This is a genomic window from Stenotrophomonas sp. K-6 (assembly GCF_056861555.1).
In genome coordinates this window covers 114,700-172,370 of sequence record NZ_JBSPUC010000006.1, presented here as the reverse complement: position 1 = coordinate 172,370, position 57,671 = coordinate 114,700, and the positions used below count along the sequence as shown (strand labels likewise).

44 protein-coding genes and 1 pseudogene (2 of these 45 only partly in view) are annotated in these 57,671 nt (G+C 65.1%); 20 read left to right on the top strand and 25 right to left on the bottom strand.

Annotated elements, in window-relative coordinates; all coding sequences use genetic code 11:
• A protein-coding gene (locus AC13F7_RS17685) for an ABC transporter ATP-binding protein (protein WP_483002498.1) crosses the window boundary here: on the top strand, positions 1-560 show its 3' end. 1,195 nt of this gene lie to the left of the window's left edge; only the last 560 of its 1,755 coding nucleotides appear in the window; the start codon falls outside the window, past its left edge; its stop codon occupies positions 558-560.
• Positions 561-1,177: 617 nt separating this feature from the next.
• Here the strand turns inward: AC13F7_RS17685 and AC13F7_RS17680 are convergent.
• On the bottom strand, positions 1,178-1,531 hold the full coding sequence (locus tag AC13F7_RS17680; RefSeq protein WP_483002497.1) for a DUF3693 domain-containing protein: 354 nt from the start codon (positions 1,529-1,531) through the stop codon (positions 1,178-1,180).
• A 143-nt stretch (positions 1,532-1,674) separates the two neighbouring features.
• Between AC13F7_RS17680 and AC13F7_RS17675 the strand changes: the two genes are divergently transcribed.
• The 7 genes from AC13F7_RS17675 to AC13F7_RS17645 all read left to right on the top strand — a co-directional run bounded on the left by AC13F7_RS17675 (position 1,675) and on the right by AC13F7_RS17645 (position 6,297).
• Positions 1,675-1,908 carry a hypothetical protein gene (locus AC13F7_RS17675; protein ID WP_483002496.1) on the top strand — a complete coding sequence of 78 codons (234 nt, stop codon included), beginning with the start codon at positions 1,675-1,677 and terminating at the stop codon, positions 1,906-1,908.
• Between the two features lie 261 nt (positions 1,909-2,169).
• Complete coding sequence (locus AC13F7_RS17670) at positions 2,170-3,045, top strand: rolling circle replication-associated protein (RefSeq protein ID WP_483002543.1); 876 nt, start codon at positions 2,170-2,172, stop codon at positions 3,043-3,045.
• A complete protein-coding gene (locus AC13F7_RS17665; protein ID WP_483002495.1) occupies positions 3,042-3,353 on the top strand; it encodes a single-stranded DNA-binding protein in 312 nt (103 codons plus the stop codon). Before AC13F7_RS17670 ends, AC13F7_RS17665 begins: the two co-directional genes overlap by 4 nt.
• A gap of 215 nt (positions 3,354-3,568) precedes the next feature.
• The gene (locus AC13F7_RS17660; RefSeq protein WP_483002494.1) at positions 3,569-3,706 is read left to right on the top strand and encodes a major capsid protein; all 138 of its coding nucleotides are present in this window, start codon (positions 3,569-3,571) and stop codon (positions 3,704-3,706) included.
• 136 nt (positions 3,707-3,842) lie between these two features.
• The gene (locus tag AC13F7_RS17655; RefSeq protein ID WP_483002493.1) at positions 3,843-4,793 is read left to right on the top strand and encodes a virulence factor TspB C-terminal domain-related protein; all 951 of its coding nucleotides are present in this window, start codon (positions 3,843-3,845) and stop codon (positions 4,791-4,793) included.
• Complete coding sequence (locus AC13F7_RS17650; protein WP_483002492.1) at positions 4,793-5,077, top strand: DUF2523 family protein; 285 nt, start codon at positions 4,793-4,795, stop codon at positions 5,075-5,077. Before AC13F7_RS17655 ends, AC13F7_RS17650 begins: the two co-directional genes overlap by 1 nt.
• Positions 5,074-6,297, top strand: coding sequence for a zonular occludens toxin domain-containing protein (locus AC13F7_RS17645; RefSeq protein ID WP_483002491.1), 1,224 nt, complete (start codon positions 5,074-5,076; stop codon positions 6,295-6,297). Before AC13F7_RS17650 ends, AC13F7_RS17645 begins: the two co-directional genes overlap by 4 nt.
• 386 nt (positions 6,298-6,683) lie before the next feature.
• On the opposite strand, the gene AC13F7_RS17640 is transcribed toward AC13F7_RS17645, so the two are convergent.
• Together AC13F7_RS17640 and AC13F7_RS17635 are read right to left on the bottom strand one after the other, a co-directional pair.
• Positions 6,684-6,947, bottom strand: a complete 264-nt coding sequence (locus AC13F7_RS17640) for a DUF3653 domain-containing protein (protein WP_282261731.1) — start codon at positions 6,945-6,947, stop codon at positions 6,684-6,686.
• A gap of 845 nt (positions 6,948-7,792) precedes the next feature.
• The gene (locus tag AC13F7_RS17635; protein WP_483002490.1) at positions 7,793-9,184 is read right to left on the bottom strand and encodes an NAD-dependent succinate-semialdehyde dehydrogenase; all 1,392 of its coding nucleotides are present in this window, start codon (positions 9,182-9,184) and stop codon (positions 7,793-7,795) included.
• Between the two features lie 152 nt (positions 9,185-9,336).
• Between AC13F7_RS17635 and AC13F7_RS17630 the strand changes: the two genes are divergently transcribed.
• The gene (locus AC13F7_RS17630) at positions 9,337-10,926 is read left to right on the top strand and encodes a PQQ-dependent sugar dehydrogenase (RefSeq protein WP_483002489.1); all 1,590 of its coding nucleotides are present in this window, start codon (positions 9,337-9,339) and stop codon (positions 10,924-10,926) included.
• Here the strand turns inward: AC13F7_RS17630 and AC13F7_RS17625 are convergent.
• From AC13F7_RS17625 to AC13F7_RS17600, 6 genes and pseudogenes are all read right to left on the bottom strand, one after another.
• Positions 10,923-11,777 (bottom strand): aldose epimerase family protein, encoded by an 855-nt coding sequence (locus AC13F7_RS17625; RefSeq protein ID WP_483002488.1) that lies wholly within the window; start codon positions 11,775-11,777, stop codon positions 10,923-10,925. The genes AC13F7_RS17630 and AC13F7_RS17625 overlap by 4 nt on opposite strands.
• Positions 11,767-12,732 carry a glycoside hydrolase family 43 protein gene (locus AC13F7_RS17620; RefSeq protein ID WP_483002542.1) on the bottom strand — a complete coding sequence of 322 codons (966 nt, stop codon included), beginning with the start codon at positions 12,730-12,732 and terminating at the stop codon, positions 11,767-11,769. Before AC13F7_RS17620 ends, AC13F7_RS17625 begins: the two co-directional genes overlap by 11 nt.
• 33 nt (positions 12,733-12,765) lie before the next feature.
• Positions 12,766-14,247 (bottom strand): annotated as a pseudogene (locus tag AC13F7_RS17615) (MFS transporter); the annotation flags it as partial.
• Positions 14,240-16,936, bottom strand: coding sequence for a glycoside hydrolase family 3 protein (locus AC13F7_RS17610; protein ID WP_483002487.1), 2,697 nt, complete (start codon positions 16,934-16,936; stop codon positions 14,240-14,242). The pseudogene AC13F7_RS17615 and the gene AC13F7_RS17610, both read right to left, overlap by 8 nt.
• Complete coding sequence (locus AC13F7_RS17605; RefSeq protein WP_483002486.1) at positions 16,936-18,684, bottom strand: glycoside hydrolase family 43 protein; 1,749 nt, start codon at positions 18,682-18,684, stop codon at positions 16,936-16,938. Before AC13F7_RS17605 ends, AC13F7_RS17610 begins: the two co-directional genes overlap by 1 nt.
• Positions 18,681-20,858, bottom strand: coding sequence for an alpha-glucuronidase family glycosyl hydrolase (locus tag AC13F7_RS17600; protein WP_483002541.1), 2,178 nt, complete (start codon positions 20,856-20,858; stop codon positions 18,681-18,683). Before AC13F7_RS17600 ends, AC13F7_RS17605 begins: the two co-directional genes overlap by 4 nt.
• Positions 20,859-20,906: 48 nt before the next feature.
• Here AC13F7_RS17600 and AC13F7_RS17595 point away from each other — a divergent pair, with 48 nt between their 5' ends.
• Complete coding sequence (locus AC13F7_RS17595; protein ID WP_481467392.1) at positions 20,907-21,962, top strand: LacI family DNA-binding transcriptional regulator; 1,056 nt, start codon at positions 20,907-20,909, stop codon at positions 21,960-21,962.
• 89 nt (positions 21,963-22,051) lie between these two features.
• Here the strand turns inward: AC13F7_RS17595 and xylA are convergent, their stop codons facing one another.
• The 6 genes from xylA to AC13F7_RS17565 form a co-directional block, all read right to left on the bottom strand.
• Positions 22,052-23,386 (bottom strand): xylose isomerase, encoded by a 1,335-nt coding sequence (gene xylA / locus AC13F7_RS17590; protein ID WP_483002485.1) that lies wholly within the window; start codon positions 23,384-23,386, stop codon positions 22,052-22,054.
• Between the two features lie 42 nt (positions 23,387-23,428).
• A complete protein-coding gene (gene xylB / locus AC13F7_RS17585) occupies positions 23,429-24,922 on the bottom strand; it encodes a xylulokinase (protein WP_483002484.1) in 1,494 nt (497 codons plus the stop codon).
• Positions 24,923-24,985: 63 nt separating this feature from the next.
• A complete protein-coding gene (locus tag AC13F7_RS17580) occupies positions 24,986-26,515 on the bottom strand; it encodes a tryptophan halogenase family protein (RefSeq protein ID WP_483002483.1) in 1,530 nt (509 codons plus the stop codon).
• A 13-nt stretch (positions 26,516-26,528) separates the two neighbouring features.
• Complete coding sequence (locus tag AC13F7_RS17575; protein WP_483002482.1) at positions 26,529-27,548, bottom strand: cupin-like domain-containing protein; 1,020 nt, start codon at positions 27,546-27,548, stop codon at positions 26,529-26,531.
• A 3-nt stretch (positions 27,549-27,551) separates the two neighbouring features.
• Positions 27,552-28,310: a SapC family protein gene (locus AC13F7_RS17570; protein ID WP_483002540.1), complete on the bottom strand. Its 759-nt coding sequence runs from the start codon at positions 28,308-28,310 to the stop codon at positions 27,552-27,554.
• A 65-nt stretch (positions 28,311-28,375) separates the two neighbouring features.
• A complete protein-coding gene (locus AC13F7_RS17565) occupies positions 28,376-31,501 on the bottom strand; it encodes a TonB-dependent receptor (protein ID WP_483002481.1) in 3,126 nt (1,041 codons plus the stop codon).
• Positions 31,502-31,826: 325 nt separating this feature from the next.
• On the opposite strand from AC13F7_RS17565, the gene AC13F7_RS17560 reads away from it, so the two are divergent.
• A complete protein-coding gene (locus AC13F7_RS17560; RefSeq protein ID WP_483002480.1) occupies positions 31,827-32,942 on the top strand; it encodes a LacI family DNA-binding transcriptional regulator in 1,116 nt (371 codons plus the stop codon).
• On the opposite strand, the gene AC13F7_RS17555 is transcribed toward AC13F7_RS17560, so the two are convergent.
• From AC13F7_RS17555 to AC13F7_RS17545, 3 genes are all read right to left on the bottom strand, one after another.
• On the bottom strand, positions 32,872-33,387 hold the full coding sequence (locus AC13F7_RS17555; RefSeq protein WP_483002479.1) for a DUF6622 family protein: 516 nt from the start codon (positions 33,385-33,387) through the stop codon (positions 32,872-32,874). The genes AC13F7_RS17560 and AC13F7_RS17555 overlap by 71 nt on opposite strands.
• 127 nt (positions 33,388-33,514) lie before the next feature.
• On the bottom strand, positions 33,515-34,897 hold the full coding sequence (locus AC13F7_RS17550; RefSeq protein ID WP_483002478.1) for an aldehyde dehydrogenase family protein: 1,383 nt from the start codon (positions 34,895-34,897) through the stop codon (positions 33,515-33,517).
• A 34-nt stretch (positions 34,898-34,931) separates the two neighbouring features.
• Positions 34,932-36,587, bottom strand: a complete 1,656-nt coding sequence (locus AC13F7_RS17545) for an acetolactate synthase large subunit (RefSeq protein WP_483002477.1) — start codon at positions 36,585-36,587, stop codon at positions 34,932-34,934.
• Positions 36,588-36,700: 113 nt separating this feature from the next.
• Here AC13F7_RS17545 and AC13F7_RS17540 point away from each other — a divergent pair, with 113 nt between their 5' ends.
• A complete protein-coding gene (locus tag AC13F7_RS17540) occupies positions 36,701-37,933 on the top strand; it encodes a hypothetical protein (protein ID WP_483002476.1) in 1,233 nt (410 codons plus the stop codon).
• Here the strand turns inward: AC13F7_RS17540 and AC13F7_RS17535 are convergent.
• Together AC13F7_RS17535 and AC13F7_RS17530 are read right to left on the bottom strand one after the other, a co-directional pair.
• The gene (locus AC13F7_RS17535) at positions 37,908-38,447 is read right to left on the bottom strand and encodes a demethoxyubiquinone hydroxylase family protein (protein ID WP_483002475.1); all 540 of its coding nucleotides are present in this window, start codon (positions 38,445-38,447) and stop codon (positions 37,908-37,910) included. The two genes, AC13F7_RS17540 and AC13F7_RS17535, sit on opposite strands and share 26 nt — an antisense overlap.
• Positions 38,448-38,541: 94 nt before the next feature.
• Entirely contained in the window at positions 38,542-39,438 is an 897-nt protein-coding gene (locus AC13F7_RS17530; protein ID WP_483002474.1) for a hypothetical protein, read from the bottom strand.
• 327 nt (positions 39,439-39,765) lie between these two features.
• On the opposite strand from AC13F7_RS17530, the gene AC13F7_RS17525 reads away from it, so the two are divergent.
• The 3 genes from AC13F7_RS17525 to AC13F7_RS17515 are packed head-to-tail and all read left to right on the top strand — an operon-like array spanning position 39,766 to position 43,165.
• On the top strand, positions 39,766-41,904 hold the full coding sequence (locus AC13F7_RS17525) for a TonB-dependent siderophore receptor (RefSeq protein WP_483002473.1): 2,139 nt from the start codon (positions 39,766-39,768) through the stop codon (positions 41,902-41,904).
• Positions 41,904-43,043 carry a PepSY-associated TM helix domain-containing protein gene (locus AC13F7_RS17520; RefSeq protein ID WP_483002472.1) on the top strand — a complete coding sequence of 380 codons (1,140 nt, stop codon included), beginning with the start codon at positions 41,904-41,906 and terminating at the stop codon, positions 43,041-43,043. The genes AC13F7_RS17525 and AC13F7_RS17520 overlap by 1 nt, the downstream gene beginning before the upstream one ends.
• Positions 43,040-43,165: a hypothetical protein gene (locus tag AC13F7_RS17515; protein WP_483002471.1), complete on the top strand. Its 126-nt coding sequence runs from the start codon at positions 43,040-43,042 to the stop codon at positions 43,163-43,165. The genes AC13F7_RS17520 and AC13F7_RS17515 overlap by 4 nt, the downstream gene beginning before the upstream one ends.
• 50 nt (positions 43,166-43,215) lie before the next feature.
• Here AC13F7_RS17515 and AC13F7_RS17510 read toward each other — a convergent pair whose 3' ends face one another.
• The 5 genes from AC13F7_RS17510 to AC13F7_RS17490 all read right to left on the bottom strand — a co-directional run bounded on the left by AC13F7_RS17510 (position 43,216) and on the right by AC13F7_RS17490 (position 50,990).
• Entirely contained in the window at positions 43,216-45,468 is a 2,253-nt protein-coding gene (locus tag AC13F7_RS17510) for a TonB-dependent receptor (RefSeq protein ID WP_483002470.1), read from the bottom strand.
• 228 nt (positions 45,469-45,696) lie between these two features.
• Positions 45,697-46,689, bottom strand: a complete 993-nt coding sequence (locus AC13F7_RS17505; protein WP_483002469.1) for a dipeptide epimerase — start codon at positions 46,687-46,689, stop codon at positions 45,697-45,699.
• Positions 46,690-46,826: 137 nt separating this feature from the next.
• Complete coding sequence (locus AC13F7_RS17500; RefSeq protein WP_483002468.1) at positions 46,827-48,314, bottom strand: serine hydrolase domain-containing protein; 1,488 nt, start codon at positions 48,312-48,314, stop codon at positions 46,827-46,829.
• A gap of 37 nt (positions 48,315-48,351) precedes the next feature.
• Positions 48,352-49,971, bottom strand: a complete 1,620-nt coding sequence (locus AC13F7_RS17495; protein ID WP_483002467.1) for an N-acyl-D-amino-acid deacylase family protein — start codon at positions 49,969-49,971, stop codon at positions 48,352-48,354.
• Positions 49,971-50,990 carry an alpha/beta fold hydrolase gene (locus AC13F7_RS17490; protein WP_483002466.1) on the bottom strand — a complete coding sequence of 340 codons (1,020 nt, stop codon included), beginning with the start codon at positions 50,988-50,990 and terminating at the stop codon, positions 49,971-49,973. Before AC13F7_RS17490 ends, AC13F7_RS17495 begins: the two co-directional genes overlap by 1 nt.
• A 215-nt stretch (positions 50,991-51,205) precedes the next feature.
• Here AC13F7_RS17490 and AC13F7_RS17485 point away from each other — a divergent pair, with 215 nt between their 5' ends.
• The 5 genes from AC13F7_RS17485 to AC13F7_RS17465 all read left to right on the top strand — a co-directional run.
• A complete protein-coding gene (locus AC13F7_RS17485; protein WP_483002465.1) occupies positions 51,206-51,772 on the top strand; it encodes a DUF2946 family protein in 567 nt (188 codons plus the stop codon).
• 131 nt (positions 51,773-51,903) lie between these two features.
• Entirely contained in the window at positions 51,904-53,943 is a 2,040-nt protein-coding gene (locus AC13F7_RS17480) for a TonB-dependent receptor (protein WP_483002464.1), read from the top strand.
• A gap of 1 nt (position 53,944) precedes the next feature.
• On the top strand, positions 53,945-55,354 hold the full coding sequence (locus AC13F7_RS17475) for a PepSY-associated TM helix domain-containing protein (RefSeq protein ID WP_483002463.1): 1,410 nt from the start codon (positions 53,945-53,947) through the stop codon (positions 55,352-55,354).
• A 48-nt stretch (positions 55,355-55,402) separates the two neighbouring features.
• Positions 55,403-56,824 (top strand): TolC family protein, encoded by a 1,422-nt coding sequence (locus AC13F7_RS17470; RefSeq protein WP_483002462.1) that lies wholly within the window; start codon positions 55,403-55,405, stop codon positions 56,822-56,824.
• A protein-coding gene (locus AC13F7_RS17465) for an HlyD family secretion protein (protein WP_483002461.1) crosses the window boundary here: on the top strand, positions 56,817-57,671 show its 5' portion. The gene runs 162 nt beyond the window's last position; only the first 855 of its 1,017 coding nucleotides appear in the window; its start codon is at positions 56,817-56,819; its stop codon lies off the right edge, out of view. The genes AC13F7_RS17470 and AC13F7_RS17465 overlap by 8 nt, the downstream gene beginning before the upstream one ends.

Below are 57,671 nucleotides of genomic sequence, written 5' to 3'. Positions count from 1 at the left end.
ATCCTCCTGCAGCAGGCCTGATTCACATAGGCACACACAAGCTTCAGGATGAGCCAACTTCAAGCACCCGTTCACTCGTTTCGGTTGTTCCGCAATTTCCTACTATTTTCAGGATGACTGCAGCCGAGAACATTGGCTATGGCAACCAAGCCGCTACGCGCACCGATATCATCCGCGCTGCGACACTAGCAGGCGCAGCTCCGTTCATTGACGCCTTGCCTGACGGTTATGACACCATTCTTGGCCCCTCCCGGCAGCCATTATCGGTTGGGCAGGCCCATCGCCTTGCTATAGCACGCGCTCTTGTCTCTGGAAAGCCGTTGCTTCTACTGGATGAACCTACCTCAGCACTCGATGCTCAATCCGAAATTTCAGTCGTATGCGCGCTTCGCAGCATCGCCGCTACCTGTACCGTAATCCTCGCGACCCACCGGTCTTCGGTAATGATGTTAGCTGACCATCTAGTTCTACTTGAGCATGGCCGTGTGGTTGCACAGGGAAATCACACGGCCTTGCTGGCCTTTTCGCAATACCAACAGATAGTAGACGACAATGCTTGAGTGGGCCGGAGCAGGGAGCCATCTTCAGCAGGACGTTGGATAAGGAAGATCTATTGGGTGGTAGGGCAGGGAGTGGCTGCATTGGACCCGGGGCGTTCAGTCAAGATCGTTTCGCAATCTGGCATTAGTTGCTTGTGAATGCCAAACGCGAGCGCAACGTGGCAGGGTATGGGGAAGACAACGTTGTGGTACAGGATATCCTTTTCCTTTCCTTTCCTTGCCGGGCCATGGGAACGCCAGTTGCATTCGGAGCGCCGCGTTCGAGGAGCAACTTGCGAGGCTCCAGAGTCCGCTCGCCGAATTCGAGGCAGCGCTTCGGCGAATTCGCGGCAGCGGCGATCACTGCGTACTGCCGGCCAGGGCACGCTCGACCTTTGCTTGGAACCACCGAGCGTGGCTCTTTGCCTTTACAGCGAAGTCCTCAGCACAGCCAAATTCGGAGGATCGGGCATCAGGCTTGTCCATGGAGAAGGCGCCTACGCGAACGCTCCTATGCGGCAATGCTGTTCCCCTAGGTGCTGTCATCCGAGCAAACAAAAACTCCCGGCAGGGTTAAGGGTAAAATCGACAGCAATTGGGAAAGCCGACACATAGGCCTGCGTAGTACCGAACGAAGTTTAACATAATATACAAACCGGGCCTTGCTCAAATCCGGAAGCCCTTGCGGCAGTAGGTGTGGCGCTCATTCCCACGCTTATGGCCACCAGCATTGCCGTTGCGGCCAGCTTGCGCCACACAGCCTTCTCTTCACGGCTGATTGCCCGCGCTTCGCCCACCACCCCCAGCACTTGGGCGAGTGGAATCCCTGTGATCCCGGCGATGGTCGCGCACGTCACAGTGTCGGGAAATTTCTTGCCTCCGCGCCAGTTGCTCACAGCCTGACGCGAGACGCCCAGCTTCCGCGAGAGGTCGCTATCTGAGGCTGCCCCGCTGGCCTCAATGGCTCTGGCGAGAATCTGATCGAAATTCATTTGTCCACCCTGTGTTGACACCCTGTCCACCCCCAGTGTACGTTGCGCCATGTCCACCGGCGGTGGACACCCGCCAGTCGGTCCCCCTAGGCCGCTGGCGGGAATCTAGGGGCTAGGGGGTGGGGTAGGGGATGCACGGATACATGTTCGCCGTAGCGGCCGTTGCAGTGCTCAGCGTTGTGATCGGAATTGCTCGTCTCGTTGCGTGGGGTATCGACCGCCGAGAAGAGCAGGGCACCAAGGCAATTCGTGACGCGGCATTCGAGGCCCAGGCACGCGCGGAATTCCTGCCGACACCGAGCCAGATTCGCCATGCGGATCTTGAGTTCTCGACTGCGCTCCTCGATCAGCAGGACATGGGTGAGGGCTGGTCATGATCTTCATCCTCGTCCTGTGCGTCCCGGCACTTATCTGGCTTTACAGGTACATCCGCAGCGGCCGGGGTCCGTTCGAATGATCATGACCCCCGCAGAGATGGTGCCGTTCTTCGTCGGCCTCGTAGCGATCTTCTTCGTCGGCTTCCTGCTGCAAAGGCGCAAGAAATGAGCGGCCATTGCAACTTCTGTGGTGAGCCGACCGTCTACTTTTTCGCGGGCGGTCTGTGTGCCGCCTGTACGGGCAAGAACGCCCGTATCCGCATCGACACCACCCCTGCTCAGCGCAGCCCCGAGGTCGTCGCCTTTGATGCCTCCATGGGCCTTGTGCACGCCTCTGCGCGTCGTACCGAAATGGCTACGACCAAGGTGCAGCAGCATGGATTTTCGGCGGCGGCCGGAGGCCGACGCCTTGGGCTTGTCCATTCTTCAACAAGTGACACGCACCGCGTGTCGATGACGCTTGATCCGAATCACATCAGGGCACTGCGTCTCAAGAAATCAATCATCACGGGTGCAAGGCTCCATGACCAAGAGGCGAAAGCAGGATCATTCCGTGGCGCGTGGTACATGCTCACCACGACTTACCGAAATGGAAGTGACGCTGGCCCTCGTGACATTAGCGAGGCACTTAAACGCGTCCGGGGCTTCTTCAATCGAGCTGTACGACTACGATTCCGGAGCTACCGTCCGCGTTTCCGTTACCTCTGGTGCGGCGAACTCACTCAGGCCGGTGTTCCCCATTACCACGTCCTGATCTGGATCCCTCGCGGCATCTTCATTCCGAAGCTGGATCGTCAGGGTTGGTGGCCGCACGGCCATACGCAAATCCAAAAAGCCCGCAACGCAGTGGGCTACCTCGCGAAGTACGCGAGCAAGTTTGTTCCCGATATGGCCGCAGCGTTTCCCAAGGGATTCCGCACGCACGCTATCGGCGGACTCAACGAAGAATCGAAGCGTGAGTTGCGGTGGTGGAAAGCCCCGAAAACCGCACGCGAAGTACTCGGCGCACTTGCCGATATCCGCAAAGCCCTGGGCGGCTATGTGGACAAGATCACCGGCGAATTCTGGCCCTCGCCGTGGAAGGTCATTACAGACAGGGGCCGGATCATCGTTTGGAAAATGGAGCTACCCGCATGAGCAAGATCATCATCCGCACCGCCGTGGCAATCCCGCGTTCGATCCGTGGCAAGAACAACGGCCCGAGCTTCAATTTCAATGAGCAGAACGCCGCGATCATGAAGGATGGCGAGGACTTCCCGCATCCGTTCCGCATCCGCTTGGATGACGGCCAGCCGCCGTATCCGGCTGGTGAGTACACCGTCGATGGTTCCAGCTTCGTAGTGGGGCAATACGGCGATTTGCAGATGGGTCGCCGCGTCGTGCTGGTTCCCCTTCCGTCCGCTCCGGCCGCCGCTTCGGCTGGTCGCAGCGCTTCGGCCGCCTGATATGGCGCGGTACGTCTACGAGTGCTTGCAGTTCGATCAGCAGACCGGCACCTGCACGCAAGCCGCATTCGTGCCGCGCACCGATTTTCCCGATCTGACACCTGCCCAGGTCGGGCAACTCTGGTCCGCTATCGCTGTGTGTTTCGCAGTGTCGTGGGGCTGGAAGCAACTAGGCAGGGCCATTCGTTCATGACCTCAAAAACTGGAGAAACACAATGGAATTCGATGTCGGCCCCGCCGTAACCGCCCTTGTTGGCATCACCGCTGGTATCAGTCTCATCGGTGCCGCAAAGCTCACGCCCGCAGCCGTCGCTGTGGGTTGGAAGTGGCTGAAGGCGACCATCTTCGGCTGATAAAGCAACACGGGGCCGGGCAATCCGGCCCCTTTCTTTAAGGGGAAATCGTGATGCTTGGCCTGTTCATTCTGGTGGTTGGCACGCTGGCTCTCTACATCCTGTTCGGGGACTGATGATGCAGCTAGTTCGCGTTATGACGCTGTTGCTTTCGCTAGCCTTTTCTGGTGCCGCAGCTGCTCAGTCCTGCAGTCCAAAGTATCCTCCTGATGTTGATTTCGGCTGCGCTGATGAGGGCGCTGCCTTCGCCGCTGCAGCAGCATCCGCCGCCGACCGCATCTCACAACGATCATCGACACAGCACTATGAGGCGTGCACTGACGGAACCGCCGTCTCGGGTGCTAACACAACTGTGCGCTTCATCATCGGGCTTAATACATGTCGCAGCGGCATCAACGTCACGCGAATCGGTCGCTCGTATCCGACCGTCATGAAGTGTTCTGCACGCCCGGAAGAAATGGGCTGGAAAGGGAGTGGCGATGCTGGTGTTGGCAGCGTCTGCCATAACGGCTGCGCCTATGACGGCTCGGTGTTTGCCGGGTCCCCAACAGGAAGGCTCTTTACGGCAAATGGCAGCACTTGCAAGAGCAGTGATCTTCCTGCTCCCACGACGCCTGAACCGGGCGACGGTGGTGGCGATGGTGGCGGCAGCGGCGAAATCCCCGGTGACGGCGACGGTGACGGTGATGGCGGGGGTGACGGATCGGGTCCAGGCGATGGCGGTGGGGATGGTGGTGGAGGGAATGGTGATGGCGATGGTGACGGTGACGGCGATGGTGATGGTGACGGCAACGGAGATCCCGGCGGCGAGCAGCCCAACGTGCCTTCTCCAGAGTACGAAGGCGACATCCCATTCCCGTGGCTGGATGGACAGATTCCGTCTAGCAGTGAAGGGCAGTGGAACAGCGGCCTCGGCAGTGGCTCTTGTCCTGCTCCAAAGTCGGTATCGGTTGGTATCGGCGGGTACTCCACGACGATTGAATTTTCGTTCAAGCCGCTGTGTGATTTCGCGATCCTAATCCGGGGTCTCGTTCTGGCTATCTCGGCCGTTGTAGCGGCCTACATCATCGCGGGAGTTCGTCGCTAATGCCTTGGCTTGCCTCCTTCCTAGTTTCCTTGCTGGGCAACTCTCTGGCACGCGTGTTGAGCGGTGCTGGCCTTGGTCTGCTCACGGGCGCGGCTTTGCTGCCTATCGTGAAGTCCGCTCTGCAACTGATCGTCTCAAAGTTCGGCGGCATCCCCGGCGACATGGCAAGCGTCATCCTCCTTTCTGGCTTCGGCGAGGGGCTGACCATGATCGGATCTGCAATCGTTACTAGGGTCGGCATCGATGCCGCCAAGGTGGCTGTAGCAAAAGGAGCCAAGAAATGATGTACCTGATTTCCGGTCAGCCCGGTAACGGGAAGACCTTGCGCGCACTGTCCTTCATGCGTGAGACCTATGAGGCCAACATGGTCCAGGTCAAGGAAGGAAAGGCCGAGCCGCGTCGCTTCTTCACCAACGTCGCGGGCGCTACCTGTGAAGAGAACCCGCAAGCGTTCCCGTGGGTGGAGAGGATTCCCGAACACAACGATTGGACCAAGCTCCCCGATGGATCGTTCGTGCTGTATGACGAGGCCCATTCGGACGGCAATACCACCGGCCTTGAACGCTACGGCAAGTTGTTCCCTTCGACCGGAAAGCCCGGTGAGTCGGACGACCCGCGAATCCGCTCGATGTCCACGCACCGGCACCGTGGCTTCGACCTCGTATTCGTTACGCAGTGGCCCAGCAAGATCCACCATCAGGTGCGCACGCTGGTCGGCTCTCACGTGCACATGAATCGCGCATTCGGCTTGCAGCGCGCTGGCGTCCTGACGTGGGGCAGGGTGCAGCCCGATCCCTATGACGAGCGCCAACGCGAAAAGGCGGAGGAGGAGATTTGGACCTATCCGAAGGACGTATACCCGCGTTACCGCAGCGCCACGGTGCACACGGCCAGCCACAAGTTCAAGGTCCCGGCCAAGGTCTGGCAGGCTCTCTCGATGGTGATCATGTTCGTGGCTGTTCTGTGGGCCGGGTGGTACTTCTTCGTCAAGCCGAGCGCTAAAACCGAACAGCCTAAGGAGAGTGCTGCTGAAAGCGCGCCGGCGGCGGCTCTTGCCCTGGCGCCCTTGGGCGCGGGCGAGCCGGCGGCGCAAACCACCTTGTCACCTGATGAGTACGCAAAGCGCCAACTTCCCCGAATCCCCGCACAACCATGGTCAGCGCCACTGTTCGATGACCGTTCGGTTGTCTCGTCGCCAGAGCTGTACTGCATGTCGTCAGGGGAGGGTGCTGATACCACCTGCACGTGCCTCACTGAGCAAGGCACTAAGGCTCCTGTCAAGCTCGACATGTGCAAGCACCTCGCGCGTCACGGCCCCTCGTACAACCCCTATCGTGCGCCTAGGGAGCCTTCCTCCAGCTCCACCGTGATGGCCTCAACCGAGCATGCAGGCGCTGGTGAGACGCGCGCACAGGGTGGGCCTGTCGGTGCCGTGATCGGGGTAGCCAATCGGGCTATGGGGACGTTCCCTGAGTCGGCACAGAATCGCTACAGCGGCAATTAGCGTGACCCATGAAGTGCTAGCAGGGTTCGTTGATTTGTTTCCAACCGTTCTCCACACGCTCAAACCTTCGCCCCTGCATGCACCTCTCATTCGGTCGTAATGGTGCTGGCCGGTGTTCCTGTTGAGCTGGCACCGGTCGATTCACCACACCCGGTAGCTTTTTCAGTTCGGCATCGAGTTGTCGTGATACCTGCTGCATCTGGTATCGCGTGTAAGCCGCTTCGATCAGGCTGTGGGCAGACAGGGCCAAGAACACCCCTAAGCCCACCTGCCACCAGATCGTGTGAATGGCGTCCGCTGTCCTGTGGTCAGTCAATTCCGTTCCCCTTTTCAATGGTCCGCGCATTCTAGCCGGGGTGTAGGGGCGTGCCCCTACGGTTACGCCTTCAACCTGCGGACCGCCCGAAGTGGCGATCACGGAACTCGCCCAGGTCAACAACGACGACCTTGACCATCTGGCGCTGACCGGCTTTTCGTTGACCAGCCTCGGCCTTGCGCCGGGAGGCGAACCCGGCCACCCTAAGTTCCATCTGATCACGCCATGCCAGCCCGGCAATCCGTTCGGGGGTCATGCGGTCGCCGTCAGGGCTGACTAGGTAGTTGCCTCTGACGCTCCAGCCCGCGAAGGGGCCGGTCAGGTACTGGCACATGCATCAATGCTCGCTTTGTCCTTGGAACCACGGAGAGGCAAGAGCGATGCCAGCAGCAGCTTCAGCAGGCTGCCGTAGTAGCCCACCAGCCTGGCCGCGTTCTTACATAATATACATTATGCGAAATGGTTGATGGGCCGTCTTTCGTGGGTCTGGCTCTGGATCAAGTCTTGCCTCCCTTCCCGGGAACCCAGCAAGGACGAGATTGCAGCATGTCCTCGTCGCCTTTCCGGGTGGCCATATGAATGGATTCCAGCGTCGTAGGCCTGCGCGAGTGCGTCAGAATTAGCCCAGACCGTCTACTGCTCCTGGCAACGCTGCCAGCCGCCTGCATGAGCATGGATTTGCTCCCATCCGTTCGGCAGCTTTCGGAACGCTTGACCGCCGATGCAAGCCATTCCAGAACGCTCAGAGGCGCCTGACCCCAAGGGAGGCAGCTTGATAACGTTGTCCGAAGAACCCGGGCGCCCAGCGCGTTGGGCCTCGGCTGACAGAGTGCGCGCCTCAACTCGTTCGCAATATGCCTTCATGCTCGGATGCGGGTGATTCGGCCATTCCAGTTCTTGGCAGTTGAAGGGCGTTGTGCTCTTTGACATCGAGTTGTAGGCAGCCTTGGGCGCCGTAGGTACAGGCTTGGGTCTGGGGCCGGTTGCAGAGTGCAATTGAGCCTGCGAAGACCAGACAACTGAAAAAAGCAGCAATCTTGCTGAAATCCTTTTGAGCATGAGCTTCCCCTTGTAGCTGGGGGAAGCTTACCGCCTCGAGCGTACCGCTGCTGAGCGCCCTGCTCCGCTTGGATATCAGGCGCACGCGGAGTGTCGGCTCGCGCGGCGCCTGTGCTGAAATCAAGCCGACGTTGCCGCCGCAATCTTGATCGACTTGACGTTCACAAACTCCTTCAGACCTTCCGGGCCGTGCTCACGCCCATAGCCGGATGCCTTCACCCCGCCGAACGGAAGCGATGGAGATGCCACGTCGAAGGTATTGATGAAGACCATGCCCGTATCGAAATACTTGCTCGCCAGCTCCCGCGCACGCTGCACGTCACGGCTGAAGATGCCGCCGCCCAGGCCATAGCGGCTGTCATTGGCGATGCGCAGCGCATCCTCATCGTCCTCGGCGCGGATGATGGCCGCTGCAGGACCAAACAGCTCATCCTCGTAGGCCACCTGCCCCGGCGCCACATCCGCCAGCACCGTAGCCGGGTAGAACCAGCCGGTGCGGTCCGGCACTTCACCGCCCACCAGCAGACGCGCCCCTTGCGAGACGCTCTTGGTCACCTGTTCGTGCAGCTTGTCGCGCTGCGCCTTGGAGACCATGGGGCCGAGCTGGGTGTCGTCGGCGTTCGGATCGCCCATCCGGATCGCTTCGAACGCCTTTGAATAGCCGCTGACGAAGGCGTCATAGTTCTTCTTTGTCACGATGAAGCGCTTCGCGTTGACGCAGGTCTGCCCGTTGTTGAACAGGCGGCCCTTGACGCAGGTCGCCACGGCGAGGTCCAGGTCGGCGTCGTCCAGCACCAGATAGGCGTCGTTGGAGCCCAGCTCAAGCACGGTTTTCTTGAGGGCTGCGCCTGCCTTGGCTGCCACCGTGCGGCCTGCTGCCTCGCTGCCGGTCAGTGTCACTGCGCGCACCAGATCGTTTTCCACGATGTCATTGGATTGGTCGTGGCTGATCAACAGCACCCCGAACAGCCCCTTGGGCAGCCCGGCACTTTCGTAGATATCACGCAGCAGCAGCCCGCTGCCGGTGCAGCTCTCGGCATGCTTGAGCAGTACACCATTGCCTGCCATCAGGCTGGCAATGGAATAGCGGATCGCCTGGTAAGCCGGGAAGTTCCACGGCTGAATGCCGTACACCACGCCGATCGGGGCATGGGTCACGATGCCGGTAGCACCGTCCACATCGCGCTCCTCGTCGGCCAGAGCAACCGGCCCCTGCTTGGCGGTGTAGTCACAGATAGCGGCACAGAGCTCGACTTCGGTGCGGCTGTCTTCAATGAGCTTGCCGACCTCGTCGGTCATCAGTTGTGCGAATTCTTCCTTGCGCTCGCGAAGCGCTTTAGCGATGTTCGCGATTACGTTTGCCCGTTCATCCAGACTGCGCAGACGCCATTGCGTAAACGCTTCATGGCTTGCCTTCACGACGGCGGCGGCTTCGGCGTCGGACATGTAGGAGTAGGTGGCAAGCACTTGTTCGGTCAGCGGATTGGTCGTGGTGAGCTGCTTGTTGGACATGGAGAGAGGCTCTTCACTTCAAAAGGAGGTGTATAGAGGGTCGCCGCCGTGCAGTTCCTCCGCCGTGAATTCTTCCGCGGAGGGCATCACTGGAGGTTCACCGCACCCCATTGCTACAGTGCGCCTTCGGCTTGCCCTGACGAACTTCCCACATGCGCTCCTGGTTGCGAACAGTCTCCATCACTCTGGCGGCAGCGCTGGCTACCGCCGTTGTTGCCAGCCTGCTGCAGACCCAGATCAATCTGCATGCGCTTACGCAGCTCGGCCTCGAGGTCAGCTGGCAGTCCCGGGCTGCCGTCACCGTGGAGGATCTGGCTCGGTTCGGGCCTGTGATGTTTGGCTTTTCGCTGGCAGGCGGCGTTATCGCGCTTGGTCTGCAAACGGGCCTGCGGCGCCTGGGGTTGAGCGCCCTGCCCTGCGCGCTGCTCGCCGGTGTGGCCGGGCTGGCCATCGTGCTGGCGCTGCTACGCAGTGTGATCCCGATGCCTGCGGTCGCTGCGATCCGGGAGATTCCTAGCCTCGCCCTGCTCAGCCTGTCTGGACTGGTGGGAGGGTATGTGAGCCACGTGCTGACAGGACGTGTCGTGCACGGAGCACGCCGACACGGCCGGGCGGCTTACCTGGTGCCTGCTTGCCTCGTGTTGCTGCCGCTTGCGTCGTTCCTGTTGATGCGCCCGATGCCGGACCGGTCACAGCCCCCTGCGGCGTCGGGATACCAAGCCACCATCGTCGCCGACGGCCTGCAGTGGCCGTGGTCGTTGGCGGAACTCCCGGACGGAAGACTGCTCGTCACCGAAATGGCTGGCCGCCTGAAGGTGATTGACCCCGACGGCGAACGTTTGGACGTCGACCTTTCCAAATTACCCGAGGGGTATCAGCGGGAGCGCGTGATCGGTCTGATGGGCATCGCTCTCTCCCCCGATTACCAGAACGACCACCGTATCTATCTGAGCCAGGGCTACCGCGATCCGCGCGGCGTGGGCGTCCGTTTGATGCGTGGTGCGCTCAACTTCGCCGGCGGTGAGTGGTCGATAGATCAGGTGGAGGTTCTATTTGAATCCACGCCAAAACCCAGCGATGGCAACAACGGAGGGCGCTTGGCGTTCCTCGATCCACACACCCTCCTGCTGACGGTAGGAGACGGCAGTGCACGCCGGGAGGAAGCCCAGAACCAAAGCAACTCGCTGGGCAAAGTGATGCGCATTTCGCTCGCCCCGGGTGCCAGCGGCGTTGCCGTGTACACCTCAGGGCACCGCAATCCGCAAGGCATCGTGCGTGACCCTGTCACCGGCGCCATTTACGTGAGCGAACACGGGCCGCGCGGCGGCGATGAGCTCAACCGGCTTCGACCGGGTGGCAATTACGGCTGGCCGCTGGTCAGTCACGGCATCGACTACCCGTTTGCACGGGTGAGTCCGTTTACGCGACACGAGGGGTTCGAGGACCCGGAGGTGATCTGGTCCCCGTCGATCGCGCCCTCTGGCCTGGCCGTCTATCAAGGCACCCTTTTCAAGGGATGGCAGGGAGATTTCCTGGTGCCTGCATTGCGTGAGCGGAGCGTCCGCCGCCTCGTGCGCGATGGTGATCGCGTGGTGCGCCAGGAGCTGTTGCTCGGTGAACGCGGTGAACGCATTCGTGACGTCAAGGTGGCTGGAGATGGCTCCATCTACGCGCTCACCGACGGCGCGGATGGGAAACTGCTGCGGCTGGTGCCGGAGATACCCGCGTCAGCACGGTTTTAACGTTGCGCGGCCCCATCCCCCTCCCACCTCATCGTGAACGTCAGCGCTACCCTCTGGCCAGGCGCCAGCCGCCTCGGCGCCAACGTAAAACCGTCCGGCGGACCCGTCTGCGGCTCCACACACGTCGCGTGCGCAGCACCGTCATACACCACCCAGTGATCCGTATCCGCCCGCAACTCCAGCCGCTGCGCCCCGGACACCAGCACCACCTCAGCCTGGTTGATGAAACAGTCATCCCAAGGCCCGTGCGCAGGCGCGATGCAGGGCAATGCAGCGATGCCCTCCCCGTCCCGTGGATACATCGCACTGGGTGAGAACAGCAACTGATCCGGCTTCCGAAACCACGGATGCCAACCTAGCACCGCCGGCATCGCCTTGTGGCCGGCTTGCACGGCGAGGCACAGTTCCAGGCGGTCGGGCAGCACATGGACCGTCTGCGTCGCACGGCCCCCGAACGGCCAATGGCCGTCCTCGGGAAGTTCCAGCGACAACACGGCGCTGCTCGCATCGAGACTGTCGACATGCCACGGCCGTGAAAACCCGAGGCCATGGATCGCGTGCGAGCCCAAGTTGGTCGGCAGCGCATATCGCGTGTCATCAAAGCTGAAGCACCCCTGCCGAATCCGCCCCGCCCACGGCACCATCGGATAGCAGCCCCATCCAATGGCGGCCGCCCCACCCTCGACCTCACCCACCAGCCAGTCCACCCCGTCGTACCGCATCTGGGCAATGCGTCCACCGGCTTCGGGCGCCAATGCGACCTCCAACGCACCGGCCCTCAACCAGTACAGACGCCCAGCAGGCAACGGCGCCTGCGCATCGTCTTTCGGTGATGCGGTTTCAAGCGCCATACGGATCGATCGTCCGGATGCTGCCGTCCGGCTCCATGTGCAGCGGTGTGCACTTGACCGAGCGCAGATGGGTCACGCCGCCGGATAGCAGGGCGTCGTGATAGAAGAGGTACCACTGCCCCCCGAACGCGCAGATGGAGTGATGCGTGGTCCAGCCCACCACGGGCTTCAGGATCACGCCGCCATAGGTGAACGGTCCGTACGGGCTGTCACCGATGGCGTAGCACAGCAGGTGCGTATCGCCGGTCGAGTACGAAAGGTAGTACCGCCCCTGGTACTTGTGCAGCCACGGGCCCTCGAAGAACCGGCGCGCATGGTCATCGGCCCGCAGCGGCTGTCCGTGCTCATCCAGGATGACAATCTCCCGCGCAGGCTCCGCCAGCCGTGTCATGCCCGCATCCAACCGGCCGACCCGCGGGCCGAGTGCCGACGCGTCGCCGGTGGGCTCCTCATATGCCGCATCAAAGCGGTTGTCCCGGTACTTCTGCAGCTGGCCGCCCCAGATGCCGCCGAAGTAGAGGTAATGCGTGCCGTCGTCGTCCTCGTACACGGCCGGATCGATCGAATACGTGCCCTCCATCGGCTCGGGCTCGGCGGTGAACGGTCCCTCGGGACGGTCCGCCACGGCAACGCCGATGCGGAACATGCCCTGCCCGTCCTTGGCCGGGAAATAGAGGTAGTAGCGTCCGTCGCGGTGGGCCGCATCCGGCGCCCACATCTGCTGGGCGGCCCAGGGCACGTCATTCACATGCAGCGCCACGCCGCAGTCGGTGGCCTCACCTTCGGGTGAGTCCATCCGCAGCACGTGGTAGTCCTCCATGCGGAAGTGCCCGCCCTCATCATCGAAGGATGCGCCGCCGTCGATATCGTGCGATGGATAGATGTACAGGCGCCCCTCGAATACATGGGCCGAGGGATCGGCCGTATAGAGGTGGGTCACCAAGGGCTGGGAGATGGCATGCGCCGCGAGCTGATCAAGGCTGTTTCCCTGCCGACGCAGATGCAGGTCCTGCTCGATGCGCGTCTCCATGCGCTTGTCGATCTTGTAGAAAAAGAGCAGCGCGACTGCGATCAGGAACGGCAGGGAGCAGTAGACGCTCACGGTCATGCGGATGCCGTCCACCACCGCTTGGGGCTGCTGTTCCGCGCCGGCCTGATAGCCGTGGTGCGCGAGAATCCCGGCGACCAGCGCACCGCCGATGCTGAGCCCGATCTTCAGGCCGCACAGCATCGCGGAGAAGATGATCGCGGTGGCGCGGCGATGGTTCTTCCATTCCGAGTAGTCGGCAACGTCTGCGATCATCGCCCACAGCAGCGGGATGGTGATGCCGTAGCAGAACCCGTGCAGCATGAAGGCACCAAAGGCCACCGAGACCGCCGTCGGCGGAAACAGGTAGAACACCAGCAGGAACACGGTAGAGACCAGCAGCGCACCACCAAACACATCACGCTTGCCGAAGCGGTCGGCCAGGCGCCGGGAGACCCCGATGCCCAGGATCATGCACAGGATGCCGCACGCGTTGAACAGGCTGAACGCCGAGGTCGCCGGATCCTCCGGCCAGGTGAAGCCGGACAGGCCCCATCCGTTGAGTGTGGCGTTCAATCCCCCGATGAAGCGGTTGAAGCCGGAGGTGTCGAGGAAGCCCGCAAGTGCGGCCTCGCTCATGTAGTACTGGAAGTAGTAAATGTAGGTGCCGCCTTTCAGGGCCAGGTTGATGAAGACCAGCACGGTCAGGGCCAGCATCACCTTCCACGGCCGGTTGTGCAGCAGGTCGGACAGGTCCTGCATCACCTCGCCGGTCTGTTCCTTGGCCGGCACGATGCGCTCGCGCGTGGTGGCGAAGGTGATCAGGAAGAACAGCGTGCCCACCACCGCGAACACGGTCATCACCCGCTCGAAGCCCTGCACCCGATCCCCGTCGCCCAGGATCAGCACCAGCGGCAACAGCAGGACCTGGATGATGAACTGCGCGATCATCACCGCCACGAAGCGGTAGGCCGAGAGGCTGTTGCGCTGGGCCATGCTGCCGGTGAGCACGCCGCTGAGCGCGGAGTACGGCAGGTTGTTGGCCGCGTACACGAACATCAGCAGGCCATAGGTCACCAGGGCATAGATAACCTTGCCCTGCGCGCCCAGGTCCGGCGTGCTGAAGGCGAGCAGCGACAGCACACCGAACGGGATCGCCGTCCACAGGATCCAGGGCCGGAACTTTCCCCAGCGGCTGACGGTGCGGTCGGCGGCAATGCCGATCAGCGGGGTGAACACGAAGGCACCCAGCAGGCCGATCACGAAGATGATCGTGGCCGCCGTGGCAGGCGGCAACCGGTATACGTCGGTATAGAAGAACGCCAGGTAGGTGATCAGCGTCTGGAAGATCAGGTTGGCCGCAAGGTCGCCCAGGCTGTAGCCAAGTTTCTCCCGGACCGACAGCGTGTGCTCGGCGGTATCCGTGCGACGGGCATCAGTCACGATTCGCCTCCACGGTGAAACGGCTCCGCACGCGGGCATCGGCGCTTGAGCCGCCTATCCGTACTTCGTATGCCCCGGGCCGCACGACATAGGCGCCCCGCGCGTCGTCGTACTCGCGCAGCGCCTGTTGCGCGTCCAGATCGAAGGTCACGGTGCGCCGCTCGCCAGGCGCCAGGTGAACACGTTGGAAGCCGCGCAGCGTCTGCTGTGCATCGCCTGCGCCAGCCGCCAGCCGCCGCACGTACAGCTGCACCACTTCATCGCCCGCGCGTTTGCCGGCGTTCGCCACCTCCACCTGCACCTTGAGCGTGCCGTGGTCGGCGATGCGCGGCACATCGAGCCTTGGCTTGCTGTAGCCGAACCGGGTATAGGAGAGCCCGTAACCGAAGGGATACAGCGGGGTGCCGCGGAAATAGCGGTAGGTGCGGCCTTCCATCGCGTAATCATCGAACGCGGGCATTGCCTGGTCTGCGCGGTAGAACGTTACCGGCAGCCGGCCGGCCGGATTGACGTCGCCAAACAGCGCCTCGCCCACGGCGGTGCCGCCGCGTTGCCCGGGATACCAGCTCATCAGGATCGCGGACAGATTCGCCTGGGCCCACTCCACCGCCAGCGCCGACCCTCCCGTCAGCACCATCACCACCGGCTTGCCCGTGGCGTGCAGCGCTTCCAGCAGGGCGCGCTGGGTAGCGGGCAGACGCAGGTCGGTGCGGTCGCCGCCGGCGAAGCCCGGATAGTTGACCGTCATCTCTTCGCCCTCGACATCGCCGGTCAGGCCGCCGACGAACACCACCACGTCCGCACTCCGGGCGGCATCGACGGCTTCTTCGAATGGCGGCTTCGCCCCGGGCATGCGCCAGCCCAGCCGCACGCCGGCGTCGCGCTCGGCATCGTAGTACTCCAGCGTCAGCTCATAGGCACGTCCCGCCTGCAGCTCCAGATCGACACCGTCGCTGCGCAGGCGATCACTGTTGGCCCAGTGGTCCAGCACCCGCTTGCCATCCACGTAGAGGCGGAAGCCGTCGTCGGCCGCCGCCTCGATCCGGTAGCGGCCCGATACCGGCGGCAGCAGCTGGCCACGCCAGCGGATGCTGAAGCCATCGTTGGGAATGCCCTGCCCCGGCGCCGCTTCGCCGCGGGCCAGCAGATTGTCGGTCGGCGAGCCGCGGTCCCAGCCGAAGCCGATCTGAGCATCGGTGCGGACCAGTGCTGGCGCGCCCGACAGATCCGGCGTACGGAAGTACTCACCGCGCAGGCCGCGTTCCGGCGAGTCGGCCGAGGGCCGCAGATATGCCGCCTCGATCAGCGGCGTCGCGCTCGGATCGTCGCGCCCTTCGACCAGGTCAACACCACGGGCATAGCGCACCTCGATACCCTTCGCCGCGTCGCGGATGCCCTGCAGGATCGTCACCGGTGCCGCCGGTGTGCCGAAGTAGTTGCCGAGCAGCGCCATGGTGTCATCGGCGGTGGGGCCGACCACCGCGATGCGCTTGAGGTTGCGTGACAGCGGCAGCACGCCATCGTTCTTCAGCAGCACCAGTGATGCCTGCGCGGCCTTCAGGGCCAGCGCATCGTGCGCCGGGGCCTGGTTCACCGAGGCCGGAATCTGCGCCCAGCGCACGCGCTCGGGCGGATCGAACATGCCCAGCCGCATCCGCGTGGTGAACAGCCGCGTCACCGCATCGTCGATTTCGGCTTCGCTGATCAGACCCTGGCGCACCGCAGCCGGGAGGGTGGCGTACTCCTGGCCGCACTCCAGCTCGGTGCCGTTCTTGACCGCCAGCGCCGCCGCGGCCTCGCGGGTCGGCACGATTTTGTGATGCTTCCAGATATCCACGATGGCCCAGCAGTCCGACACCACGTAGCCCTTGAACCCCCAGTCGCGGCGCAGCACGTCGCGCAGCAGGAAATGGCTGGCGCTGGCGGATTCGCCGTAGACACGGTTGTAGGCCCCCATCACCGCATCCACCTGGCCCTCCTTCACCAGCGCCTCGAACGCCGGCAGGTAGGTGTCGTACAGATCGCGCTTGCTGGGGCGGGCGTCGAAGTGGTGGCGGTCGGCCTCAGGGCCGCTGTGCACGGCCAGGTGCTTGGCCGTGGCGTCCAGCTTGCGGTACACAGGGTCATCGCCCTGCAGGCCCTGCACGAAGGCGACGCCCATCCGCGCGGTGAGGTACGGGTCCTCGCCGTAGGTCTCCTGGCCCCGCCCCCAGCGCGGGTCGCGGAAGATGTTGATGTTCGGCGACCAGTAGGTCAGCCCCTGATAGCGGCCATGCAATCCTTCACGGACGAACTGGTGATGCTTGGCCCGCGCCTCGTCGCTGATGGTGGTGGCCACCTGCCCCATCAATGGCACGTCGAACGTGGCGGCCAGCCCGATGGCCTGCGGGAACACTGTCGCCTGCCCTGCCCGTGCCACGCCATGCAGGCCTTCGTTCCACCAGTCGTAGGCCGGAACGCCCAGGCGCTTGATGGCGGGCGCGGCGTTCTGCATCTGGGCGGCCTTTTCCTCCAGGGTCATCTGCCCCACCAGCGCGGCGGCACGGGTTTCAAAGCTGGCCGATGTATCCAGCCACGGCTGGGCGTTGGCGGCGTGCCCGGTGCTTGCCACTGTCACGGCAGCGCACAGCGCCAGCGTGCGGAGAATGGGGCCACGGCGGCCGCTGTAGAGGGAAGACGTACGCGTCATCAGTTGCTCCTCAAAGCGCGCTCGTCGCGCGCGAATGGTCCCAGCAGGGCGCCGACAAAGCCGCCTGCGCGATCCGTACTCAGTACCGTTCCGTCCACGTCGCCCGCGAGGGTCTGCCAACCACGCCCGTCGTCCGTATCGAACGCGAAGGCATAGCGTCCCTCGTCACCGGCGATCTTCAAGCGCAGCGACGTGGATGCGGTTACCTCGCGCGTGGCCAACGTGCGGGTCACGCCGCTGCCGTCGCGCCCTTCAAGGAAGACCGCCACGCGATCCCCGCCGAGGCTGCGCGCGCCAAGGAAGTACCAGTACTCCTCGTTCTGGAACGCGGCAAGGCCGGCCGCCACACCCGCGGCCGGCCGCGTCATGTCAGTGCTGGCCTCGAAGCGCAGGTGCTGCTGGCGACGCGCGAGGAAGGCGGGATTGCGCAGCGTGTCCAGGTTCTCCGTCAGCGGATGCACGGCCAGGGCGCCCGGACGCAGGCTGAGGTCTGCCCACGCCTGTTTGGGGACACGCACCTGCACCCATCTGGTGCCAAGCGTCGGTGCATCGAAGCCGTCGCGATCGACGAAATTGCCGGTCGACGGTGCCTGCGAGGCATCGCCCTGCATCCATGACGGTGCCTTGGCCGCATACGGAATGGCCTGCTCTGGCGGCAGGATCACCGGCCAGCCGTCACGCCATTGCACGGGCAGCAGATACGTCTCCCGCCCCGTGTTGTAGTGCCGTATCTGGTAGTTGCGGCTGGCCAGGAACACGGCCCACCAGGTGCCGTCCGGACCTTCCACCATGTCGGCGTGCCCGGCATTGGTGATGGGCAGTGGCCGGTCCTCGGGCAGGTCGCGCTGGGTGAGAATCGGGTTGCCCGCATACGGGAGGTACGGCCCCCACACCTGGCGGCTGCGCAGAACCACCTGGGAGTGCTGCGGCCCGGTGCCACCCTCGGCATCGGAGAGGTAGTACCAGCCGTCGCGCTTGTAGAGGTGCGGTCCTTCGATCCAGATCGGGTTCTTCGCCGGCTCCACCCCACCGTCGATAAGTACCTTGCGCGGCCCGACCGGTCTGAACGCGGCCAGATCGATCTGCTGCATCCAGATCGCGCGGTGACCCTCGTAGCGTGGCGGACCGGGCGGAACATCATTGTTCACCAGGTAGACGGCACCGTCGTCGTCGAAGAACAGCGACGGGTCGATGCCATCGATGCTGGGCAGCCAGTGCGGGTCCGACCAGGGGCCGGCGGGATCGCGCGCGGTCGCGATGAAGTTGCCGCCGCTGTCGACCGCCGTGGTGACCACATAGAACACGCCGTCGTGGTACTCGATGGCCGGCGCGAAAATGCCACGGGAGACGTTCAGGCCATCGAAGTCCAGCTGCGTGGGGCGATCGATCACGTTGCCGATTTGCTTCCAGTGCACCAGATCGACGCTTTCGAACACCGGAATGCCCGGAAAGTAGGTGAAGCTGGAATTGACCAGATAGAACCGATCGTTGGCGCGGACGATGCTTGGATCCGCATGGAAGCCGGCCAGGATCGGGTTGCGGTAGTAACCGGCGGGCAGCGGCGTCTCAAAGGCCGCATCGTGACCGGCATACTCGAACCAATCGAAGTACACCGGCGGCGCGGGCGTGGCGGCCAGCGACGGTGCTGCGGACAGCAACACAAGTGCCGCAGTCAACAGCAGGCGCACCACGGGTGCTCGTCGGTGGCGACCGTGGGCAAGCCAGTCACTCCAGCGTGTTTGACTCATCGTCCATCTCCCGGTGCGGAAGGAAACTGCAGGGCCTCATACCAGGCCAGCGGGTGCGGCGGTGCGACTTCGCCGGCAGGCAACGGCCTGCCGCTCACCGACTGGAAGTACGCCACGCTGGCATCGCGCCACCACTGCGCTTCGCGGCGCTGGATGCTGAGAAAGGCGGCCACCTGCGCATGTCGTTGCGCATCCACCCTGCCCTGCAGGCCGGCCCAGGTCGCCTGCAGGCCCTGCACCTGGCGTACGCCCTGCGTATAGCGCCCGATCAGTTCGTCCCACAATGGCCGTCCCGACGCCATGCGGTGATCCCACGGCACATGGTGGAACCACAGCAGCAGGGGCTCCGGCACGCGCGCCAGATCCCCATACTCCGCGGCTATCTCCGGTGCGTACTGGCCCACCGCATTGCTGCCACCAGCGGTCCTATCGAAGCCGATGCCATCACGATCGGCGCGGTGGTAATAGACCGACGTCCAGTCCGCGCGGGGGCCGCCGTCCACCCAGGGGCCCGGCCCGTAGTGGTGCCCGCGCTCCATCAGGTGGTGCAGACCCAGTGGCGTCATGTAGTTCACCGCCGCCTCGCGCGAGCCCATCATCATCTCCACGATGGGCTGTACCACCGCGGGAGACGGGGTGAACGTCATCGCCGCCCAGTCAGCCGCGATGTCGCGGCTGGGCTGACGCGGATTCCAGGCGAGACGACCGAAGGCATACCAGTTGGCCTGATCGAAGTGCGAGCCACTCCAGCTGCGGTCATTGCCGATGTTGGCCACGCCGGCCATGCCGGTCAGGAACTGCGCCACGGTCGTCCCCTCACCGCGGGCGCGGGTGTCGGCTTGCAGCACCTCCTCGTACAAAGGCCCCAGATACACCAGGTGCGTGGCGAAGCCGAGATACTCCTTGGTGATCTGGACCTCCATCATCAGCGGCGTGCGTGGCATGGCGCCGAACAACGGATGGAACGGCTCCCGCGGCTGGAAATCGATGGGCCCGTTCTTCACCTGCACGATCACGTTCGGGAGGAAGGCACCGTCCAGGCCAACAAACTCGGTGTACGCCTGCGTGGCGCGGTCCGCCGGCACGTCGTGCGCGTAGACGAAGGCCCGCCACATCACGACGCCGCCGTGCGGTGCCAGCGCGGCGGCCAACAGGTTGGCACCGTCCGCATGCGAACGACCATAGTCCTGCGGGCCGGGTTGCCCTTCCGAGTTGGCCTTCACCAGAAAGCCGCCGAAATCCGGAATGCGCGTGTAGATGTCGTCGACCTTGTCGCGCCACCAACGCTGCACGGCGGGGTCGAGCGGATCGGCGGTGGTCAGCCCACCCAGCTCGATCGGTGCGCTGAAGCGCGCGCTCAGGTACACGCGGATGCCGTAGGGCCGGAAGATGTCGGCCAGCGCCGCTGCTTTGGCGAGATAGTCCGGCGCCAGGCTCTGCGCGCTGGCATTCACATTGTTCAGCACCGTGCCGTTGATGCCCAGCGAGGCGTTTGCGCGCGCGTAGTCCGTGTAGCGAGGGTCGCCCCATTCCGGCAGGGTCTGCCAGTCCCACAGCGAGCGACCCGCATAGCCGCGTTCGACATACCCATCCAGGTTGTCCCAGTGGTTGAGCAGGCGCAGCCGGATCCGTGGCGATTCGCGCACCTCAAGTACGTCCAGTGGGGCACCGGTCTGCAGCAGTCGCAGCAGGTGGAACACGCCGTACAGCACGCCGATATCGTGGGGTGCGGCCACCAGCAGCACATCGTGCCCGTCGATCTGCGCATGTCTTAGCAGGTAGCCCTCGTCACCCAGCGCGTCCATCTCCGTGCGCAGCGCCGCAATCACTACCGACGATTGCGGCGTACCCAGCACCACGGCGGGGGCAGCGTTTCCCACTGTGTTTATCCGCGGCGCGCGACCCAGCAGGCCGCTGAGGCCGCGCACCAGCTCCTCGCGTGCGGCACGCTGCGTCGGCGTCTGATCAGGGGCCACGACCTCCCCGAGCTGTGTGCGGTAGTCCGCCGCGAGTGCAGGTGCCAGCGGGGCATAGCGCATCCAGAGGGCGTAGCCATCCTCCGCGCGAACATTGCCCGTGAACGCCAGCAATACCGCAGCAGCAACCAGCATCCAGTGACACCGCTCGACATACCAACGGGACAGTGGCGTCGCCCCCAAACCTTGTAAGCTCAGGCCGTGCCCGCCTCGCGGCAGCGTCACGAAGAACAAGGGCAAGACGTAGTGGACAAGCCGAAGAAATCGGTCCGCCGCAAAACCAGTGGCGTGACGATCGACGAGGTGGCGGCCCTGGCCGGGGTATCGCCGATGACGGTGTCGCGCGCGATCAATCACGGAAAAGTGCGGGATGTCACGCGCGACCGCGTCCTGCGCGCGGTGCGCGAACTGGGCTATACGCCCAACCTGGCTGCCAGTTCGCTGGCCGCCGCGCAACACACCCGCATCGCGCTGATCTACACCAATCCCAGCGGTGCCTACCTGCGCGAGCTGCTGGTCGGCCTGCTGCGGGTTGCCGCCAACGCCGCCATCCAGCTGGTGATCCACTACTGGGACAACTTCGATCCCGACGCCGAACGCAAGGCCGCGCGTGCCTTGGCCGGTCGGGTGGACGGGGTCATTCTGCCGCCCCCGCTGTGCGAGTCGCAGGTCGCCGTGAACGAGCTGGTCATGGCCGGCATCCCGGTGGTGGCCATCGCATCGGGGCACCTGAGGGACGATATCTCCTGCGTCCGCATCGACGACTTCCACGCGGGCAAGGAGATGGCTGAACACCTGATCCAGCATGGTCACCGCCGGATCGGCTTCATCTGCGGCCGCAACGACCTCAGCGCGAGTGCGCGACGCTACGATGGGTTTGTCAGCGCCCTGCATGACGCCGGGCTGGAGGTCGACCCCGACCTGGTCCAGCCGGGGGATTACACCTACCGCTCGGGTCTTGCCGCGGCCGAGGCGCTGCTGTCCCATCGCCGGCCGCCGACCGCGATCTTCGCCAGCAACGACGACATGGGCGCTGCGGCGATCTCCGTCGCGCACCGGCGCGGCCTGGAGGTGCCCCGCGACCTGTCGGTGGTGGGCTTCGATGACACCTCGGCCGCCACGACCGTCTGGCCGGAGCTCACGACCCTTCATCAGCCGATTGCCTCGATGGCCGATGCGGCTATCGATATCCTGCTGCGCACTATCCGCCGCAGGTCCGACGATGCGCGCGTGCTGACGGACCATGTCGTGCCCCACCGGCTGGTGATGCGCGATTCGGTCGCAAGCCCCTCCCAGCGTTGAACGCGCCAGGCCCACGCTTGCCTCCATCAGACACCGCGCTCGGAACGTGACGGGGTGGTGGGTCATGGCGCTCCTCCTCGGCGCCGCGCTCAGCGCAGCAGGTACTGGTTGATCAGGTTCTCGTAGCGCTCCTGCCTGCCGCTGATCTGGCGGGGCTCGCCGCCCTTGGCACCCAGTGCGGCCAGATCAGTGAGGCTGAGCGCGCCGCGGGCGAACTCCTTGCCGGCACCGCTGTCGAAGCTGGCATAACGCTCGTTGCGCCACTGTTCCCAGGGCGAGTCGTTAAGCAGCGCATGGGCAACTTCCAGCCCCCGGGCGAAGGCATCCATGCCGCCGATATGGGCAATGAACAGGTCGTCCAGATCGGTCGACTCCCGCCGCACCTTGGCATCGAAGTTCAAGCCGCCTTCCAGGCCCCCTTGGCGCAGCACCACCAGCATCGCGCCCACCGCGTCGTACAGATCGGTCGGGAACTGATCGGTATCCCAGCCGTTCTGCGCGTTGCCCCGGTTGGCGTCGATGCTGCCCAGCAGGCCATGGTCCGAGGCCACCTGCAGATCGTGTTCGAAGGTGTGGCCGGAAAGCGTTGCGTGGTTGGCCTCGATGTTGAGTTTGAAGTCCTTGTCCAGACCATGCTCCTTCAGGAAGCCGGTCACCGTCGCGCTGTCGAAATCGTACTGGTGCTTCATCGGCTCCATCGGCTTGGGTTCGATCAGGAAATTGCCCTTCAGGCCGATGCTGCGGCCGTAATCGCGCGCCATCGTCAGGAACCGCGCGAAATGGTCGACTTCGCGCTTCATCTGGGTGTTCACCAGTGAGGCATAGCCTTCCCGGCCGCCCCAGAACACGTAATGCTCGCCGCCCAGTTCAACGGTCGCCTCCAGCGCCGCTTTCACCTGTACCGCGGCACGCGCGACGACCGCAAAATCGGGATTGGTCGATGCACCGTTCATGTAACGCGGATGCGAGAACAGATTGGCCGTTCCCCACAGCAGCTTCATGCCGGTCGCTTCCTGGCGCGCCTTGGCCAGGCCCACCATGTGTTTCAGGTTCTTCTCGTACTGGCCCACATCCTCGGCGTCCGGGGCCAGGTCGATATCGTGGAAGCACCAGTACGGCACGCCCAGTTTGGTGAAGAACTCAAACGCGGCATCCACCTTCGCCTCGGCCGATGCCAGCGGTGAGCCGACCTCCCAGGGGAAATGCCGCGTGCCCGGGCCAAACGGATCATGTCCGGCGTTGCAGAAGGTGTGCCAGTAGCAGACCGCGAAGCGCAGATGCTCCTCCATGGTCTTGCCACCGATGATCTTGCCCGCGTCGTAGACCTTGAAGGCGAGCGGGTTATCCGAACCCCGGCCTTCGAAGGGGATCCGGCCGATGCCGGGGAAGTATTCCTTGGCGCCGATGAAGGGCTGCATGCTCATGGTGCGGTGTCCTGTCGTTGTGCGAGGGGTCGCGTAGAAGAATCAGCCGCGATACAGCGGCGTGAGGGCGTCGAGATGGCGCAGAAAACGGGCATACGCTGTGGCGTAGGCCTGGGTGCGTGCCGGATCCGGGCGCGCGGAAAGCTGGGGGGCGAGCGCGACATGCCGGTCAGCGATGTCGGTGATCGAGGCGGTATCGCCGCGTGCGCGGCCTACGGCCCACAACGCCTGCAACGCGGCACCGAACGCCGCGCCCTCGGCCTGCGTGGGGACGTCCACCGGCAGGCCGAACACATCGGCGACCAGTTGCCGCCACTGCGCGCTGTTGCTGCCACCGCCGGTGAGCACGATGCGCTCGAACGTCATGCCGGCGCGAACGAACGCGTCAAAGCCGTACTTCAGGCTGTAGGTCGCCCCTTCCATGGCGGCACGGTAGATATGCGCCGGCGTCATGTTGGTCGTGTCTAGACCGGCCAGCACACCCTTGCCCAGCGGCAGGTCCGGCGTGCGCTCACCATTGAGGAACGGCAGCATCACCAGTCCGTCGGCCCCGGGCGAGGTGGCCCGCAGGTGGGCATCGCCGTCGCGGGTACTGAAGCCGAAGGCAGCGGCGACCTGTTCGGTCACCACGGTGCAGTTCATCGTGCAGATCAGCGGCAGCCAGCCGCCGGTCGAGGAGCAGAATGCGGCCCAGGCGCCGGCCGGGTCGACCACCGGCGTATCGGCGCAGGCAAACAGGGTGCCCGAGGTGCCCAGGCTCATCGCCAGGCGACCGGGCGAAACGCAGCCGGTGCCGATGGCCGCCATCATGTTGTCGCCGCCCCCGACCGCGACCTTGACGGCGCTGGACAGCCCCAGTTCGGTCGCGGCGGCAGGGTCGATGTCGAACACCTCGTCGGGCGCGGCGATGCGCGGCAGGCAGGCGGCCAGGTCGCGCGCCGGATCGGTCGCGCGCAGCAGCTCGGTCGACCAGGTACGGGTGCGTACATCCAGCCAGCCCGTGCCCGAGGCATCCCCGTACTCGCAGAAGCGCTGGCCGGTCAGTACGAAGTTGAGGTAGTCGTGCGGCAGCAGGATGGTGGCAAGCCGCGCGTACGCGTCGGGGCGGTGCGTTTTCGTCCAGGGCAGCTTGGAGGCGGTATAGCCGGTCAGGACCGGGTTTCCGGCCAGTGCGATCGTGCGCGCCACGCCGCCTGCCGCGTCCATGATCTGCGTGCACTCGGCCGAGGTGCTGGTATCGCACCACAGTTTGGCCGGCGCGAGGACCTCCCCTGCCGCATCCAGCGGGACGAAGCCGTGTTGCTGGCCCGAGACGGCCAACGCAGTGATCCGCGATCGCACCGATGGATCAATGGCATGGAAGCACGCGTGCAGTGCCGCCACCCAGTCCGCCGGCTGCTGTTCGCGGCTGCCATCGGCGGCGGAGGCCAGGCTCAGCGGCGCGCTGGTGCTGGCCACCAGACCGCGCCCGGCTGGGTCGTACACCACGACCTTGAGGCTCTGCGTACCTGCATCGATTCCGGCCACCAGATCCATGTTCTGCACTCCGTTCGTTAAAAAGGTAGCGCTACCATTTCTGTGCGACAGCGTGGTGTTCCGTTACGCCACCACCGCGCCCCGTGACCACACCTGCTGCGCCGCCTTGCAGTACTGTTCGATGAACGCGGCCTGCGACGGCATCGTCGCGACCGCCTGCTCGATCGGCTGTCGGAGCCGCGTCAACAGCGTGCGCAGGTCCGCGTCATTGATGGCTGCGGCCAGCGGATGCGGTGGTCCCGGCTGGATCCCCTGCCCCATCAACACGCTGGTCCAGGAGTCCACGCGGAACAGCTCCCCGGGGTCCTGCCAGGCATGCGCGCGCTCGCGCCAGGCGCGCAGCCGGACGGCGAGCGACTCGGGCAGCGCCATCTCGCGACACGCCTTCCACATCGGCTCGTCGCGTTGGTTGGCGTGGTAGTGCAGGATGATGAAATCGCGCACATGTTCCATCTCCTGGCGGCTGACCTCGTTGTACAGGTCCACCAGCGCCGGGCTGATACCGTCGGACGGGAACAGCTGGATCAGGCGTACCACCGCGCTGATGGTCAAGTGGATGCTGGTCGATTCCAACGGCTCGATGAAACCACTGGCAAGCCCGAGTGCCACCACGTTCTTGTTCCAGGCTTTCAAGCGGCGTCCACTGCGGAACGGCACCAGCCAGGGGTCCCGCAGGGGCGGGCCGTCAACATCGCGCAGCAGCTTGGCCTGTGCCTCGTCATCGGACAGGTGGCGGCTGGAGAAGACCAGCCCGCAGCCGACCCGGTGCTGCAGCGCGATATGCCAGCGCCAGCCAGCCTCGTGTGCGATTGCACGGGTGTACGGAACCGGCGGCCCGACCGCTTCGGTCTGCACCGCAACGGCGCGATCACTGGGCAGCCATTCGTTCCAGTCTTCGTAGCCGGTATGCAGGGTCTGCTCGGTCAACAGACCGCGGAACCCGGTGCAGTCGATGAACAGATCGCCCTCGATGACCTGCCCGTCTTCCAGCACCAGTGCCGCCACGGCGCCGTCATGGGCATGTTGCCGGACCTCGCGGATCTTGCCTTCCACCCGTCGCAGTCCGTGGGTTTCTGCCTTGCGCCGCAGGAATTTCGCATAGAGCCCGGCATCGAAGTGATACGCGTAGTTGACCTGTGGCTGGGTCTGCAGCGAGAAGCGGTCTCCACGCGAGGCGACGCTCTCCAGGCAGAAGTCGCCGAGGTCCGAGGGCATGCCGCGGCGCAGGCTGTCCAGCCAGAAATGGTGGAAGGGCGTGGCCCAGGTCCCCTGCCCGATCGTACCGAACGGATGGATGAAGCGATCCCCGGGGCGACGCCAGTTCTCGAACGAGATCGACAGCTTGAACGTGCCGGCGACGGCCTGCAGGAATTCCTGCTCATCGATCTGCAGGAAGCGATGGAACGCACGGATGGGCGGCACGGTGGATTCGCCGACACCCACGGTCCCGATCTGCTCGGACTCCACCAGGGTGATGTCCAGCTGGTCGCGGAACTGATGGGACAACGCACAGCCGGCCAGCCAGCCTGCGGTGCCGCCTCCGGCGATGACGACCTTGCGGATCCGTCCTTGCGATGCGTTCGCCACGTTCAATGCGATGCTCCCATCAGCGGTTGAGTCGAGCCAGCAACTGGGCGCGCGTGCGGCGCGCCTGCGTCTCGTCGAACGTTGCCAGTTCACCCCGAGCGGCGTCGGGCAGGTGCTGCCCTGCGCGCTCGGCGGGGCCGAACACGTAGTAATCGAAGATCGCTGCCCACGCCTGTTTCTCGCGTGCCGGCAGATCGCGCAGCGCCCACATCGCATGCTGGAGCGCCGGCAGCGGGGAGGGAAGGAAACCCGGCGAGCTGCGCCACCAGTAGTTCACCAGCACGTTGAATGGCTCGAGGCTGCGTACGTGATGCCACCACATGCTCGGAATGAAGATCGCATCGCCGGGCTCAAGCACGGCGGTCCGTGCGCTCGCCAATGCATCACGGAACCGGGGATGGCGCGTGAAATCCGGACGATCGAAATCCACCACGCTGACCACCTGTCCCCCCGGCGTGGGGTCCAGCGGGCCCGGGTACAGATTGTCGATCTGCTCCGGCGGAAACAGGGTGAACCGGCGCCGGCCGACGGCGCAGCACGCCAGGTTGTCGGGCGTGTCGAAATGGCAGGATGCGGTCACGCGGTTGCCGATCCAGATGCTCGCCGAGGCGTCGATGCCCTGCCCGGCCAGGCCGGCATCGTTGTGCTGCGCGAACCCCGGCAGTGCCCGATCGATCAGCAGCGACGCGACGTAGTAGGTAGGCGGCCGTGGCGCATCAAGGGTCCCGGCAATCTCGTCGAGCACCTGCGTCAGCAGCCCGCGCCGGACCTCGACATTCAATTGGGTGAAATCCGCGGTGTAGAACGGACGTCCGTCGATCTCCGGCCCGCCGAAGGAGTACGGCACAGGCACGCCTGCCTCGAAGCCCCGCAGATAGTCCATGGCCTGCTGCGTGGAGTGCAGCCCGGCCTGGACCAGCGCCCAGTCACGTACGGCCCCGCGCAGCACCATCGGTTCCCCGCCGGCCACCAGCGCCGCCAGCGGAAGCGCGCCTGGATCCAGGTCTTCCAGTATCTGCATGGCAACAGCGTCGAGCACCGGTCAGTTCCTGCCCGCGGCGACAGTACTCTCGGACATGCGCAGGCGACGTTGCTTTTCGGCGATCAGGCGTCGCATGTTGTGCAGCGATGCGAGCATCAGGTAAGCCCCTTCCAGGTAGCCTGCGCGATTGAGTTCGGCCAGCGCGGGGCCATCCAGCAAGGCCAGGCGATCACGGTCGATCGCATGCAGGCCTTTTACGCCGACGCGGTGCTCCGGATCGATCTGCACGTCGAGCGTGACCGGTTGAATGAGGCCATGTGCCTCAAACGCGGCAAACATCTGCGCGCCAAACGCATGGCCATCGTGAATCCCGCGCAGCACGCCTGCGATGTGGTCCAGATAGGGGGTGTTGCCGCCCTGCGGCAGGAACACCGGCTCACCCTGCATCGCGTTGACGCGCGGATGGTCCAGGTCTACGTGCAACACGGCTTGCTGGGTAAGCGCGCCGTCGATCCGGCTCTCCTGGAAACCGATGAGAAACGGCCCCTTGGCCGCAGCCCCGGGCAGATAGGACGCATTCCAGCGACCGTCCTGCAGGAACAGATTTTCGTGCTGCTCGAACCCAAGCAGCGCCACCGATTGCCAGTCACCTGTCGTGGTGTCCTTGCGGAGGAAGAGCGGATACTCGCGCTGCAGCTCGGCGAACTCACTCGGGTAGGCAGGCACCATGCCCACCGCATCGCCGAACTCGGCCCCGAAGCTGGTGGTCACACGCAGGTCGCGATGGGCGATGTTGTTGAGCATTTCGTAACGCGGCATGGTGTTGTCCAATCCCATCAGGAGCCGTGAACAGGTGCCGCTGCCTCTGCAGCGGCACCCACCGTTCAGAACCTGTAACGAACGCCGAGCATGTAACGCGGGCTCTGGTCCGCCAGCTTCACGATCATCTGCGAGGTGCGCGAGCGCCAACGGACGTCCTCACCGGTCAGGTTGATCGCCTCAAGACCGAACGACCAGTGATCATCCAGGGTGTAGTTCACACTGAGATCCCACTGTTCGTACGCTTCCACGTAGTACGGATTGCGACTGGTTCCCTGGTTGGCGAGGATCAGGTACTGGTCACGCCAGTTCCACGCCAAACGTACCGACCAACCATATTTTTCGTACATTAGCACGGCGTTTGCGGTGTCACTGAGGCCGGTCAGCGCGAACTGGTCGATGAGCGGATCGCCCCCGTTGTTGTAGCCGACATCGCCATCCACCAGGGTGTAGTTGGCGAGGACGCCAAAGCCGGTATCGCCGAAGAAGTACTGGCCACCGAGCTCCCAACCGTGCAGTTTTGCCTGGTTCTGGTTGATGGGACGGTTGACGCTGAACTGGTAGAGCGGATCATCGCCCTCCCCGTAAAGGTCATAGGCCGCCTCGGTCGCCAGAACCTGCGCGTCGGTACCGTTATAGGCGCCCAGTCCGGCCGGATTGTTGCGCAGCAACGCCAGCGCGGTGAACAGGGCCGTATCGTTGGCCGAGCAGGCCGCCGCATTGGCCGCACCGACCTGGGTGATACAGGCGCCGCTGTTGAGGAACGCCAAGGCAGCCTGCGCATCCGGACCGGCGGTGGGATCCCTCAGCCCATACAGATTCTCCTGCACGATGGTGTTGCCGATGAAGTTGTTGACGGACTTGTTCCAGTACGTCAACGACACGTAGCTCGCGTCGGCGAAGTACCACTCCAGCGCCAGGTCGAGATTGTCCGACTCCAGCGGCTTCAGCTGCGGGTTCTGTGCCGTGCCGCTGGCCCGCGAAGACGGATCGATCAGCACCGAGCCAAACGGTTGCTGCGCGGTCGGGCCTGCGTAGAGGTTGCCGATCGGCGCGCGCGCGATGCTCTTGCCGAACGAGACGCGTGCCTTCAGATCGTCCATGAGGTCGATGCTGAAGTCGAGGTTGGGCAGGATGTAGCTGTAGCTGTTCTTTTCGGTGAACGGCTGCTGCTCGTCGGACAACACCACGCGGAAGTCGTTGTTGGACTGCCACTCGATGGCTTCCGGGATGGCGATGACGGACGTTGACACCACATCGGTCGTCTCATAGCGCACGCCCAGGCGGGTATTGGTGCGCAGGCCGCCCAGCTCGCCGTCCAGCTCGACCTGGAAATAAGCCGACTTGGTCTTCTCCTCCACCAGGTTATCGGCGGCGCGCTGCGGGCTCACGCCGAGACTGGCGCCATAGTTGTCCGCCGCCCATTGCGCCAAGCGGCCCGCATCGCCGCGCCAGGCGGTGAAGCTGTTGGCACTGAAGTCGTTGAACAACCCGACGATGTTGACCGGCTGCAGCAGGTCCATCAGCCCGTTGGCCACATCCCCGTCAACGTTGGCCACGCCCCAGTCGCCCAGGGTGTTGTAATTCTCCGCGGCCTGGATCCGGTGGGTGGTCTGCTTGCTGGAGTCGACGCCAAACTGGAAGCGCCCCCGGTCGAAGCTCCATTCACCGTCGACGCGTCCCTGCTTGATCTCGCTGACCTGGGTCTGCGAATTGATGCGCAGCACCTGCGAACCAATCTCGCCCGGCACGAAGCCGGGGTTGACCACGCCGTTGGTCTTGGCGATGGCATCGGCCGTGCTCGGGTACCAGACCTGGGTGCCCACGGGCAAGCCGTTGTTGAAGTTCATCTCCTGCACCCACGACCCACCGCAATGCGGCCCGGTGGTGCAGTTGTTGGTGCCGGCGATGCTGCTGAAGATGGAGCCGCCGCCGGTGAGCGGATCGTTCGGTCGGCTTTCGTTCTTTGAATTGTGCGCGTCGAAGGTCAGCTTGAACCGGTCGGTGACGTTCCACAGTGCATTGAAGCCGAGCGATCCCAGCTTGTACTTCTGCATGCTGCGCTGCTGTTCAAGCCCGAAATCCTTGGTCCCGGCGATTTCACGGATATAGATCGGGGTTGCGACCGCACCGCTGGTGTCGAACGTGACATCGGTGTAATTGCTGTTCTGCAGCCACATGCCCTGTTCGCCACGATTCTCGGTGATCTCGTTCGTCGAATAGGTGTAGTCCAGGGTCAGGGTCACCGCATCGGTCGGTGCGAACTGCAGCACCGCCTGGCCATTGATGCGCTCGCGCTCGAACTCGGAGAACGCATAGCGAAGGTCGTTCGGACGACCGTACAGCGCGCCCACCGCCGGTGCATTGACCACGGTCGGGTTGCCGGGCATCGTGCCGGTCCACGGCTGGATGTTCCAGTAGTTGTTGGTGGCCTGCACCGAGCCACCCTTGCGCTTCTGGTAGCTCGCACTCACGCCAACGCCGAAGGTCTTGTCCGGGTTGCTGTAGCTGAAGATGCCGGACAGTTCGGGCGTCAGGTCGCTGTCGAACGGCTGGCTCTGGTCGGAGACGACCTTGGCGCCGGCACTGGCGACGGTGCCGTCATGATCGAACGGGCGTCCGGTCAGGATGTTGATGGTGGCGCCGATACCGCCGCTGGGGACATTGGCCTGGCTGGTCTTGTAGACCTCGATGCCATTGATGGATTCGGCGGCCAGCTGGGCGAAGTTGAAGGCACGGGTACCTCCGTCCACACCGCCGATGGCGACCTGACCGGACGCGCCGAACGCATCCGCGCCCGGCATCTGCCGCCCGTTGAGCGTGACCATGTTGAACTGTGGACCAAAGCCACGCGCAGTGACCTGTGCACCTTCACCATCACGGCGTTCAATGGAGATACCGGTGATGCGCTGCAGCGACTCGGCCAGGTTGGTGTCCGGGAACTTGCCGATGTCCTCGGCACTGATGGCATCCACCACGCCAGGCGCGTCGCGCTTGATGTCCATGGCCTGGCTGAGGCTGTTGCGGATGCCGGTGACCTGGACGGTATCCAGCTGTGTCGGGCTGGCCTGCGGCTGGGCGACGGGTGCCGACGATGCCGGATCCTGTGCGAATGCGGGATTGATGACCAGAACGCCACCGACAAACGTAAACATGGCCCTGGAGGTGAACTTCGCCAACGTGCGGCTCATGAACGAGCCCTCCGGTCTGGCGTACGACGGACAGTAAACGCGCTCATGACTCTCCCCTCTGACATAACGATCGAATGGATGTACCGCCCCTCCTGGGGGCACGTACGGGCGATGCCCGTCTTCCACACCGAACATCGCAGCGCGCTGTGCGCGTGCCGCGACTCACACTCGCTTTCAGGCTTGCCAGAACAGCCGCGTGGTAAAGGGGGGGGTACCCGCTGGCCTTACCCCGGCACAGTGGTAGCGCTACCATCACGTCACGGGCGAAGACTAATCACCCGTGGTCGGGCTTGTCATCATGCAGCGCAGCAAAGGAGTCCACGTCGTGAAGCACAGCCCCAAAGCGGCCCGCCGCAAGGCAAGCGCCATCACCATCGATGATGTTGCCGCGCATGCAGGCGTCTCGGCCATGACGGTGTCGCGCGTGATCAACGGCCATGCCGGCGTGCGCGAAGGCAACCGCGCGCGCGTCATGCGCAGCGTGCGCGAACTGGACTACCGGCCCAATCTGGCGGCCAGCACGCTGGCGGCAGCGCAACACACCTGCATCGCGTTGATCTATACCAATCCCAGCGCCAGCTACCTGCGCGAACTGCTGGTCGGCGCGCTGCGCGGCTCCACCCGGGCCGCGGCGCAGCTGGTGATCGCCAGCTGGGATGAGCTGGGCGTCCAGGCGCGTCGCGACGCCGCGCGGCAACTTGCCAGCAGCGTGGCGGGCGTGATTCTTCCTCCGCCCCTGTGCGAATCGAAAGATATCGTCGACGAATTCGTGACCGCGGGCATTCCCGTCGTCTCCATCGCGTCCAGCCATTTCAGCGACAGGTTGTCCTGCGTGCGCATCGATGATCGTCGCGCCAGCCATGAGATGGTGTCGCATCTGATCGCGCACGGGCATACCCGCATCGGCTACATCACCGGCGATCCGAACCAGACGGCCAGTGCGCACCGCTGGCAGGGCTACCGCGATGCGCTCGCCGATGCGGGGATCGGCTATGACGACACACTCATCCAGCCCGGTTACTTCACGTATCGCTCGGGGCTGGAGGCGGCCGAACGGCTGTTGGCGCTTCGTCTGCCGCCCAGCGCGATCTTTGCCAGCAACGATGACATGGCCTCGGCCGTGGTTTCCGTCGCGCATCGTCGCGGCCTCGATGTGCCGCGTGACCTGTCAGTGGTGGGCTTCGATGACACCTCCGCCTCCACGATGGTGTGGCCGGAACTGACCACCATCCATCAGCCCGTGGCGGAGATGGCCGACACCGCCATCGACATCCTCCTGCGGGAGATCCGACGCCCCGCCTCCTCGGCGCGGGGCACCATCAATCAGGTCCTTGCGCACCAGCTGGTCACGCGCGCGTCCGTCGCCCGTCCTACACGGTCGGCATCACGGCAGCTGGGACCTGGCGCGATGCACGCAGGTATCGCAGGTACTTCCCGATGAAGATGCCGGTGAACCCACCTGACAGCAGCAGGTAGGCGGCACGGAAGCCGGCATCGACGTTGAGCGATGGGGACACGGAGAGCGCGACCTCGAAGCCGTACTTCACCGCAAAGGTGACCAGCAGCAACGGCAGCAGGCTGTAATCCGCACTGCGCCACAGCGTCCCCGACGCCGCATTGAGCGTCAGCGCTGCCCGCCGCACCAGCAACCATCCCAGACCCATGCCTGCCGCGATGCCCACCAGCCACTCGCCCCAGGCCTCCCAGGACGCGCCGAAGCGATGGCCCAGCGACCACACGCCCCACGCCGTGAACAGCGCCGGCACGATGGCCAGCTTGGTAAGCGAGGTTTCGCCGGGCTTCATGGCGGCGACGCCACGCGTGACCAGGAAGATCAGGATCGCCCAGACCCACACGGGGGTATTCGACACGAGTTGCTGCAGCATGCTCACAGAACGTCCTTGATGTAGAGGGGTGCCGGCCATGGAGTGCCGTGCGGGAGTGGCAACATTCCCGCGTTGCACCCACCCATCACAAGTGACAGCTGTCAGGCATCTGGGAGTACAGGGCGGCTCAGCCCCGCCGCATCAGGATCATCTTCTCCTGCGACATGTCCCGCATCGTGTACGGAATGCCCCCGGTGCCGTAGCCAGACTCGCGGCGGCCGGCGAACGGCATCCAGTCGGTGCGGAACGCGGTGGGGTCGTTGATCATCACGGCCGAGGCGTCCAGCCGGTTGGCGGCGCGCAGGGCGATGTCGATATCCTGCGCGAACACGCTGGCCTGGAAGGCGGTAGGCAGGGAGTTGGCGCGCGCGATTGCCTCGTCGAGGTCGGTGTAGCGATAGACGGCCACCACCGGGCCGAAGACTTCCTGCGTGGTCACCCGCGCGTCGCTGGCCGGATCGAGCAGCACGGTGGGCTGCAGTGTGGTCTCGGAGAGTCGCTTGCCGCCCGTGGCGAGTTGCGCGCCGCCGCGCACGGCCTCCTCGATCCATTCGGCGACGCGGTCCGCCTCGCGCGGCTGGATCAGTGGGCCCACCTCGGTGTCCTTCAGGGTCGGGTCGCCGGTTCGCAGCCGCTCGACCCGGGCGATGAGGGCCCCGGTGAAGTCGTCGGCAATGTCGTGGTGGACGAAGATGCGCTGCGTGGACACGCACACCTGGCCGGCGTGGTAGTAGCCGCCCTTGACGATCGGCTCGATGATTCTGCCCAGGTCCGCACTGCGGTCGACGATGGCCGGTGCCACCCCGCCGTGTTCGAGCGCCGAGCGTGCGCCGTGTGCCAGCTTGGCGTGCAGCGACCACCCTACCCTCGCCGAGCCGATGAAGCTGAGGAAGGCAATGCGCTTGTCGGTGGCCAACGCTTCGGCCAGATCATTGCCCTCCGGCAGGAAGCTCTGGCACCACGGCTCGGGCAGTCCAGCCTCATGCACCATCGCCACAAACTCCAGACAGGACAAGGGGGTTGCTGAGGCGGGCTTTATGATGACCGGGCACCCCACGGCGATGGCCGGGGCCACCTGGTGGACGATCAGGTTGAGCGGGTGATTGAACGCCGAGATCGCCGCCACGATGCCGATGGGTTCGCGCGTGGTGAAGGCCCAGCGCGCTTCCGACGCGGCTGACAGCCCCATCGGGATTTCGCGGCCGGCGAAGTTGCGCAGTTCGTCGGCGGCGTTGTGAACGCCATCGATGGCGCGCGTGGTTTCAACGATGGCATCCGGCAACGGCTTGCCACCCTCGCGTGCAATCTGCAGGGCCAGATGGTCGCGCTTGGCGTCCATCAAGGCGGCAAGTCTGCGCAGGATGGCGATGCGCTGGTGCGGATGGAGCCAGCCGTCGCGGTTCTTGAAGACCCGCTCGGCGGCGTCGAGCTTGCGCTCGAGCGCTGCGGCAGTGTCGAACCCGATCTCGGCGATGGGGGCGCGGTCAAAGGCCTGTACGACGGTCAACATCTTGAGCTCCTCTGGGAAGGATCAGCAGTGGCGATTATGCGCAGCCCACGTCCGGCGTGCGGTTGCGCAGCTCATCCACCAGCACGCGGGTGTTTTCGGCATAGTCGATCGGCACGTCCAGCACGTGGACGCCGCCGCCAGCGAAGGCGGCTTCGATCATGGGCACCAGGTCGCCTACCGCGGTCACCCGGCTCCCTTTGGCGCCATAAGCCTCGGCATACTTCACGAAATCCGGATTGCCAAAGCGCATCCCGAAATCCTCGAAGCCATCCACCGCCTGCTTCCAGCGGATCATGCCGTAGGCGCTGTCGTTGAGGATCACCACGACCAGGTTGAGCCCGAGCCGCACGGCGGTTTCCAGCTCCTGCGAGTTCATCATGAAGCCGCCGTCACCACACACCGCCATGACGCGGCGCTTCGGGTACAGCATCGCGGCCATCATGGCTGACGGCAGCCCAGCGCCCATGGTGGCGAGCGCGTTGTCGAGCAGCAGCGTATTGGCGACATGCGTGCGGTAGTTCCGCGCGAACCAGATCTTGTACATGCCGTTGTCGAGACAGACGATGCCATCCTCCGGCATGGCCTCGCGCACGTCATGCACGACCCGTTGCGGCGTGATCGGGAAGCGGCCCTCCTCGGCGCGGTCGTTGAGCCGGGCGAGGATCTTCTGGCGCAGCTCCGCCATGCCTTCATCGGCAGCCAGCCGGTCTTCCAGCCGGTCAGCCAATGCGTCAACCGAGGCGCCGATGTCACCCAGCACCTCGATGTCGGGGTGGTACACCTGCTCGACGGTGGCCGAGTGGAAGCTGATATGGATGACCTTCGGTCCACCGCTGCTCTTCATCAGGAAGGGCGGCTTCTCGACCGTGTCATGGCCGATGGCGATGATCAGGTCCGCGCGGGCGACCGCCTCGTGCACATAGTCGCCCTCGGAGAGCGCGGCCGTGCCCATGTAAAGGTTGGAGCCGCCGGTAACCGCCCCCTTGCCCATCTGCGTGTTGAAAAACGGCAGGCGTGTCCTCGCCACGAAGGCGGAAAGCGCCTCGGTGAGCCACGGGCGGCTTCCGGCCGCGCCGATCATCACCAGCGGTCGTTTGGCGGCCAGGATGGCTGCTTCTGCGCGGTCGAGCGCGGCAGAAGGTGCGATCGGACGCTCCAGCGGATGGACCGGGATGACGGGGATATCCTCCACCTCTTCGCCGGCGACATCCTCCGGAAGCTCCAGATGTACCGGCCCGGGGCGCTCTTCCATGGCCACGCGGAACGCATCGCGCACGGTGGCCGGAATCGCGGCCGGGCTGACGATCTGGCGTGTCATTTTCGTGAGCGGCTTCATCGACGCCACGATATCCACGATCTGGAAGCGCGCCTGCTTGGCGCTCATCACCGGCTTCTGGCCGGTAATGAGAATCATCGGCCATGCCCCCAGGTGTGCATACGCGGCGCCCGTGGAGAAGTTCAGGGCGCCGGGGCCAAGAGTGGCCAGACATACCCCGGGCCTGCCAGTGAGTCGGCCATGGGTGGCGGCCATGAACGCCGCGGCCTGTTCGTGACGTGTGAGCACCAGTTCGATGCGCGAGGTCCGCAGCGACTCCAGGAAGTCCAGGTTCTCCTCGCCCGGCACGCCAAAGATGCGGTCTACGCCTTCATTCTCCAGCGCCTTGACCAGTAGATCCGAGCCCTTCTGCATAGCGTCGATCCTTGTGGTGAGGATGGATCACTATACCCGGGGAGATTTCAGGGTTTGGTGACAGCCAATCACCCCTGTGAAATCATGCAACGTTGGCCGTGCGGCGGGCGAGCGTGTTCAAGCGATTCTTCAAGAAAAACAGCACGAAGGCGGCGGCGACCGCTGCGCTCGACGTGCGCAGTAAACGCCCTTCAGCAGGAGAGATCCGCGTCGAAGGCGCGACCGAAACGCTGTTCCTGTCTCCCTTGCCGGTGTACACCGGTCAGGTCCAGGGCTCCCGTCGGCAGTTCTCGGACATCAATGAGGTGTTCCTGGATCTGGGCGGAAGTAACTGGGGAACGGTAGAGGGCGTCAAGATGCTGGCCGGTGGCATCGTCGGCCTGCTGGTGTTGGCGTTCATCGTGCCCGCGCTCATCATGCTCTATCTGGTGCTCGCCTACCCGGAGAACTTCCCGACGCCGCTGGCGGATTTGAAGATGTTCATCCAGGTCTTCTCCGCTGGCGCGCTGCTCGGGCTCCTTCCGTTGGGAGCATTCGCTTACGGAATGTTCGGCGACGAGTTCAAAGGCGCAAAGCCCTACCCGGTGCGCTTCAACCGCCAGCGTCGCGAGGTGTGCTACATCGACCGCAACAGCGGTCGCGCCCTGATCGTGCCCTGGGAGAGTGTCGTTGCCTGGGTGTCCAATGCACAGGGCGTCACCCCCTATGGCGCGACGCGCCAGTACACCTTCGGCATGGGCCTGGAGGATGAAGAGCGGGACACCGTGCAGTTTGTCCTGCTGCCACAGCCGAGTGATTCGCACTCGCTGGGCCTGTGGGCCTCGATCCGGAACTACATGGAGGACGAGCAGTTGTTCAACGCACCCAACCCCTGGTTCCAGGCATTGGGTCTGGTCCCGACCGAAGACCGCCTGAAGCCGTATGAGGGCATGCATACGTTCGAGATCGAGCGTGAGGATGCGCGCGCGATGGGCTCCCTTGATGATGGCGGTGATGACCTGACACCTGAGCAACGGGAGCAGTACGGCTACGGCAAACGCTCCTGGTGGCCTCTTCGGCGCTGGTACGTGTGGCGTGTGCTGACGTTCTGGAAACTGCCCTACCTGCTTGCCGAGTGGACCCATCGCAGGGCCCGACCTGCGATCCCGGCCGAGGTAAGCGCGTGGTCGGCGCCGCTGCCTGAGGATCAATGGGCAGCGCCCAGCCCCACGCTGGTGAAAGCCAATCAGGTGGTGAGAGCGTTGATGGACAAACAGGGCGCGACCTTCGTTGATGCGTGCAAAGCAGCCGGCCTTTCCGGACTTCATGCCCATCCACGGCTTAAAGGCGCATCCCCAGCCAGATGACAGCTTCCGTCGAGGCCGACACGGTGGGGCTCAGTACCTTGGGCCAGAATGCGTCTGCCCGGGTATGCGCCAGGGATTGATCATGATGCTGTTGCTCATCCGCAATGATCGATGAAATGGCCAGCACCGCTGCAGGGTCATGACCGTGGAGCACGCCAATCTGGTGCTCAAGGTGGCGCAGCACGACACGCTCGACGGCCGTCGTGGTCGCCGAAATGGCCCCGCGTCCCAGCAGGCCGGTGATGGCGCCGAGGATGAACCCCCCCAGGCCGCAGAACCAGTAACTACGGCAGCGCGGGCGGCCGCGTCGCACCAGCTCCGCGCCGAAGATGGCGCGATGTCGTTCCTCGTGCGAGCGGAACTCACGAAGCTCATCCACCAGTGCGGGCGCGGTCAGCCGCGCAAGCAGAATCTGGCCGGTATAGATCGCGATGGCCCCATGCTCGCCGGCGTGGTTGACCTTGATGATGCGGTCGCCCAGACCAGGGGCGAAAGAATGCGCGACGACGTCCATGTGAGTCCTGAGCATGTGATGTGGGGGCCTGCATGCTGACGATATCAGGGCCAACGGGTCGATACAGGCGACGACGCTCTCCCGGGAGCCGGCGCTATCTGGCAGGCGATTGCTCCGCCCTTCCGGCGTCCAGCGCCGTGCGCTGCGCCTCGTGCCAGGCTTCCCCCTCGTCGCGCGCGCGGGCATCGAGCGCGTTGTTCTCCCGGTCAATCGCCTGGTACTGCGCCCAGACCTCCGGCGTGATGGTTTCCAGCCGATTATCCGCACGCAGCTGGATCGAGGGCGTGTGCCCCATGGAGACCCTGAAGTTATCAAACAGCCATTGCCTGCGCGCCTCCGGAGAGGCGTACAGCAGCTCAGGCTCCGCGTACTGCTGCATGGGCAGCACCTGTTCTGCGAGGGACGTGTCCGAGGAAATCCGAGCAAGCCTGACAACAAGCCGCTCCCGCTCCCGGTCTTTCTGATACAGCGCTGCGACGTCTCCCTCGATCCAGAGCACGTACCAGTAGCCCGCCATCGGATGAATCTGGAAGGGCTTCGCGCGGATCAGGATCAGATTCCCCGGCTCGTCATAAAGTGCGCTCCAGCCGGCAGGCGCGGGGCGGATGGAGCAGTCGACCGTACCGGTCACGAGTTCCTCCAGCCTCGGCTTTCCGCCGCTGGTGAAAAGGCGTGTCGTCCAACAGCGCGGGCTGTCCCGGTTGTGTGACGCCAGCAGCACCGCATGGTCGTCGAGGACGACCGCATCGGTATGCACGAAGCGATCATCAGTGGCGCCCGGATCTTCTAGGAGTCCTGCGAAAGCCTTGTCGGAGAGCTTTTCGCCATCGACATACAGCTCGAACGTCGTGTAATGCTGGTACTTGCTGACGTTGATATCCAGCCTGCTTTCCGTAACCGCCACGACTTTCAGCGTATCCGAGGAGAGCACCGTCTCACGCTTGGTTCGCGTGCAGCCACTGACAAGCAATGCTGCCGACAGCAGCAGCACTGAAAACCGCATTGCGGCGCTTGTTTTCACGTTCATCGCGATGCGGCCTGCCGTGTTTGTACGCGTGGAGGGTTGAATCCGTACAAGCATAGCCGCTGAAAGGAAGTGCCGTTATGGCTCCGGATACCGGGCGGCAAGTGCACCTGCCCCCGGAGTCGCATCGAAGTGCTGTCACCGTCGCTGGCACCCGGGCAAGCCAGTCCACCCCAAAGACGTCCCGGCGGTGCCCGGATTTCGGGCAGTGCACGTCGGCAGGTAGGCAGGCACGTATCAAAGTGCGTCAAATGGTAATATGTCGCATTCCCATTTATGCCCCTCCGGTCCCCCATGCCGCCCCTGCCCCGCCACGCCCTTTGCCTAGCCGTCGCGCTGTCCATCAGTCCGGCCCTCCATGCGGCCGACGCCGATCCCGCTTCCGATGTGAAGGAACTGGACAAGGTCCAGGTGCTGGGGCGGGCACAGACCCTGTATCGCGTGAATGACGCGGCGGTGGGCACCCGCACGGATACCCCGCTGGAGCTGGTGCCGCAGTCCATCCAGGTGCTGCCCCGCGAGTTGATCGACGATCAGGCCGCACGCCAGGTCACCGATCTGTATCGCAGCATCAGTGGCATCAGCTTCTTCAGCTATGCCGGTGTCACCCTGCGCGGCTTCCGCCAGGAGAATGTGCTGTATGACGGGCTGCGTGGTGATCCCTACGCGGGCTTCTCGGTGCCGCAGCTGTTCAACATCGAGCGCGTGGAAGTGCTCAAGGGTCCGGCCGGCGCGCTGTACGGCGGCGGCGATGCGGGCGGTGTCATCAACTATGTGACCCGCAAGCCGTCGGCCAAGGCCGAGCGCCGGGTGGAGGTGCAGGTCGGCAACAACGATTTCCGCGCCGCCTCCGTCGAAGCCACCGGTGCGCTCAACACCACCGGCAGCGTGCGCTACCGCGCTGGCCTCTACAGCGACACCGAAGACGGCGTACGCTGGAACACCGACAGCGAAAGCGTGATCGGCGATGCGTCGATTGCGTTCGACGTGGGCGAGACCGGCGAGATGGTGCTGCAGTACACCGACATCACGCAGAAACTCGGCGGCAATCGCCTGCGCGGGGTGCCGGTGAACGATGCCGGCACCTTCCTGACCGACCGCCGCTGGAACCACAACGAGGCCACCGACTTCCTCGACATGGATGCCAAGGTGGTGTTGGCCCAGTACCGTTTCTCGCCTACCTCGAGCCTGGACCTGGACGTCGCGGCGCGGTGGTTCGAGAACAACGAACACCAGATTTACCACGAGCCGATGGGCCTGATCGACCGCGATCGTGACGGCACCGCCGAGTGGATGACGCGCCAGCTGCGCAACCAGATCCGCGCCAACGATGCCTTCGCAGCCAACGGCAACGCCGTCTGGCGGCTCAGCACCGGAGGCGTGGACCACAAGGTGCTGTTCGGCGCAGATGTGTACCAGATGGACGCGGATTTCAACGCCCAGACCGCGAACAGCGCGGATCTCGCCCGCGGCGCCGGTCCTGTCCCGGGTATCGACCTGTTCAACCCGGTGTATGGCGTGACCTCCTATCACGACTACAACCTGGCCGCCCTGCCCTGGCGTGCGACCAGCACCCGCAGCAAGCGCTACGGCGGCTACCTGCAGGATGAGATCACCCTCACCCCGCGCTGGCACATCCTGGCCGGGCTGCGCTGGGATGGGTTCAAGGATGACGACCGCATCGCCGGCAGCAGCGTGGATGGCGATGACATCAGCTGGCGCCTGGGCAGCACCTTCGTGGTCCGCGATGGTGTGAACGTGTATGCCAACGTGGCCAGCGGCTTCGTTCCGCAATCGGCGGCCAACCAGAATGCCGACGCCGGTGGTCCGTTCGATCCCGAGCGCAGCCGGCAGTGGGAAGTGGGCATGAAGAGCCTGCTGGCCGAGCGCATCACCCTGAACCTGGCCGCGTACCGCATCGAGCGCAGCAACATCGTGCAGGCCACCGGCGCGGTGATCGATGGCGTGAACCAGCTCGCGACGCTGGGTCTGGTGCGCAGCAAGGGCATGGAACTGGACCTGCTGGCCGACGTGACCGACCGCTGGGTGGTCAACCTCACCTACGCCTACAACGATGCCGTGGTGAAGGATGCCGGCACCGGTGGCATCACCAATGCGTCGGGCGATCGCTTTGCCAACGCACCACGCAACAAGCTGGGTCTATGGACCCGTTACGACTTCCCGGCGATCCAGTCGGCCGTGGGCTTCGGTGCCGACCATGTGGACGAGCGGGTCAGCCTGGATGGGCAGACGGTGAAGCCCTACACCACGTTCGATGTCAGCTGGAAAACGCAGTGGCAGCAGTGGCAGTTCCAGGCCAACCTCAAGAACGTGTTCGACAAGGTCTACGCAGCCAGCGGCTTCACCGAGCGCACGGGGCACTTCCCGGGCGAGCCGCGTCGTGTGTATCTCCAGGCGGCATACACCTTCTGATGCAACCCACGCGCCCGCCTTCGCCAGCGCGCCTGCCCGCCCCGCGCGCAACCGGTGGCGGGCGTCGGCGCTGGTTCGAGCTGCACAGCTGGATCGGGCTGAAGCTGTGCCTGTTCATGGGCTTCGTCTGCCTGACCGGCACGCTCGCGGTGTTCTCGCAGGAGATCGACTGGCTGCTGCACAAGCCGATGCGGGTGGCCGACGGTGGTGACACCGCCAGTTGGGGGCGCATGATCTCCGCCGTGCAGACCGCCCGGCCGGACTGGGAACTGGAGGGCATCAGTGCCGGGCACACCCGATTGTTCGCGGCCCGCGCGCAGATGCGCCTGCCCGATGGCCGCAGGCGTTTCGTGTGGATCAACCCCTACACCGCGCAGGTCACCGGCGACACCGGCTGGTTCAATGTGCAACGCCTGCTGCGCAACACCCATCGCCATCTGATGCTGCCGGTCATCTATGGGGTGCCGCTGGTGACGGCACTCTCGGTACCGTTGCTGCTGTCCTGGCTGGGCAGCCTGTACATCTACAAGAAATGGTGGCGTGGCTTCTTCAAGCGTCCCGATACCGCGCGTCCGCGCCGCCTCTGGGGTGATCTGCATCGCCTGGCCGGCGTGTGGTCGATGTGGTTCCTGCTGCTGATCGGCATCACCGGGGCGTGGTATCTGGTCGAATCCCTGGGGGGCGATGCGCCGGCGGCCCCGGTCACGAACCTGGTGGACGGCGACGGACCAGCGCGCCCGGTGGACCCCGCGGCGGTCGATGCCGCCGTGCGTCACGTGCGTGAGCAATGGCCAGCGTTCACGCCCACCGGCGCACTCGTGAGTCGCGATGGTCGCGGACTGGTCCTGGTGGGTGAGGCCACTGCCTGGCTGGTGCGCGAACGGGCCAACAACATCGCGCTGGATCTGCAGGACGGCACCGTGCTGGGCCGCCATGACGGCGGCGATCTGAGCGTGCATCAACGCATCGCGGAAATGGCTGACCCACTGCATTTCGGCAGTTTCGGTGGCTGGCCGATCCGGCTGCTGTGGTTCCTGGCGGGCGCCCTGCTCACCTCGTTGTGTTTCACCGGCGTGTACATCTACGGCCTGCGCACCGCCGATGCCTTGCGTGCGCGTGCGCGAAAGGCGGCGGTATGAGCCTGCAGAAGACACCCGGTCCCTGGCGTGCCGCGTGGCGTGGCATGGGCCGTTGGCGATGGCTGTGGCTGGTGTTGCTGCTGCTGTGGCTAGGCTTCCTGCCGGCGGAATTCAGCAAGTAGCCCGCCCTGCGCGACACCTGGCGGTGCCGCGCAGGTTGATCAGACGCTGATCAGAAGCTGTAATCCACCGATACACCCACCGTGCGCGGCTGCATCATCACCGCATTCCAGCGGCGGAAGCTCTGGGCCGAGCCAGCGGGAATGGTCCGGCCGGCGGCCACGTAGATGTCGCGGTTGGTGAGGTTGGTGACGAAGAACCGCACGGTCGTGTTCTGGCTGCTCACTTCGGCGGTCAGATCGACCGTGGTGTAGCTGGGCAGCTCGAAGGACTGTGCAGACGCCACCGAAGCCTCGCGCTCGCCGTAGTAGCGCAGCGCCCCGCCGACACTCCAGCCCCAGTCACCACTGGTGGGGAACTGATAGTCGGCCTGCAGGCTGCCTGCCCACTCCGGTACCTGTGGCAGCTGGGCGCCGGACTCGGCCTGATTGGCACCGCCCGGGCGCGCCGGCGGAATCGGCGAGGTCAGCTGGGCATCGGTATAGGCCAGGCTGGCGCTCAGGCGCAGGCCATCGACGGGCATCAACGCGCCGGTGAATTCCACGCCCTGGCTGCGGGCGCTGCCGCCGTTGACGCCGTAGGAAATGCCTTGCGGGGTCAGCAGATTCAGGCGGATGTCGTCCCAGTCGATCCGGAATGCGGCCACTTCGATCAGCGCACGACGATCCCAGAAGTGACTTTTCACGCCGGCTTCGTAGTTGATCAACGTATCGGACTCGACCTGCGAGGGGACATCCGTCGCGGCCGGCAAGATGGGGTTCGGGCTGCCCGCACGATAGCCGGTGGCCACGCGCAGGTAGGCCATGGTGTCCTCGCCCAGGAACAGCCGCGGGCTGGCGCTCCAGGTGGTCACGCTTTCCGACGACTCGGTGACGCGCTGCACGCCATCGCCGCCCAGCGGGCCGCCCAGCGTCTGGCGGAAGACCTGATCGTTGCGCGCATGGCGCACGCCCAGGGCCAGATCGAAGCGATCGGTGAACTTCCAGGTGGTATTGCCGAAGAGCGCCTTCTCTTTATAGCTGGTCAGTACCGAGGCCTTGAACAGATTGAGCACCGGGGCGAACGCCGGGCTCAGTGCGCTGCCATCTTCGATGTACGCCGCGTCCTCATCGGTGTAGAACGCGCCCACCTGCCACTGCAGGCGGCTGTCACCCTTGGAGGTCAGGCGCAGTTCCTGGGTCCACTTCTTGAGTTCGATGTCGGTGTCGAGCGCGGCGTACGCCATCACCGGGCCCACGCCGGGGCGCTGGCCCAGCAGCGGAATGTACTCGACGGACTGGTCCTGCAGGCGCCACGAGTTGGACTTCATCCAGCTGCTGGCGGAAGTGAAATCTGCCCAGCCAAGGTCCCAGTCCACCGTCAGGCCATAGACGTCGTACTTGATCGTGCTTGGCTGCAGGAACAGGTACTCGTTGGCGTAGCCCGGCAGCTTTGGTTTGAAGGTGACCGGATCCAGCGCGACGGTTGCGAAGTTGTCGCCCTTGTTTTCCTGGCGCATCGCGGTCAACAGCACGTCCACGGTGTCCGAGGCCTTCCACAGCAGCGAGACACGACCGGCATTCTGGTGCACATCGTTGGTGTCGCGTCGATGCAGGACGGTGTTGTCGATCCAGCCGGGGCTGGTCTGCTCGGCGTAGCTGGCGCGCAGGGCCAGGGTGCCCTTCACCAGCGGCACATTGACCGCCGCGCGCTCGGAGTGCCCGACCCGACCGCCGTCGTCCACCACGCGCATGGTGGCGCCGGCACGGCCAGCGAAGTACTCCAGGTCCGGCCGCTTGGTCACGTATTTGACCACGCCGCCCAGCGCACTCGCGCCGTACAGCGTGCCCTGCGGGCCGCGCAGCACTTCCACGTTCTGTACGTCGTAGGGCAGCAGATCGAACATGCCCGAGGTGGCACCGGACAGCGAGCCGTTTGCGGTCAGTGGCACGTCGTCCACATAGATCGACGTGGCGGCGGTATTGCCCATCGGGGTGATGCCACGGATGGAGATCGTCGAGCGGCCCGGCGCGCCCAGGCTGCTGACCTGCAGGCCCGGCACCAGTCCGGCGAGGTCGTTCATGTTGTTGACCTGCAGACGGTCCAGCTGTTCTTCGCTGATGACGCTGATCGACATCGGGATATCGGTCACCACTTCCACGCGTTTCTGCGCGGTGGCGGTGACCGTGCCCAGGGTATGCACGTCGTCACGATTGGTTTTTTCAGCGGCCACCTGCGCCATGACCGGGGCGCTGCAGCCCAGGGCGAGGATGCCTGCAGCGCAGGCCAGGGACAACGCGTTGATTCGGGGCGAACAGTGACTCATGTGATGAGACCTCGGTAGCGAGCAGGAAGCCCACGGCAATGGGCACGAAGTGCGGCAGTCAGGGCGCCCCGGGGTTCAGGGGCATGCCGGCCTGGCAGTGACGCTCCTGGGAAATGATGGATGCTTATAAGCCCATGTAGGACACAATAGTCCTGTTCAGAGAACTGTCAATCCCGCGTCGCACCATGGTCATGAAACAGTGTGCCGGGACGCCTCCCACTCCCACGGTCAGCCGCCCCAGACGGCCTCGTCGCACCAGATCGTGCCGTCCCGATACACCACGCCGGGCGTACGGTCCTGCTTGAGGAAGGTCGGGCCATCCAGATCGACCAGGTCGCACAGTTGGCCGACCACGAAGCCGGGCGCGGCCCCCAGGCTGCTGCACACCATGCAGCCGACCATGACCCCCAGCCCGGCCTCCCGCGCGGCCGCGGCAATCAGCAGCGCCTCGGTGAGACCGCCGCATTTGTCCAACTTGATGTTGAACACATTGAAGCGACCCTGGAGTCCCTCGACGTCCGCCAGGGTCAGCGCGCTTTCGTCTGCGGCCAAGGGAATGGGCGATGCAAACCCATCCAGATCGGACTCGCGCCCGCGCGCAAGCGGCTGCTCGATGAGGGATACGTCAGCGGCGAGCATGGCGGTCACTAGACGGTCGAGATCGTCGATCTGGTAGCCCTGATTGGCATCCACACCGAGCCACACGTCCGGACGCACCGCGCGGATGGCCTCGACGCGGGCAGTGTCCAGATCCAGATCGCCGGTTAATTTGACCTTGATCGAGCGCGCCTGCCGATATCCCACCGCAGCGGCCGCCATGGCCGATGGCGCATCGGCGCCCACGGTGAAGGTCGTCGGCAGCGGTCGCGGCGCGGCGAGTCCGGCAAGCGCCCAGACCGGCCTGCCCGACTGCTTTGATTCCAGCTCCCACAGGGCGGCGTCGACCGCATTGCGGGCACCCCCTGCCGGCAGGATCGAACGCAGTTCCTCGCGCGTGGGGTGTGCCTGGATCGCATCGCGCGCCGCTTCAATCTGGGCGCGCATGCTGTCGAGGTCTTCGCCAAGGTAGTAAACGCCAGTGGCCTCGCCCCGACCGATATGCACGCCGTCATCCAGGGTGACGAGGATGGCCAGCCGGCTGTCGAAGACGTGACTGGCAATGCGGAAGGGGGCGGCCAGACGAAGCGCATCCACCGCGATGCCGAGTTTCAGGCGGGCCATCAGGCGTTGACCCCGGTGGCAGCGGGGTCACGACTCAACGGGGGCGTCGCCAACAGCGTGATGGAGCACATCTGGATTCCCTGCCTCAAAGTGAGCATTTCTCACATTGAGACATTAGTTCTCCATAAAGAGAACTGTCAATGGGCGCCGCGGTTGGCGCTCTCCCTGCGGGTCAGGGTGACCTCACTCGCTGGCGCGGCCGCCGGCGCGAGCGCAGCTGCGATCCGCGAGACATGCTTGTTCCAGTCGAACTTCTGCCCTTCCGGCGTCCAGCCCATCCGCACGATCACCGCATCCTGCGACGGGATCACGGCCACGATCTGATGGTTGTGGCCCATCGCCATGAAGGCATCGGGTGGAACATCCTGCAGCACCTTGCGCCCTTCTTCGTCTGGCGCCGCCCGGTTCAACCAGAGCTGCGCGCCGTACGAGGGGCGCGGTGATGTGGGGGTGGGGGTCAGAGCGAACGCCAGCCATTGTTTCGACAGCAGGCGCTTGCCACCCGCTTCGCCGTGGTTGAGATGCAGCAGCCCGTAGCGCGCCCAATCGCGCGCCGTGGCGTAGCCATAGGAACTGCCGACCAGCACGCCCGATTCGTCCGGCTCGATCAGCGCGCTGCGCATGCCCGCCGGCTCGAACAGTCGGGTCTGCGCAAACCGGGTCATGCCTTCCAGCGTGCCGCCGGTCGCGTCGAAGACAATGCGCGAGAGGATGTTGGTCGTGCCCGACGAATAGCTCCACTGTGTGCCGGGGGCGTGCTCAAGCGGCATCGCGGCAGCCAAAGCGGCCATGTCGCCCGCCTCGAACAGCATCTTGATCGACTCGTTGCCGGGCTTGTAACTCTCCACGAAGGTCAACCCGCTCGACATTGTCAGCAACTGGCGCAGCGTGATGGCGCCCCGCGGGTCACCCTTGCCCTGCCACTCGGGAACCGGTGCCGGGTCATCCAGCTTAAGCACGCCGTCATCGACCAGCAGGCCGACCAGCGTACCCATGATGCTCTTGGTGGCTGACCAGCCGAGCATGCGGGTGTCCTGATTGAACCCCGGCGCATAGCGCTCGGCGACGATCGCCCCACCCTGCACCACCACGATCGCCCGGGTGTCCGGGTAGCCGCCCACGTTCTGCTCCTCGAACGCGGCACTCACGGCCGCATCCAGTGCGGCGCGGTCGAGCTTCGTCTCGGCGGCCGCCTGCAGCGCCGGAGCCGGCAGGTCACCCTGCGGCCAGGGTCGTGCCGACAGCGGACGCAGCGGTGAGAGCCGTGCGGCCTGGGCATCGAGCGTCTTCAGCGGCACGTCGCCGGTGGTCAACGTACAGCCGACGGCCGGCCGATGCAGCGCGGTACGCGTGGCAGCGCCAGGCGCGGACGCGGTGACCGTTCCGGCCTTGCGATCTACCGACAGCACCACCGCCTTGGTGAACGGCGCCAACGCGTGGATGTCGTCGCGCAGTACGTCAGCCTCGGCACGGTTGGCCACGAAAATGCCGGCGCAGGCGATCTGTGCGGAGACCGCCGTGCCCAGATCGTCCGCGCTGGTGATCGGTGGTGCGGCGGCGAGTGCCGGCGCGGACGCGGCGAGTGCGAGGGCAAGGAGGCTACGGCCGGTGGAATGTCGGATCATGAGATGTGTCCTGTAGTTGTTGGGGCGCGCACGTGGATCAGCGCGTGCGGCATTGGTGGCGCAGCGCCGCGCCCGCCCGGGCGCCGGTGTGCTTGCCGCCCTCGAAGCTCACCACACCGTTGACGATCACGGTCTCGATGCCGGTCGGCGCGCCGGCGGGTGCGTCCCAGCTCGCCACATCGTCCAGTGTGTCCAGATCGAACAGGACGATATCGGCGCGCATTCCCTCGCGGATCAGCCCGCGATCGCTCAATCCCATCCGCTGCGCGGGCCAGCTGGTCATCTTGCGGACTGCATCTTCCAGGGTGAGCACCTGGCGTCGCTTCACATACTCGGCGAGGATGCGCGGGAAAGTGCCGTACGCGCGCGGGTGCGGCAGGCCGATGGCGCCGTCGCTGCCGTAATTCACCGCGGCGGCCGCGTCACTGCCGATGCTGACCCAGGGCTGGCGCAGCGCGAGCTGCACATCCGCTTCGCTGATCATGAAATACAGCGCCACCGCGCGATTGGGCAACCCTTCCAGCGCGATATCCCAGGCCGCATCGGCCGGATCCAGATTCAGTTCGGCACCGATCTCGGCCAGCGTCTTGCCATGAAAGCGCCGGTATTTCTCACTGAAGCTGTTGGCCAGACGCACGTTCTGGAATCCACCTGACGCATGCACCAGGTTGGACCAGCCAGGCATCGAACCGGCGGCGACCTCCTTCTTCATACGCTCGCGCACCTTGGGGTCGCGCACGCGCTCGATGCCTTTCTCGAGCCCATCGGCCCAGACCCAGCTCGGCGCGATGATTTCCAGCCCGGTGCCGCCTGCGGTGTACGGATACAGATCGGCGGCTACATCGACCCCGCGGTCGCGCGCGGCATTGATCGTCGCCAGCGCCTGCGGCATCAGCTTGCCCCACTCCGGTGCATAGGCCGCCTTGAGGTGGAAAATCTCAACTTTGACGCCGCCCTTCTCGCCGATCTCGATGGCCTCTTCAATGGCCTTGACCACGCCTTCGCTCTCGTCACGCATATGCGTGGCATAGAAGCCGTCGCATTGCGCGGCCACTTTGGCCAGCGAGATCAGATCCGAGGTGCTCTGGAAGCTGCTGGGTGCATAGATGAGGGCGCTGGAGATACCGAACGCGCCGGCCTCCATCGCAGTCTTCACCTGCTCGCCCATGGCATCGAGCTGCTTGCGGGTCGGCGCACCGGCGGCATCGCCCATGACATGCACGCGGGCCTGGGTGGAGGAGTAGTACGTGCCGAAGTTGACCGCGATACCCTGCGTTTCGAGCTGCTTGAAGTAGTCCGGCATCCCCGCGGCAGGCACCGGCGGTCCGCCCTCGCCGCCGATCAGCGTGGTCACGCCCATCCGCAGTTTGTTCTCGGCCGCGCCGTCCTTGAGCAGCGCCGCGCCGGACTGATCCATCATGTCAATGAAGCCCGGAGACACATAGCGCCCCGTCGCGTCGATCTCGCGGGTGCCCTGTCCGGGGACCTGGCCTACCTGGACCACGCGCCCCTCCTTGACCGCTACATCGGCACGGACCCACGGATTGCCGGCACCGTCGAGCACGCGTCCACCGCGGATCACCAGGTCATAATCGGCGGCGGCCGCGTTGGCGGCCAACAGCATTGACATGCCCGCCCAGAGCAGGGTGCGCTTCATCATTGCATCTCCTTGTTGGTGCGCGCCTGCGCACGCACGTCACCCACGACCTGGCGAACCGCATCCACCACGCGATCGGGCTGATCGATCTGGATGTAGTGACCGGAATCGCTCACGATCTGTTGCTGCCCGCGGCTGGACAGGGCGGCCTGCTCGGCATGCAAGGTGCGCCATTCCTGCTTGAACCGGGCGCCCTCCTCTGCCGTCAGGCCCATTTTTTTCAGTTCGTCCGGCTGGAACGGCTTCAATGCGGTCAGCACGATCACCGGGCGGTCGCCAAACGACGTGACCGCGCGGGCATCGTCCATGGTGCTGTCGAAGCCGTCGAGCTCGGCGGTCGCGCCCGTGACCGAGGCACTGGAGAAGGCGGTGATCTCCGCGGCCTCATCCTTCGGGCGTGGGCCCTGATCGGCGCGCGAGAACAGGAAGCGCACCAGGCCGGTCCGTGACAGTGCCGTGGCGGTATGCATCAACAGCGACACCTTCTTCGGGTGGACATCGATGCTCACCACGCTGCCGAGCCGGGCGATCTGGTCGGGGTGCGAGGGGTCGACCATCACGAGCCCGGCCACCTGCTCGCCGTAGCGCCCCACATAGGTCCGGGTGTACGGCCCGCCGATGGAATGGCCGACCAGCACGAGCGGATCGGTGATGCCCGCGCCTTTCAACAGGGCGTGCAGGTCATCGGCCACGGCTGACGCACGCTGCGGGGTGTCCTTGGCATCGCTGCGCATGATGCCGGCGCGGTCGTAGGCACAGGCGCGGGTGAAGCGGGCGATCCGGTCGTGCACCCGGGTCCAGTCCATCGTGCCGCCCGTGCCGAGGCCGGACTCGAAGATCACGGTCGGGGTGCCACTGCCGCGACACTCGATATGCATCTGGCGTCCGCCGACATCAACCATCTGGCCGCGCAATGGATGGTCAGTCGCCGCGCTCCGGCGCGCCAAGGCCTCGTAGACCACCCCGATGAGGGTGAGCAGGATCACGACCGCCACCAGACCGAGCACGATCCACTTCACCCACCGACGAAACCGCCGCCACCCCTTTACTGCTGTCATGTCGTGCTCTCTTGAATGGTGCGCTGAAGCCTGCGTTGGGGCGCAGGCGGTTGAGAATCCTGTGGCCTGCCTTCCCGGCCAACGCTAACGCCCCGGGGATGGATTCGGGCCCATATAGGATATAAGCGTCCTATTTGGAGAATTGTCAATGTGCAGTGCGGGCACGGGGCCGGTCCATGAGCCGCTCCAGAGTGCACGCCGCCCAGCGCCAGACTGCGACAAACCGTCGCAATCGAGCACAAAAGGGGCATTTTCGCCGGGAATCCCGACGACCATGGCTTACCATCGGGCCGGTGCGTGCGTCCCTCCTCCACCGCTGGCTTCATGCCTGGGCCTTCCTTGCGATTGCGCTGGTGATCGTCGCGCCGATGGTCAGCCGGGCATTGGCGCCGGTGACCGCCCCCGTCATTGAGGCCTCGCCTGCACCCCATCCCCATGCGGCGCATCACGCCATGACGGATGCCGACGCGCGCGCGGGCCATCACGCGCATCACGACAGGGATCAGGGCGAGGCCCGCCCCGCTGCCGAAGCGCCTGCCGATCCGCACGCCAACCATCACATGGGCGTGGACTGCGACTACTGCCTGATCGCGGCGCGTCTCATCAGACTGCTCGTGGCGCTGCTCCTGCTGCTGACGCAGTGGCCGGCCGTGTTTCGATCGCTGTCAGGTCTGGTCGAGCGTCGTCGTGCTCCCGCTCAAGGCACCCTCGGCGCCCGCGGCCCACCTGTTCTGGTCTGCTGATCCGGCAAGTATCCGGTGCAGCCTTGCTGCGCCCTGCCGGCTCGTGCCCAACGCTGCGCGCCATCCGGCCCATCGGCCGGACCTTGTCCCTGCCCCGGTCACGCTGACCGCGGCATCGAATGCTGTGGACCATGACAACGTCTTTTTCGTATCGACCTTTGGCCAAGGCCATCACGGCCGTGCTTGCCGCTGCCCTTCTTCCTCCCGCCACCGTCGCCGCCCAGAACGGTACCGTGCTGACCCTGGGCACCGTCCAGGCGCGTTCGGCGGCCGAGCGCGAGCTGTCGGCCCGTTCGGTCTTCACCTCGGTGGATCTCATCGGCGGCGACGTCCTTCAACCGCAGAAGGTCGACCATAGCTGGGAGCTGCTGATGAATGCGCCTGGCGTCCAGGTCACCCAGTTCAAGATGGGCACCGACGCCGGCCGCTTTTCCTTCCGGGGTTTCAACGGCGAGGGCCGCATCAATGCGGTCAAGCTGCTGATCGACGGTATTCCGAGCAATGACAATTCCGGCGGCATGCCCTACCTGGATGCGGTGTTTCCGCTGGACATCGCCGCGCTCGAGATCGTGCGCGGCACCAACGATGCCCGCTACGGGCTGCATGCGATTGCCGGTGACGTGAATGTGTTGACCCGCCAGGGCGGCACTGACGGCCAGCTGAGCATCACTGCCGGCAGCTTTGGCACGCAGGATGTGCAGGTGGCCAAAGGGTTCGAGCGAGGCCCCTGGTCACAGAACTATTTCGTCGGCTGGCGCACGTCCGACGGCGAGCGCGACCATGCCAATGGCACGCAGCGCAGCTTCGCCGGCAAGTGGTTCTACACCGACCCTGACGGCCGGTGGCGCGCAGGGCTGACCAGCCGCTACTACAAGAACGCCGCACTGGAAGCAGGCTACCTCAGCTATCCGGAGGTGCAGGCCAATCCGACGCAATCGCCGGCCTACGCACGCGATGACCGCAGTGAGCGCGAGACGGTCCAGACCGCCGTGCACATCGATGGCGCACTGGGCAGCGACTGGCGCTGGAACGCCAAGGCCTACCAGAACGACTATCGCAACCAGCGCTGGGTGACGTTCACCGCGGGAGGCGCTCAACAGGAACGTTTCAACGATGAGACCCATCGCGGCCTGCTCTTGAACACCACCTGGCGCCCGGACTCGCGGCTGGCCGAGTTCGTCCTCGATGCCGGCGTGGATGGGCAGTGGCAGGACAACACGGCCCGCCGCTACAGGACCGTCGCGCGCGAGCGCCAGGCGACCCTGCGCGATTGGGAGTACACCCTCGATACCCGGGGTGCCTACGTGCAGGCGGTGATCCGGCCGATGGACGCGCTGAAGATCGTGCCCGCCTACCGGGTCGATCGCGTGTATGGCGACTTCCACAATGGGGCGACCGGTCTGCGTGCACCGGTCTACGACTATGGCCTGATCAAGCAGCCCAAGCTGAGTGTGTCCTACGATCTCAGCCCGACCACGGTCGCATACGCCAACTGGGGGCGAACGTTCCAGATCGGCAGCGGCAATGGCGCGTATCGAACGCAGCTGAACGATCTTGCTCCGTCCCTCAACGAAGGCTGGGAAGCGGGGATGAAATGGGCGCCCGTGCAGGGGCTGCAGACCCGCATCGCGTACTGGGAGCAGCGGGCCAGCGATGAGGTCGCCACCGTCCTGGGCGTCAATGGCGTGGTCGGGGCCAATGAGGTCGGCAACGTGGGCCAGACGCTGCGCCGCGGTTGGGACGCCCAGCTGACGTGGCAGGCCAGCGCACAGTGGCGCGCCTGGGCCGCGTACTCGCGGCAGAAGGCGGTGATCGAGGTGCCCGACCCCAGTGCGCCGCAGACCCGCGGGCGGCAGATCGAGAACGTGCCGAACTGGCTGGCCAGCGCAGGTGTGGATTACGCCCCGACGGCCGACTGGGCCTTCAGCGCCTGGGGCAATGGCCAGGGCGACTACTTCGTGGAAAGGACCAACACGCTGGGACGCTACGGCGGCTATGCACTGTTGAACCTGAGCGCCACGTATCGGCTGGACGCGCGCAACAGCCTGGCCCTGCAGTTGAAAAACGCGACAGATCGTTTCTACGTGTATGCCTGGTACGACAGCGGTTCCTCGGGTTACTCACCCGGTGACGGCCGGGCGGTGTACCTGAGCTGGACCCGGGAGCTCTGACATGCCATCCCCCGCTACCCCGCGTGCACCGGATCGCTGGCGTTTCTACCGCGCGGTGTGGCGGTGGCACTTCTATGCCGGCCTGTTCGTGCTGCCCTTCATCGCCTGGCTGGCGTTGACCGGCGCGGTATACGTCTACCAGAAGCCGATCGATCGCTGGATCCATCACGATCTGAAGGTAGTGCAGAACGCAGCGGTGCCGCCCTCGCCTGCCAGCGCCCAGCTGGCGGGCGTCACCGCCGTCAGTCACGGGGAGATCTTCCGTTACACGACGCCGGAGTACGCCGACGGCAGCATCGAGATCGGCGTACAGGAGGCCGACGGTCGGCGGCAGGTCTACTACGTCGACCCGGGCACCGCGCAGGTGCTCGGGCACCTGCCGGACAAGGGAACGTTCTCGGGCGTGGTGCGGCAGCTGCACAGCCTCGATCTGCTCGGTGATTACGCCAGTGCACTGATCGAGATCGCCGCCGGCTGGGCCATCCTGCTGGTGGCGACCGGCGTGTACCTGTGGTGGCCGCGCGGGCAGAACGGTGGGATCACCACGGTCCGCGGGCAGCCGCGACAGCGGCTGTTCTGGCGCGACCTGCATGCGGTGACCGGCGTCTGGGTGGGCGGTGTGCTCGTGTTCCTGGCCGTCACCGGCATGCCGTGGTCGGTGGTCTGGGGCCATCAGGTCAATGCCTGGGCGAACGGTCACGACTATGGTTACCCAACCGGCGTGCGGGTGGACGTGCCGATGTCCGCGCATCGGCTTGCCGACACCACCACCCCAGCGTGGTCGATGGAGCAGGCACAGCTGCCGGTCTCAGCGGTGCCGCATGTCCAGCACGCCGCTGCCGATGACGGGCATGCCGCACATGGTGGCGGCCCACTCGGCGACCTGTCGCCACAGCCCGGCGCGCTCGGCATCGACGCGGCCCTGCGCCGGTTCAACGCACTCGGCCTTGCGCCGGGCTACAGCATCGCGCTGCCGCGTGGGCCCATGGGGGTCTACACCGCCTCGGTCTATCCTGAGGATCTGTCGCGTCAGCGAGTTGTGCATCTGGACCAGTACAGTGGCCGGGTTCTGCTGGACATGGGCTACGCCGATTACGGTGCACTTGGGCGTGGATTGGAATGGGGCATCAACGTCCATCTCGGCAACGAGTACGGCACGGTCAACCGTGTAGTGCTGATCGTCGCATGCGCAGCGATCCTCCTGCTCTGCCTCAGCGGTGCGGTGATGTGGTGGAAGCGGCGACCCATCGGGGGGATCGGCGTGCCGCCACTGCCGAGGCACGGGCGAAGCGTGGCGGGTGTCTTCGTGCTGCTATGCATCGGTGGCGTGGTGTTCCCGCTGGTGGGTCTGTCGCTGTTGGTCGTGGGTGTTCTGGATTGCATCGCCACCCGTGGCTGGCGACTGACGTGAAGACCCGCACTTCACGCGGCGCACACTACCCTCTTGCCGTCTTAACCCATGGAGCTGCCCCTCGTGAGCCGGCATTGGCCGCCAACGCGCGCGTTAAAAGGACTTGCCTGTCTTTCCCTGATTCTGTTGAGTGGCGCTGTCATCGCCCAGCCCGGGCCGGACGGCGCCGCGGTCCCCGCCTTGGATTGGCAGCAGTCCCAGCAGCGGCTGGAGCAGGTGTCCGATGCCCTGGCCGCGGCGGATGCCTCTGTGCGCAACAAGCAGGACCTGCAGGACGCCACGCGTCTGCTGCGGCTTCCCGAGATCACCGGTGAAGTGCGCCGGCTGCAGTTCCAGAAGACCCTCACCCTGCCCCTGGGCTCCTTGACGCCAGTCGCTGAGGCGTTCGGCATCGACTCGCCGTTGCAGTTCACCGAACGCGATTGGCGCACCCGCCCGGTGGTCACGGCGGTGTTGCCGCTGTACACCGGTGGGTTGATCCCCGCCGCCCAGCAGGCCGCAGCAGGCGCAACCGACCAGGCCAGCGCCGAGCGCGAGTCGCAGCGTCAGTCGCTGAGCGTGCAGCTGGTCCAGGCCTACTTCGGCCAGCGTCTCGCCGAGCAGGCCGTGGACGTGCGCCGCGAGGTGCGCGATGGGCTGCAGCAACACCTCGACGATGCCCTGAAACTGGAACGCGAAGGCTTTGCCACCCGCGCCCAGCGCCTGCAGGCCAACGTCGCCCGCGACAAGGCCGAGCGCGAGTACCAGAAATCCCTGAATGATCTGCAGACGCTGAAGGCCGCCTTGGCCACCCTGCTCCGCAGCGGTGGCGACGTCCGCCCGCTGTCGCCCTTGTTCGTGCATCGCGCGCCGATCGGTGCGCTGCCTACCTTCGAACGCGATGCACAGGCCCGGCAACCGCAGATCGCCCGGCTGCGCGCTTTGGTGGCCCAGGCCGAACAAGGCGTGCGCGTCCAGCAGGCCAAGCTCAAACCCACCGTGTTCCTGTTCGGCCAGTACGATTTCCGCCGTCGCGACGAAATGTTGACCGACCCGGACTGGGCGTTCGGCATCGGCCTGAAGTACACCTTCCTGTCGCCCACCTCGCGTCCTGCCCAGATCAGCGCTGCCCGCGCCCAACAGGATCAGGCCGAGGCCGGCCTGCGCGAAGCCGAGAACCAGGTGACGCTGGGCGTGCGCAAGGCCTGGTACGAACTGGATACCGCCCGCCAACAGTTCCTGCTGCTGGACAGCAGCATCGAGCAGAACCGCGAGAACCTGCGGCTGCAGGAGCTGGCCTTCCGCGAGGGCCAGGCCACTTCGCTGGATGTGATCGATGCGCGCCTTGGGCTGGGCGGCGCACAGGTGGAACGCGCGCAGGCCGCGTATCAGTACGACGTGGCGCTGGCACAGCTGCTGGAGATCAGTGGACAGATGGACCGATATGAAGAATTCCGCCGCCGGGGCGACGAGGTGATCGCGCATGAATGACACATTGCAGGCGCCGGACGACGCGCCGCCGCCGAAGAAACGCAAGGCCGGCATCCTCATCGCGCTGGTACTGGCGATCGTTGTCGTGATCGGCCTGTGGCTGGCTTGGCGCACGCCGGCCGAACAGTTGCAGGGCATGGCCGACGCCGACACGATCAACGTGGCGGCGAAGATCACCGCGCGGCTGGCCGAGCTGAAAGTGCGCGAGGGCGACCGGGTCACGGCCGGCCAGGTGCTGTTCGTGCTGGACAGCCCCGAAGTGGCAGCCAAGGAGCAGCAGGCCCAAGGCGCGCTGGAGGCAGCGCGGGCGGTGGCCGACAAGGCCGACGAAGGGGCGCGCAGCGAGGACATTCGTGCTGCCCAGGCCAACTGGAAACGCGCCGAGGCTGGTGCCACCCTGGCCGATGCCACCTATCAGCGCGTGCAGAACCTGTACAACGAAGGGGTGATGACCCGCCAGAAACGTGACGAGGCATTGGCCCAGGCGCGGAGTTCGCGCGAGCTCTCCAATGCCGCACGGGCGCAGTACGACCAGGCGCTGGCCGGCGCGCGCGACCAGGACAAGCGCGCCGCGCAGGGCCAGGTCCGCCAGGCGCAGGGTGCGGTGGCCGAGGTGGATGCGGCCCGCGACGAGGTCAATGGCCGCGCGCCCATGGCTGGCGAGATCAACAAACGCATGTCGGATATCGGCGAGCTGGTCCCGGCCGGCTATCCGGTCTTCACCCTGGTCGACATCGACCGCATGTGGGTCTCGGTCAACCTGCGCGAATCGCAGATGCGGGGCCTGAAGGTCGGCACCCGCCTGCGCGGCAACGTGCCCGCACTGGATCGTGACGCCGAATTCGAG

What these genes read in the sequence shown, in the direction of transcription:
- AC13F7_RS17550 (WP_483002478.1), bottom strand. Translation starts at nt 34,897, where the DNA reads ATGTTGACCGTCGTACAGGCCTTTGACCGCGCCCCCATCGCCGAGATC.
- AC13F7_RS17610 (WP_483002487.1), bottom strand. Translation starts at nt 16,936, where the DNA reads ATGACGCGTACGTCTTCCCTCTACAGCGGCCGCCGTGGCCCCATTCTC.
- AC13F7_RS17485 (WP_483002465.1), top strand. Translation starts at nt 51,206, where the DNA reads ATGAGCCGCTCCAGAGTGCACGCCGCCCAGCGCCAGACTGCGACAAAC.
- AC13F7_RS17660 (WP_483002494.1), top strand. Translation starts at nt 3,569, where the DNA reads ATGGAATTCGATGTCGGCCCCGCCGTAACCGCCCTTGTTGGCATCACC.
- AC13F7_RS17635 (WP_483002490.1), bottom strand. Translation starts at nt 9,184, where the DNA reads ATGTCCAACAAGCAGCTCACCACGACCAATCCGCTGACCGAACAAGTG.
- AC13F7_RS17505 (WP_483002469.1), bottom strand. Translation starts at nt 46,689, where the DNA reads ATGGCCCGCCTGAAACTCGGCATCGCGGTGGATGCGCTTCGTCTGGCC.
- AC13F7_RS17525 (WP_483002473.1), top strand. Translation starts at nt 39,766, where the DNA reads ATGCCGCCCCTGCCCCGCCACGCCCTTTGCCTAGCCGTCGCGCTGTCC.
- AC13F7_RS17470 (WP_483002462.1), top strand. Translation starts at nt 55,403, where the DNA reads ATGGAGCTGCCCCTCGTGAGCCGGCATTGGCCGCCAACGCGCGCGTTA.
- AC13F7_RS17625 (WP_483002488.1), bottom strand. Translation starts at nt 11,777, where the DNA reads ATGGCGCTTGAAACCGCATCACCGAAAGACGATGCGCAGGCGCCGTTG.
- AC13F7_RS17640 (WP_282261731.1), bottom strand. Translation starts at nt 6,947, where the DNA reads ATGTGCCAGTACCTGACCGGCCCCTTCGCGGGCTGGAGCGTCAGAGGC.
- AC13F7_RS17500 (WP_483002468.1), bottom strand. Translation starts at nt 48,314, where the DNA reads ATGATCCGACATTCCACCGGCCGTAGCCTCCTTGCCCTCGCACTCGCC.
- AC13F7_RS17570 (WP_483002540.1), bottom strand. Translation starts at nt 28,310, where the DNA reads ATGCCGCGTTACGAAATGCTCAACAACATCGCCCATCGCGACCTGCGT.
- AC13F7_RS17630 (WP_483002489.1), top strand. Translation starts at nt 9,337, where the DNA reads ATGCGCTCCTGGTTGCGAACAGTCTCCATCACTCTGGCGGCAGCGCTG.
- AC13F7_RS17565 (WP_483002481.1), bottom strand. Translation starts at nt 31,501, where the DNA reads ATGAGCCGCACGTTGGCGAAGTTCACCTCCAGGGCCATGTTTACGTTT.
- AC13F7_RS17520 (WP_483002472.1), top strand. Translation starts at nt 41,904, where the DNA reads ATGCAACCCACGCGCCCGCCTTCGCCAGCGCGCCTGCCCGCCCCGCGC.
- AC13F7_RS17675 (WP_483002496.1), top strand. Translation starts at nt 1,675, where the DNA reads ATGTTCGCCGTAGCGGCCGTTGCAGTGCTCAGCGTTGTGATCGGAATT.
- AC13F7_RS17510 (WP_483002470.1), bottom strand. Translation starts at nt 45,468, where the DNA reads ATGAGTCACTGTTCGCCCCGAATCAACGCGTTGTCCCTGGCCTGCGCT.
- AC13F7_RS17475 (WP_483002463.1), top strand. Translation starts at nt 53,945, where the DNA reads ATGCCATCCCCCGCTACCCCGCGTGCACCGGATCGCTGGCGTTTCTAC.
- AC13F7_RS17495 (WP_483002467.1), bottom strand. Translation starts at nt 49,971, where the DNA reads ATGAAGCGCACCCTGCTCTGGGCGGGCATGTCAATGCTGTTGGCCGCC.
- AC13F7_RS17645 (WP_483002491.1), top strand. Translation starts at nt 5,074, where the DNA reads ATGATGTACCTGATTTCCGGTCAGCCCGGTAACGGGAAGACCTTGCGC.
- AC13F7_RS17655 (WP_483002493.1), top strand. Translation starts at nt 3,843, where the DNA reads ATGACGCTGTTGCTTTCGCTAGCCTTTTCTGGTGCCGCAGCTGCTCAG.
- AC13F7_RS17605 (WP_483002486.1), bottom strand. Translation starts at nt 18,684, where the DNA reads ATGAGTCAAACACGCTGGAGTGACTGGCTTGCCCACGGTCGCCACCGA.
- AC13F7_RS17535 (WP_483002475.1), bottom strand. Translation starts at nt 38,447, where the DNA reads ATGGACGTCGTCGCGCATTCTTTCGCCCCTGGTCTGGGCGACCGCATC.
- AC13F7_RS17665 (WP_483002495.1), top strand. Translation starts at nt 3,042, where the DNA reads ATGAGCAAGATCATCATCCGCACCGCCGTGGCAATCCCGCGTTCGATC.
- AC13F7_RS17555 (WP_483002479.1), bottom strand. Translation starts at nt 33,387, where the DNA reads ATGCTGCAGCAACTCGTGTCGAATACCCCCGTGTGGGTCTGGGCGATC.
- AC13F7_RS17545 (WP_483002477.1), bottom strand. Translation starts at nt 36,587, where the DNA reads ATGCAGAAGGGCTCGGATCTACTGGTCAAGGCGCTGGAGAATGAAGGC.
- AC13F7_RS17680 (WP_483002497.1), bottom strand. Translation starts at nt 1,531, where the DNA reads ATGAATTTCGATCAGATTCTCGCCAGAGCCATTGAGGCCAGCGGGGCA.
- xylB (WP_483002484.1), bottom strand. Translation starts at nt 24,922, where the DNA reads ATGGATCTGGTGGCCGGAATCGATGCAGGTACGCAGAGCCTCAAGGTC.
- xylA (WP_483002485.1), bottom strand. Translation starts at nt 23,386, where the DNA reads ATGAGCATGCAGCCCTTCATCGGCGCCAAGGAATACTTCCCCGGCATC.
- AC13F7_RS17650 (WP_483002492.1), top strand. Translation starts at nt 4,793, where the DNA reads ATGCCTTGGCTTGCCTCCTTCCTAGTTTCCTTGCTGGGCAACTCTCTG.
- AC13F7_RS17480 (WP_483002464.1), top strand. Translation starts at nt 51,904, where the DNA reads ATGACAACGTCTTTTTCGTATCGACCTTTGGCCAAGGCCATCACGGCC.
- AC13F7_RS17515 (WP_483002471.1), top strand. Translation starts at nt 43,040, where the DNA reads ATGAGCCTGCAGAAGACACCCGGTCCCTGGCGTGCCGCGTGGCGTGGC.